The 56,131-nt window shown below is 69.3% G+C and carries 56 protein-coding genes; 26 read left to right on the top strand and 30 right to left on the bottom strand.

Translation table 11 applies throughout. The features are described 5' to 3' along the window. Window positions 1-145 precede the first annotated feature (145 nt). The 5 genes from ON21_RS24135 to ON21_RS24160 form a co-directional block, all read right to left on the bottom strand. Window positions 146-820 carry an MspA family porin gene (locus ON21_RS24135; RefSeq protein WP_039801122.1) on the bottom strand — a complete coding sequence of 225 codons (675 nt, stop codon included), beginning with the start codon at window positions 818-820 and terminating at the stop codon, window positions 146-148. 693 nt (window positions 821-1,513) lie between these two features. Beyond that, window positions 1,514-2,008 carry a MogA/MoaB family molybdenum cofactor biosynthesis protein gene (locus ON21_RS24145; RefSeq protein ID WP_195044576.1) on the bottom strand — a complete coding sequence of 165 codons (495 nt, stop codon included), beginning with the start codon at window positions 2,006-2,008 and terminating at the stop codon, window positions 1,514-1,516. A 101-nt stretch (window positions 2,009-2,109) separates the two neighbouring features. After that, window positions 2,110-3,486, bottom strand: coding sequence for a S1C family serine protease (locus tag ON21_RS24150; RefSeq protein ID WP_083880849.1), 1,377 nt, complete (start codon window positions 3,484-3,486; stop codon window positions 2,110-2,112). A gap of 249 nt (window positions 3,487-3,735) precedes the next feature. After that, window positions 3,736-5,121: a HAMP domain-containing sensor histidine kinase gene (locus ON21_RS24155; protein WP_245562714.1), complete on the bottom strand. Its 1,386-nt coding sequence runs from the start codon at window positions 5,119-5,121 to the stop codon at window positions 3,736-3,738. A 79-nt stretch (window positions 5,122-5,200) separates the two neighbouring features. After that, window positions 5,201-5,887 (bottom strand): response regulator transcription factor, encoded by a 687-nt coding sequence (locus ON21_RS24160; protein ID WP_039801129.1) that lies wholly within the window; start codon window positions 5,885-5,887, stop codon window positions 5,201-5,203. A 356-nt stretch (window positions 5,888-6,243) separates the two neighbouring features. On the opposite strand from ON21_RS24160, the gene ON21_RS24165 reads away from it, so the two are divergent. The 6 genes from ON21_RS24165 to ON21_RS24190 all read left to right on the top strand — a co-directional run bounded on the left by ON21_RS24165 (window position 6,244) and on the right by ON21_RS24190 (window position 12,484). After that, on the top strand, window positions 6,244-8,997 hold the full coding sequence (locus ON21_RS24165) for a sensor histidine kinase (RefSeq protein ID WP_039801132.1): 2,754 nt from the start codon (window positions 6,244-6,246) through the stop codon (window positions 8,995-8,997). Further along, on the top strand, window positions 8,994-9,404 hold the full coding sequence (locus ON21_RS24170; RefSeq protein ID WP_039801134.1) for a roadblock/LC7 domain-containing protein: 411 nt from the start codon (window positions 8,994-8,996) through the stop codon (window positions 9,402-9,404). Before ON21_RS24165 ends, ON21_RS24170 begins: the two co-directional genes overlap by 4 nt. Window positions 9,405-9,411: 7 nt before the next feature. Continuing rightward, a complete protein-coding gene (locus ON21_RS24175) occupies window positions 9,412-9,783 on the top strand; it encodes a DUF742 domain-containing protein (protein WP_040782732.1) in 372 nt (123 codons plus the stop codon). Between the two features lie 100 nt (window positions 9,784-9,883). Beyond that, the gene (locus ON21_RS24180; RefSeq protein WP_039801302.1) at window positions 9,884-10,441 is read left to right on the top strand and encodes a GTP-binding protein; all 558 of its coding nucleotides are present in this window, start codon (window positions 9,884-9,886) and stop codon (window positions 10,439-10,441) included. Next, window positions 10,434-11,240 (top strand): MHYT domain-containing protein, encoded by an 807-nt coding sequence (locus tag ON21_RS24185; protein ID WP_051021303.1) that lies wholly within the window; start codon window positions 10,434-10,436, stop codon window positions 11,238-11,240. Before ON21_RS24180 ends, ON21_RS24185 begins: the two co-directional genes overlap by 8 nt. A 146-nt stretch (window positions 11,241-11,386) precedes the next feature. Then, window positions 11,387-12,484, top strand: a complete 1,098-nt coding sequence (locus ON21_RS24190) for a glycoside hydrolase domain-containing protein (RefSeq protein ID WP_083880859.1) — start codon at window positions 11,387-11,389, stop codon at window positions 12,482-12,484. Between the two features lie 425 nt (window positions 12,485-12,909). Here the strand turns inward: ON21_RS24190 and rpmF are convergent, their stop codons facing one another. Genes rpmF through mrf form a run of 3 tightly spaced genes read right to left on the bottom strand, consistent with a single transcriptional unit; the run spans window position 12,910 to window position 14,691 of the window. Then, window positions 12,910-13,083: a 50S ribosomal protein L32 gene (rpmF, locus tag ON21_RS24195; RefSeq protein WP_039801137.1), complete on the bottom strand. Its 174-nt coding sequence runs from the start codon at window positions 13,081-13,083 to the stop codon at window positions 12,910-12,912. A gap of 1 nt (window position 13,084) precedes the next feature. Then, window positions 13,085-13,345 carry a type B 50S ribosomal protein L31 gene (locus ON21_RS24200; RefSeq protein WP_039801138.1) on the bottom strand — a complete coding sequence of 87 codons (261 nt, stop codon included), beginning with the start codon at window positions 13,343-13,345 and terminating at the stop codon, window positions 13,085-13,087. Next, entirely contained in the window at window positions 13,342-14,691 is a 1,350-nt protein-coding gene (gene mrf, locus ON21_RS24205) for a ribosome hibernation factor-recruiting GTPase MRF (RefSeq protein ID WP_245562710.1), read from the bottom strand. The genes ON21_RS24200 and mrf overlap by 4 nt, the downstream gene beginning before the upstream one ends. Before the next feature lie 101 nt (window positions 14,692-14,792). Here mrf and rpmB point away from each other — a divergent pair, with 101 nt between their 5' ends. The 4 genes from rpmB to rpsR are packed head-to-tail and all read left to right on the top strand — an operon-like array spanning window position 14,793 to window position 15,804. After that, window positions 14,793-15,029: a 50S ribosomal protein L28 gene (gene rpmB / locus ON21_RS24210; RefSeq protein ID WP_039801141.1), complete on the top strand. Its 237-nt coding sequence runs from the start codon at window positions 14,793-14,795 to the stop codon at window positions 15,027-15,029. Between the two features lie 8 nt (window positions 15,030-15,037). Continuing rightward, window positions 15,038-15,208 carry a 50S ribosomal protein L33 gene (gene rpmG / locus ON21_RS24215; RefSeq protein ID WP_039801144.1) on the top strand — a complete coding sequence of 57 codons (171 nt, stop codon included), beginning with the start codon at window positions 15,038-15,040 and terminating at the stop codon, window positions 15,206-15,208. A 1-nt stretch (window position 15,209) separates the two neighbouring features. Further along, a complete protein-coding gene (rpsN, locus tag ON21_RS24220; RefSeq protein ID WP_039801146.1) occupies window positions 15,210-15,515 on the top strand; it encodes a 30S ribosomal protein S14 in 306 nt (101 codons plus the stop codon). A 34-nt stretch (window positions 15,516-15,549) separates the two neighbouring features. Beyond that, complete coding sequence (rpsR, locus tag ON21_RS24225) at window positions 15,550-15,804, top strand: 30S ribosomal protein S18 (RefSeq protein ID WP_011211513.1); 255 nt, start codon at window positions 15,550-15,552, stop codon at window positions 15,802-15,804. An 87-nt stretch (window positions 15,805-15,891) separates the two neighbouring features. Here rpsR and ON21_RS24230 read toward each other — a convergent pair whose 3' ends face one another. Next, the gene (locus ON21_RS24230; protein WP_039801149.1) at window positions 15,892-16,473 is read right to left on the bottom strand and encodes a LysM peptidoglycan-binding domain-containing protein; all 582 of its coding nucleotides are present in this window, start codon (window positions 16,471-16,473) and stop codon (window positions 15,892-15,894) included. 216 nt (window positions 16,474-16,689) lie between these two features. Here ON21_RS24230 and ON21_RS24235 point away from each other — a divergent pair, with 216 nt between their 5' ends. Further along, window positions 16,690-17,151: a hypothetical protein gene (locus ON21_RS24235; protein WP_051021287.1), complete on the top strand. Its 462-nt coding sequence runs from the start codon at window positions 16,690-16,692 to the stop codon at window positions 17,149-17,151. A gap of 227 nt (window positions 17,152-17,378) precedes the next feature. On the opposite strand, the gene purH is transcribed toward ON21_RS24235, so the two are convergent. From purH to sucC, 6 genes are all read right to left on the bottom strand, one after another. Then, the gene (gene purH / locus ON21_RS24240) at window positions 17,379-18,950 is read right to left on the bottom strand and encodes a bifunctional phosphoribosylaminoimidazolecarboxamide formyltransferase/IMP cyclohydrolase (RefSeq protein WP_039801150.1); all 1,572 of its coding nucleotides are present in this window, start codon (window positions 18,948-18,950) and stop codon (window positions 17,379-17,381) included. Beyond that, window positions 18,947-19,639, bottom strand: coding sequence for a phosphoribosylglycinamide formyltransferase (purN, locus tag ON21_RS24245; protein ID WP_373281151.1), 693 nt, complete (start codon window positions 19,637-19,639; stop codon window positions 18,947-18,949). Before purN ends, purH begins: the two co-directional genes overlap by 4 nt. 21 nt (window positions 19,640-19,660) lie before the next feature. Further along, window positions 19,661-21,148 carry a cell division protein PerM gene (locus ON21_RS38660; RefSeq protein WP_039801154.1) on the bottom strand — a complete coding sequence of 496 codons (1,488 nt, stop codon included), beginning with the start codon at window positions 21,146-21,148 and terminating at the stop codon, window positions 19,661-19,663. A 92-nt stretch (window positions 21,149-21,240) separates the two neighbouring features. Then, on the bottom strand, window positions 21,241-22,233 hold the full coding sequence (locus ON21_RS24255) for a DUF5336 domain-containing protein (protein WP_245562711.1): 993 nt from the start codon (window positions 22,231-22,233) through the stop codon (window positions 21,241-21,243). A gap of 483 nt (window positions 22,234-22,716) precedes the next feature. Continuing rightward, on the bottom strand, window positions 22,717-23,631 hold the full coding sequence (gene sucD, locus ON21_RS24260; RefSeq protein ID WP_039801159.1) for a succinate--CoA ligase subunit alpha: 915 nt from the start codon (window positions 23,629-23,631) through the stop codon (window positions 22,717-22,719). 26 nt (window positions 23,632-23,657) lie between these two features. Further along, window positions 23,658-24,824, bottom strand: a complete 1,167-nt coding sequence (sucC, locus tag ON21_RS24265) for an ADP-forming succinate--CoA ligase subunit beta (RefSeq protein WP_039801161.1) — start codon at window positions 24,822-24,824, stop codon at window positions 23,658-23,660. 537 nt (window positions 24,825-25,361) lie between these two features. Here sucC and ON21_RS24270 point away from each other — a divergent pair. Next, window positions 25,362-26,618, top strand: a complete 1,257-nt coding sequence (locus ON21_RS24270; protein ID WP_039801163.1) for a M23 family metallopeptidase — start codon at window positions 25,362-25,364, stop codon at window positions 26,616-26,618. Window positions 26,619-26,897: 279 nt separating this feature from the next. Here the strand turns inward: ON21_RS24270 and ON21_RS36045 are convergent, their stop codons facing one another. Then, entirely contained in the window at window positions 26,898-28,142 is a 1,245-nt protein-coding gene (locus tag ON21_RS36045; protein WP_157170947.1) for a helix-turn-helix domain-containing protein, read from the bottom strand. 217 nt (window positions 28,143-28,359) lie between these two features. Between ON21_RS36045 and ON21_RS38665 the strand changes: the two genes are divergently transcribed. Next, on the top strand, window positions 28,360-28,674 hold the full coding sequence (locus ON21_RS38665; protein ID WP_039801165.1) for a hypothetical protein: 315 nt from the start codon (window positions 28,360-28,362) through the stop codon (window positions 28,672-28,674). Between the two features lie 114 nt (window positions 28,675-28,788). Here the strand turns inward: ON21_RS38665 and ON21_RS24285 are convergent, their stop codons facing one another. Continuing rightward, entirely contained in the window at window positions 28,789-29,148 is a 360-nt protein-coding gene (locus ON21_RS24285; protein WP_051021289.1) for a hypothetical protein, read from the bottom strand. 65 nt (window positions 29,149-29,213) lie between these two features. Here ON21_RS24285 and ON21_RS24290 point away from each other — a divergent pair, with 65 nt between their 5' ends. Further along, window positions 29,214-29,654: a MarR family winged helix-turn-helix transcriptional regulator gene (locus ON21_RS24290; RefSeq protein ID WP_039801167.1), complete on the top strand. Its 441-nt coding sequence runs from the start codon at window positions 29,214-29,216 to the stop codon at window positions 29,652-29,654. 5 nt (window positions 29,655-29,659) lie between these two features. On the opposite strand, the gene ON21_RS24295 is transcribed toward ON21_RS24290, so the two are convergent. Continuing rightward, the gene (locus ON21_RS24295) at window positions 29,660-30,085 is read right to left on the bottom strand and encodes a hypothetical protein (RefSeq protein WP_039801169.1); all 426 of its coding nucleotides are present in this window, start codon (window positions 30,083-30,085) and stop codon (window positions 29,660-29,662) included. Between the two features lie 57 nt (window positions 30,086-30,142). Then, the gene (gene pcrA, locus ON21_RS24300; RefSeq protein ID WP_039801171.1) at window positions 30,143-32,728 is read right to left on the bottom strand and encodes a DNA helicase PcrA; all 2,586 of its coding nucleotides are present in this window, start codon (window positions 32,726-32,728) and stop codon (window positions 30,143-30,145) included. Between the two features lie 385 nt (window positions 32,729-33,113). On the opposite strand from pcrA, the gene ON21_RS24305 reads away from it, so the two are divergent. Next, the gene (locus ON21_RS24305) at window positions 33,114-33,407 is read left to right on the top strand and encodes a chorismate mutase (protein WP_062977356.1); all 294 of its coding nucleotides are present in this window, start codon (window positions 33,114-33,116) and stop codon (window positions 33,405-33,407) included. Window positions 33,408-33,535: 128 nt separating this feature from the next. On the opposite strand, the gene ON21_RS24310 is transcribed toward ON21_RS24305, so the two are convergent. Continuing rightward, window positions 33,536-34,993: an NAD-dependent succinate-semialdehyde dehydrogenase gene (locus tag ON21_RS24310; protein ID WP_039801176.1), complete on the bottom strand. Its 1,458-nt coding sequence runs from the start codon at window positions 34,991-34,993 to the stop codon at window positions 33,536-33,538. Window positions 34,994-35,210: 217 nt separating this feature from the next. Between ON21_RS24310 and pgi the strand changes: the two genes are divergently transcribed. After that, a complete protein-coding gene (pgi, locus tag ON21_RS24315; protein WP_039801317.1) occupies window positions 35,211-36,848 on the top strand; it encodes a glucose-6-phosphate isomerase in 1,638 nt (545 codons plus the stop codon). 20 nt (window positions 36,849-36,868) lie between these two features. On the opposite strand, the gene ON21_RS24320 is transcribed toward pgi, so the two are convergent. The 3 genes from ON21_RS24320 to ON21_RS24330 all read right to left on the bottom strand — a co-directional run bounded on the left by ON21_RS24320 (window position 36,869) and on the right by ON21_RS24330 (window position 39,320). Further along, complete coding sequence (locus ON21_RS24320; RefSeq protein WP_039801178.1) at window positions 36,869-37,411, bottom strand: potassium channel family protein; 543 nt, start codon at window positions 37,409-37,411, stop codon at window positions 36,869-36,871. A gap of 135 nt (window positions 37,412-37,546) precedes the next feature. Further along, window positions 37,547-38,263: a nucleoside/nucleotide kinase family protein gene (locus tag ON21_RS24325; RefSeq protein ID WP_051021305.1), complete on the bottom strand. Its 717-nt coding sequence runs from the start codon at window positions 38,261-38,263 to the stop codon at window positions 37,547-37,549. Between the two features lie 133 nt (window positions 38,264-38,396). Beyond that, entirely contained in the window at window positions 38,397-39,320 is a 924-nt protein-coding gene (locus ON21_RS24330) for a LysR family transcriptional regulator (RefSeq protein WP_039801180.1), read from the bottom strand. 71 nt (window positions 39,321-39,391) lie between these two features. Here ON21_RS24330 and ON21_RS24335 point away from each other — a divergent pair, with 71 nt between their 5' ends. Next, window positions 39,392-39,796: a nuclear transport factor 2 family protein gene (locus tag ON21_RS24335; RefSeq protein ID WP_039801181.1), complete on the top strand. Its 405-nt coding sequence runs from the start codon at window positions 39,392-39,394 to the stop codon at window positions 39,794-39,796. 7 nt (window positions 39,797-39,803) lie between these two features. Here the strand turns inward: ON21_RS24335 and ON21_RS24340 are convergent, their stop codons facing one another. Then, window positions 39,804-40,397, bottom strand: coding sequence for a TetR/AcrR family transcriptional regulator (locus tag ON21_RS24340; RefSeq protein WP_039801183.1), 594 nt, complete (start codon window positions 40,395-40,397; stop codon window positions 39,804-39,806). 112 nt (window positions 40,398-40,509) lie between these two features. Here ON21_RS24340 and ON21_RS24345 point away from each other — a divergent pair, with 112 nt between their 5' ends. Then, the gene (locus ON21_RS24345; RefSeq protein WP_039801184.1) at window positions 40,510-41,667 is read left to right on the top strand and encodes an alpha/beta hydrolase family protein; all 1,158 of its coding nucleotides are present in this window, start codon (window positions 40,510-40,512) and stop codon (window positions 41,665-41,667) included. A 59-nt stretch (window positions 41,668-41,726) separates the two neighbouring features. On the opposite strand, the gene ON21_RS24350 is transcribed toward ON21_RS24345, so the two are convergent. Together ON21_RS24350 and ON21_RS24355 are read right to left on the bottom strand one after the other, a co-directional pair. After that, the gene (locus tag ON21_RS24350; RefSeq protein ID WP_039801186.1) at window positions 41,727-43,346 is read right to left on the bottom strand and encodes an acyl-CoA dehydrogenase family protein; all 1,620 of its coding nucleotides are present in this window, start codon (window positions 43,344-43,346) and stop codon (window positions 41,727-41,729) included. Continuing rightward, complete coding sequence (locus ON21_RS24355; protein ID WP_039801188.1) at window positions 43,333-43,983, bottom strand: TetR/AcrR family transcriptional regulator; 651 nt, start codon at window positions 43,981-43,983, stop codon at window positions 43,333-43,335. Before ON21_RS24355 ends, ON21_RS24350 begins: the two co-directional genes overlap by 14 nt. Before the next feature lie 53 nt (window positions 43,984-44,036). Here ON21_RS24355 and ON21_RS24360 point away from each other — a divergent pair, with 53 nt between their 5' ends. The 3 genes from ON21_RS24360 (at window position 44,037) to ON21_RS24370 (ending at window position 47,298) form a co-directional block, all read left to right on the top strand. Beyond that, the gene (locus ON21_RS24360; protein ID WP_039801189.1) at window positions 44,037-44,810 is read left to right on the top strand and encodes a crotonase/enoyl-CoA hydratase family protein; all 774 of its coding nucleotides are present in this window, start codon (window positions 44,037-44,039) and stop codon (window positions 44,808-44,810) included. 5 nt (window positions 44,811-44,815) lie between these two features. Continuing rightward, window positions 44,816-46,057, top strand: a complete 1,242-nt coding sequence (locus tag ON21_RS24365; RefSeq protein WP_039801192.1) for a hypothetical protein — start codon at window positions 44,816-44,818, stop codon at window positions 46,055-46,057. 470 nt (window positions 46,058-46,527) lie between these two features. Then, entirely contained in the window at window positions 46,528-47,298 is a 771-nt protein-coding gene (locus tag ON21_RS24370) for an MspA family porin (protein WP_039801194.1), read from the top strand. On the opposite strand, the gene ON21_RS24375 is transcribed toward ON21_RS24370, so the two are convergent. After that, window positions 47,274-47,993, bottom strand: coding sequence for a TetR/AcrR family transcriptional regulator (locus ON21_RS24375; protein ID WP_039801197.1), 720 nt, complete (start codon window positions 47,991-47,993; stop codon window positions 47,274-47,276). The two genes, ON21_RS24370 and ON21_RS24375, sit on opposite strands and share 25 nt — an antisense overlap. Window positions 47,994-48,051: 58 nt before the next feature. Between ON21_RS24375 and ON21_RS24380 the strand changes: the two genes are divergently transcribed. After that, complete coding sequence (locus tag ON21_RS24380; protein ID WP_063821116.1) at window positions 48,052-48,771, top strand: DUF4386 family protein; 720 nt, start codon at window positions 48,052-48,054, stop codon at window positions 48,769-48,771. Between the two features lie 82 nt (window positions 48,772-48,853). On the opposite strand, the gene ON21_RS24385 is transcribed toward ON21_RS24380, so the two are convergent. Further along, a complete protein-coding gene (locus tag ON21_RS24385; RefSeq protein ID WP_039801199.1) occupies window positions 48,854-49,534 on the bottom strand; it encodes a pyridoxamine 5'-phosphate oxidase family protein in 681 nt (226 codons plus the stop codon). Window positions 49,535-49,614: 80 nt separating this feature from the next. On the opposite strand from ON21_RS24385, the gene pdxR reads away from it, so the two are divergent. From pdxR to ON21_RS24405, 4 genes are all read left to right on the top strand, one after another. Then, the gene (gene pdxR / locus ON21_RS24390; protein WP_039801201.1) at window positions 49,615-50,985 is read left to right on the top strand and encodes a MocR-like pyridoxine biosynthesis transcription factor PdxR; all 1,371 of its coding nucleotides are present in this window, start codon (window positions 49,615-49,617) and stop codon (window positions 50,983-50,985) included. A gap of 158 nt (window positions 50,986-51,143) precedes the next feature. Continuing rightward, window positions 51,144-51,389, top strand: a complete 246-nt coding sequence (locus ON21_RS24395; protein WP_039801202.1) for a DUF2630 family protein — start codon at window positions 51,144-51,146, stop codon at window positions 51,387-51,389. Window positions 51,390-51,397: 8 nt separating this feature from the next. After that, a complete protein-coding gene (locus ON21_RS24400; protein ID WP_039801204.1) occupies window positions 51,398-52,834 on the top strand; it encodes a dihydrolipoyl dehydrogenase family protein in 1,437 nt (478 codons plus the stop codon). 13 nt (window positions 52,835-52,847) lie between these two features. Further along, a complete protein-coding gene (locus tag ON21_RS24405) occupies window positions 52,848-54,356 on the top strand; it encodes a carboxylesterase/lipase family protein (RefSeq protein ID WP_039801206.1) in 1,509 nt (502 codons plus the stop codon). Window positions 54,357-54,365: 9 nt separating this feature from the next. On the opposite strand, the gene ON21_RS24410 is transcribed toward ON21_RS24405, so the two are convergent. Both ON21_RS24410 and cobF read right to left on the bottom strand, forming a co-directional pair. Continuing rightward, window positions 54,366-55,235, bottom strand: a complete 870-nt coding sequence (locus tag ON21_RS24410; protein ID WP_039801208.1) for an Fpg/Nei family DNA glycosylase — start codon at window positions 55,233-55,235, stop codon at window positions 54,366-54,368. 60 nt (window positions 55,236-55,295) lie between these two features. Then, window positions 55,296-56,039, bottom strand: coding sequence for a precorrin-6A synthase (deacetylating) (cobF, locus tag ON21_RS24415; RefSeq protein WP_039801209.1), 744 nt, complete (start codon window positions 56,037-56,039; stop codon window positions 55,296-55,298). Window positions 56,040-56,131 lie beyond the last annotated feature (92 nt).

Genomic DNA, 56,131 nt, shown 5'->3' on the forward strand with positions numbered 1-56,131 from the left:
CCGGTGGAGAACAGGCCCATGGCGATGGTGGCGGCGGCGCCGAGGCCGGCCATCCGCGCCAGGTTCTTACGGTTGATCATGGTTGATATCCCTCGAGGGTTGAGTCCGCTTCAGCGGGAGGATGGTTCGTTGAATTCGACAGACGTCAGCCGATGCTGAACGGCATCCCGTAGAGGGTGGTCTTCGAGTAGTGATCGCCGATGATCTCGACGACCGTGTACGAACGCGCCTGCGCGTAACCCGCGCAGCCCTGGATCTGGATCTCGGCATCCTGATACTCGACGGAGTACACACCCGGCTTGAGGATGTCCTTGTAATCGATCTGAACGAACTTGACCTCGCCGGGGCCGAGGTTGACGCCGATCGACCCGCCCGCGCTCGCGCCGCTGAGGTTCACACTGCCCGACACACCCGCGGAGATCGCGTCATCGGCGATGCTGACCTGGCAGCCGACGATATAACCGGTGCTCAGCTGCGACGAACCATGCGTCGAGGAGTTGTTGGTTCCGGGGTTGCCCGTCGGACCGTTGTTGGGGCCGATGGTGCCTTCCGGCGTCTCGGTCACGTCGGCAACCGCGTTGCCCGACACCCAGACCACACGACCTGCGCCGTTGGCGGCCAGCGACGGCGAAATCAAGGCCCGCTCTCCGTTCCGGGTGATCGTCACGCCCGGCCCCACCTTCTGGCCGTCCGGCAACGGCACGAAGGTATCGGCATTGGCGGCACCGGTCGAAAGCAGGCCCATGGCAACAGCCGCGGCAGCGCCGACGCCCGCGACGCGGGCACCGCGGCGCAGACCTTTGGTGCGGTTCTCGCTCATACTTCCCCTCATCAGGTTCAAACAGTCAACCTCGACCATCGAGGCTGGACAGTGGTCCTCTCAGGCCCAGCTCAGTGTGTCGCCCCTTTGTTGCCGATGTGTAACCGGTTGTAATTTCGGCGCAACGGACATCCTGGCAACGGAACCGAGCCGGGTTCCGCCGAGCGGGCTTCGTGCGTGCCGGTACCCACGCCTGTGGGTCCCAATGTGAGTGGCTCGATGGGAGATTAGACGTTCTATAACGCCTGCCGCAACGTAAAGTTTCGTAAAGTTCAAGGTGACCCGCATCACAGTTGCGCACATCTGAATATGGCTTGACGTGCATAAATACTGATTCGCTACAGCCGGACTCCGGAGCCGCCCCGGGGTGGCGGCACAGAAGAGCCAGCGTATGGATACGGGACACGACCGTAAGGATCTCGCGCGGATTACTTCCGCTCAAAAATGATCACTGGCGGATTACGAAGCCAGGGCAAATGATTACGTAGCTACTACGTAGATAACGGACTCAGCCGTGATGCGGGGGAACCTGAGCGCGCAGCCAGTCGTCGGCGGACCGGACGTCGTCACGGTCGTCGCGCTCGTCGGCGGTGGTGTCGGGCAGCGCGTCACCGAAGATCTTCGCCAAACGCGCGGCATCCCTCGCCCGGCGAGCCGCCGGGCGAGGGTGCTCAGAAGGTGTATGCGCGGTGATTATTCGACCAATCCGGAGAGTTCACCGATGACCCGGCTGGCGAGCGGGCCGAGCGTCGCCATGCCGTCGCGAATGGCGGAGCGGGTACCGGGCAGGTTGACCACCAGGGTGCTCCCGGACACGCCGGCCACACCGCGGGAAAGCCCCGCGTCCAGCGAGCCGGCCACCCGGCCGGAGGAACGAAGGGCTTCGCTGATCCCGGGCAACTCGCGGTCGAGCACCTGCGAGGTGGCCTCGGGCGTCACGTCGCGCGGAGACATGCCCGTGCCGCCGACGGAGATCACCAGATCGACGCCGCCGATCACGGCCGTATTGAGCGCGTTGCGGATCTCCACCTCGTCGGCCTGCACCGACACCGACGCGTCAACGAGGAAACCCGCTTCGGTGAGCAGCTCGGTGACCAGCGGGCCGAGCGAGTCAACACCTCCATGCGCAGTCCGATCGTCCACGACCACCACCAGGGCACGCCCCGCCACAGGAGCATCGATTTCCATGGTGCTCACCGTAGCGCGTGCGTCCAGCAACTCGGCGGCCGCGCCGAGAACATCGGCGTCGACATCAATCATGCGGTCCCGTCCGCCGGGTAGCGCGCGCATCACCGGCCGCCGTCCGCGGGCGCGCCGGAGAGGGTCACCTCGACGGTCTTGGCGTTGTGGCCTTGCTCATCGGTGTAGGTGATTTTCACCTTGTCTCCCGGTTGGTGCGAGCGGACCGCGGCGACGAGCGCGTTCCCGGAATCGATCGGGCGGTCGTCGAGCTTCACGACCACCGCCCCCGGCGGGATGCCCGCGCGCGCGGCGGGGCCGTCCGCCGTGACGTCGCGGACCTTCGCGCCGGAGACCAGCTGCGCCGGGTCCTGCTGGCGCGACACCGTGATCCCCACCTGCGCGTAGGTGGCCTTGCCGGTCTTGATCAATTCGTCGGCCACCCGGCGCGCCTGATCGACGGGGATCGCGAACCCGAGACCGATCGACCCGGTCTGACCGCCCGCCATTTCGCTGGGGCCGAGCGTCGCGATGGCGGTGTTGATGCCGATCAGCTTGCCGCTGCCGTCCACCAGCGCGCCGCCGGAGTTGCCCGGGTTGATCGCGGCGTCCGTCTGGATCGCATCGATCACGGGGCTGACCGCGGCGCCCCCAGGCTCACTGCCGTCTCCGCTGGTGACGACCGGCCGGTTCAGCGCGGACACGATGCCCGTGGTGACCGTGCCGGCCAGCCCGAGCGGCGAGCCGATCGCGACGACCGGCTGGCCGACCTGCAGGTTCGTCGAGCTACCGAGCTCGATGGGGGTGAGGCCGCTCTTTCCGGTCGCCTTGATGACGGCCAGGTCGGAGACCGGATCGGCGCCGACCAGCGTGGCGGGCGCGCTGCTGCCGTCGGAGAACACGACCTCCATCTTGGCGCCCGGCCCGCCGCCCGCGGCCACATGGTTGTTGGTCAGGATCAGGCCGTCGGAGGACAGGATCACCCCGGAACCCTCCCCCTCGGCCTTACTGCTGGCCACCTTGATCATCACGACGCTTGGCAGCACCTTCTGCGCGACCGCCTGGGTGGAACCGGCCGGAGCGTTCACGGCGTTGCTCACGTTCGGCTTCGGAGCGTCGAGAGCGTTGGTCACCGGGGCGCGACCGTCGTCACCGTGGGTGACCAGCGCGCCGACCGCACCGCCGACACCGCCGCTGACCAGCGCGAGCGCGACCGCGCCTGCCGCGAGTCCCGCGCGGAACGAGCGCCGGGCAGGCGCGGGCGGGGCGCCGTAGGCGGGACCGTGCGGTTGCGTGGCGTCGTTCGGTGGACCGAAGGACGCCGGATACCCGGGGAACGGCGCGGCCGGATGGTGCTGCGGCGGGAACTGCGCGGTGGGATGCTGCGCTTCCTGCGGACCGTAACCGGGGGCGTGCGCCTCCCCCGGCCCGTACGCGCCCGCGTCCGGCGCACCCGGCTCCCGGCGATCCTGCGAATCCTCGGTCATGGACTCCTCGTTTCTGCTCACGTCTCGTCCAGGTTGGCCGCGGGGACTGAGAGCGGACTGAGACCGTGCTTTCAGTTTTCCGAGAGCTGCTCCAAGAACCGGTGCGCAAAAGAATCACCGGCAACTTGATGTCTCAAATCTTGCCGCAAACCAATCGGAGCATTGTCCGAAATACCTCACCGACGGTGAATATTCCGCACAGAACTCGAGATTGTGTCGGAAATGGCGTTCCGCCGCCCCGCTATTGCGTCAATCGGACACGGGCGCGCCCGGCTCGCCGGGCAACACGATGCGAACGACGGCGCCGCCGCGTTGCGAGGTATCGATGGCGATGGTACCGCCGTGTTTCGTCACCACCTGTTTGACAATCGCCAGGCCGAGGCCCGAGCCCGGCATCGACCGCGACGACATGACCCGATAGAAACGCTCGAACACCAGCTCGCGCTCCGCCGCCGGAATACCGGGACCGGCGTCATCGATGGACAGCTCGAGCAACCCCGGGCCGCTCTCCCGCATGAGGATGCGCACCTGAGCGCCTGCCGGGCTCCACTTGGCCGCGTTGTCGAGCACGTTCAGCACCGCCCGCTCCAAGCCCGCCTCGTGCCCGTAGACGAACCACGGGCGCAGGTCGGCGACGAATTCGATACCGGTGCGACGCCGGCGGGCGCGCTCGAGTGCGCGTTCCACGACCTCACCCAGATCCACGCGCTCGTAGACGGTTTCCGGCGCGTCCTCGCGCGCCAGATCGACCAGGTCGCCCACGAGCGTCGACAACTCCTCGATCTGCGCCATCACATCGGCGCGCAACCCGGCCATGTCCTCGTCCGGAATGCGCGGAGCGCCGGGGCGGCTCGACGCGATGAGCAGCTCCATATTGGTCCGCAGCGACGTCAGCGGCGTACGCAGTTCGTGCCCTGCGTCGGCGACGAGCCTGCGCTGGCGGTCGCGCGACTCGGTGAGCGCGCGCAGCATCGTGTTGAAACTCTCTGTGAGCCTTGCCAGTTCGTCGTCGCCGGTGACCGGGATCGGGGTCAGATCGTCGGTGCGGGCGATCCGCTCGGTGGCGGCCGTCAGCCGCGCGATGGGCCGCAGGCCGGTGCGGCCGACCGCCGTGCCCGCCGCGGCGGCCAGCACGACGCCGCAGCCGCCGACGACGAACAACAGCCAGGCGAGCCGGTCGAGCACTTCCCTGGTGCGGTCCAGCCGCTGCGAGATGACCAGCGTCGCACCCGAGTTGGTGTAGACCGCGAGCACGCGCTGGTTGCCGTCGGTGCGCAGCGACGAACTGCGTTCCCCGCGCGCCACGGCCAGTTCCTCGGACCCCACCGGGGGATCGGTGGACTGCGGCGGCAGCCAACGCCGCAGATCGGGATAGATCAGCGCGATGCCGGTGTCGTCGTAGAAGGCCGCGGCGACCATCAGATTCAGGTTGTTGAAGCCGTACGGGTTGCTGGCGATCACCGCCGTGGACCGGCTGCGCAACTGGGCGTCCACGTCGGCGTACAACGCCCGCGCCACCAGCGCGTAGGCCGCGATCGAGGTGACCGCCACCGCGATCGCCACCACCGAAGCGGCCAACAGCGTCACCCGCCACCGCAGTGAGACCGAGCGGGTCAACGGCATGGGCGGCCGCATGTCCACGGGCTCGGTCGGCCGCTGGCCGAGTGCGGCGACGGCGGGGCGCTTGGGAGGTGTTCGTGCCATGACCGGGGACCTAGGGCGGCGTTTCACGCAGCACATAGCCCACGCCGCGAACCGTGTGGATCAACCGCGGCTCGCCCTCGGCCTCGGTTTTGCGGCGCAGATAACCGATGTAGACCTCGAGCGCGTTTCCCGAGGTCGGGAAATCGTAGCCCCAGACCTCCTCGAGAATGCGGCTACGGGTGAGCACCCGGCGCGGGTTCGCCATCAGCATTTCCAGCAATGAGAACTCGGTGCGGGTGAGACTGATCTGCCGGACGCCGCGGGATACCTCGCGGGTCACCGGGTCCAGCGACAGGTCGGCGAACTTCATCGCCTCCGAGGCGTCCCCTGGGCCCGCGGAGGTGCGCCGCAACAGCGCGCGCAGCCTGGCCAGCAGTTCCTCCAGCGCGAAAGGCTTCGGCAAATAGTCGTCCGCGCCGGCATCGAGCCCGGCGACCCGCTCCGATACCGAATCCCGCGCGGTGAGAACCAGAATCGGCAAATCATCGCCCGTGCTCCGGAGACGTCGGCAGACCTCGAGCCCGTCCAGCCGGGGCATCATCACGTCGAGGACGAGAGCGTCGGGTCGCTGGACGGTTGCCTTCTCCAGCGCGTCCACACCGTCCACCGCGAGATCGACGGAGTAGCCGTTGAAGGTGAGCGACCGGCGCAGCGATTCCCGGACCGCCCGATCGTCATCGACCACCAGAATGCGCATGCCACCAGTTTGACCGCACCGACTGAGAGGTAACTGAGAGGGCGCTCCCGACACGCCGCGGTGCGCAGGCGCGACAACCCTCGGCGAGTCATCCCTGTCAACCGGGGGTGACCAGGGCCTTCTATGGCGCCGCGGAGAAGTTGACGCGTCCCTTACGCATTCCACCGCGAAACTCGTTCTCTATAGCCATATTCGGTAAATTGCGCACCGGCTCCCCCGGATTGCCGATGACCCCTCTGCACGGTATGTTCCGTGCGGTAAAAAGAAGACCTCTAGTTGGTTCTTTGCGGGTTGAATCAATACCGAACAGCCACGCGCGCCCGAGGTCACTGGTGAAGCGGAGGCGACGGAAGCGGATGGAAGCTGCACCGCGGTCCTGGCAATTCAGCCTGTCGAACTGGTCGGTCACCCGCAAGGTTGGCGTGGTGCTGGTGCTTCCGGTGCTGCTGGCGACGGTCTTCGCCGTGCTCCGAATCAACAACGAACTGCGGACCATGGCGCAGTTGGACGCGGCGACCGAACAGGCCATCATCATCCGCCCGATCGTCAAGTTCGGTACGGCCACCGAGCAACTCGGCGTCACCGCGACCGCCACCTGGGGTAATGCCGCCGACCCGCAGACCGACGCCGCGCTGACGAAGTTCGACCAGGCCCTGGCCGAACTGGAAGCCGCCTTGCAGACCACCAAGGTCAGCGGCCGGGTCACCTCCGAACTGGCCTCGGCGATCGCCACCGGCACCACGATGCGCAACAGCCTGCGCAACGGGTCGCCCGCCATGGTCGGCGAGCAGTCCGACGAGATCATGGTCCGCATCGGCAACGCGCTGGCGCTGTCGCCCTCGGTGGACGACCTGGTCATCCAGCGCTACTTCCTGCAGCTGGCGTCGGTGCAGACCGCGCGGCGCGTGCTCACCCAGCAGCGCATGCTGATCGGCTCGCCGGACGCGGGCCGCAACCCGAGCGTGCGGCCCCGCGTGCTGGTCGCCGCGGGCGCCGAGATCACGATGATCTACCAGTACGCGCAGATCCTGCCGGACTACGCGGGCAACATGCGTCCGCTGCTGGACGCGGTGCAGACCCGTCTGGGCACCTTCAGCCAGAACGCGGCCGACCCGGCGACCAATCCCGCCGTCATCGATTCGCTGCTGATCAGCTCGGACACCTACGAGAAGACCACCGCGCAGCTGATCGACACCATCGACGGCGCCCTGGCCGCGCGCACCACCGAAGCGCAGGCCGGTGCGCTGCGCGAGACGACGATCGTCATCGGCATGCTGCTCGCCGGCTTGGCCTTGGCCCTTTCGGTCGCGCGTACCCTGGTCGTCCCGGTCCGCCGCCTGCGGCGGGACGCGCTCGAGGTGGCGCACATCAAGCTGCCGGACGAACTCGCCGTGGTGCGCGCCGGCGGCACCACGCCCGAGATCACCCCGGTCGCGGTGCACAGCACCGACGAGATCGGCCAGCTGGCCCGCGCCGTGGACGAGATCCACGAGCAGGCGCTCAACCTCGCCGCCGACCAGGCCCGCCTGCGCCTGCAGATCGGGAACATGTTCGAGACCCTCTCGCGCCGCAGCCAATCGCTGGTCGAGCAGCAGCTGGCGCTGATCGAGGACCTCGAGCACGACGAGGACGACACCGACCGGTTGCAGAGCCTGTTCCGCCTCGACCACCTGGCCACCCGCATGCGCCGCAACGGCGACAACCTGCTGGTGCTCGCCGGTACCGCGCTGCGCCGCGGCCAGCTGCACCCGGTGCCGCTGTCGGACATGCTCTGGAGCGCGGTCTCCCAGGTGGAGGACTACCAACGCGTCGAGATCGGCGCGGTGCCCGACGGCATCGTCGCGGGCGAGCCCGCCGTCGACATCGAGCACCTGCTCGCCGAGTTGATCGACAACGCCCTGCGTTACTCCCCGCCGACCACGCCGGTCACCGTGATGGTGTCGCGCGCGGTGGACGGCGGCTACCTGATCGAGATCACCGACCGCGGTCTCGGTATGTCCCTGGAAGACCTCCAGACGACCAACGACCGGCTCGCCTCCGGTGGTGAGGTCACCGTCGAGACCGCGCGCCGCATGGGCCTGTTCGTCGTCGGCCGCCTGGCCAAGCGCCACACCATCACGGTCAGCCTGCGCCGCACGTCCACGATGGCGCAGCAGCCGGGCATCACCGCCAGCGTCCACCTGCCCGGCGCGCTGGTCGCGCCGCCGATGGACGTCACCGATCCGGCGGGCAAGCCGATCGATATCACCGCCGAGCACCAGCTGCCCTCGCTCGTCACGCCGCCCACCGGCGCGCAGCCGCGCAACCTGGTTCCGGTGCCGAGCCTGCCGCAGCGCGACACCGCGCGGTTCGGCGTGACGAGTTCCGGCCTGCCGCAGCGCCGTCCGGCGATCCGCGTCGCCGACACCCCCGACCAGCCCACGGTCTCCACGCCGGTCGGGCGGGCGGTCAATCCGGCGGATCAGCCCGCCACCCAGCCGTGGCCGGTGCTCACCCCGCGCGCCGACGACCGCACTCCCACCGGTCCGTTCGCGGCGGTGCCGCCCGCCACCGGCGAGCAGGCCGTCGAGCAGCAGCCCACCCGCACCGATCTGTGGACCGAGGTCAAGGACGACGAGCCGACGACCGCGCCCACCGTGCCGAGCCAGGCGTCCGCGCCGCAGACCACCGCGCGATCCGGTCTGCCGATCCGTAAGCCGGCCGCACCCGCCGAGCCACCGCAGGAGACGGCACCGGAACCCGCGACGGTGACCTCCTCCCGGTTGCAGCCGGTCGCAGGCGCTTCCCCGACCCCCATCTATCAACGCATGGTCTCGGAATGGCTGGTCGAGCCCTCGACCTCGCAAGCGTCGGACAGCTCGTGGTCCTCGCCTGGTGACGCGGGCTGGATGGCCGCCGAAGATGCCAGCCATCCGACCACCACCGCGCGCACCGTCGGCGGGCTGCCGATTCGCAGGCCGGGCGCACAGCTGGTGCCCGGCGGTCTGGCGCCCGCGGAGGACGCGGGCACACGCGATCCGGAAGAAATTCGCAACAATTTGACCAGGCATCTCAGTGGGGTCCGCAGCGGGCGGGCCAATGCGCAGTACAACGACGGAGGGCTTGCATGACCAACGCGAACAACAGCACCACGGACGAGAATCTGAACTGGCTGGTCGCCCGCTTCACCCGAGATGTACCCGGCGTGTCCCATGCGGTGCTGGTATCCGCCGACGGCTTGTTGCAGGCCACGAGCCCGCATCTGCCCAGCGACCGTGCCGAACAGCTCTCCGCCGTCACCGCCGGACTCGCCAGCCTCTCCATGGGCGCGGCGTCGCTGTTCGACGGCGGCAAGGTGATGCAGTCCATCGTGGAGATGCAGCGCGGCTACCTGCTGGTGATGAGCGTCGGCAACGGCTCGCACCTGGCCGTGCTGGCGAACAAGTCGCACGATATCGGCCGCATCGGCTACGAGATGGCACTGCTGGTCGATCGGGTGGGTTCGGTGGTCACCGCGACCGCGCGCACCGCTGTCTGAGCGTGAGATGTCCAACCCATACGGTCCCGGACCACGACCGACCACGCGCGTCCGGCCATACGCCCTGACCTCGGGGCGTACCGAACCCGCGATCGACCTGCCATTGGAGGCGGTCATCGAAACCTTGTCGTACACTGCACATCTCGACTGGCCGACCGGCGACATCCGCACCGAGATACTGCGACTCGGCACGCATCGGTTGTCGGTCGCGGAGATCGCGGCACATCTGGACCGGCCGCTCGGCATGGTCCGAGTGGTGATCGGCGACCTGGTCGTCGACGGCACCATGCGCGTGCATTCGACCCTGACCGAAGAGGCGAGCTATGACGAGCGCCGTTCCCTGATGGAGAGGACATTGCGTGGACTCCGCGCCCTATAGGAATCCGGGGCCCAGTGGACATTCCGGGCCAAATGCAAACCTCGGACCGGGCACGGCCCCCGGCCCGGATGGCTTCGAGAACCGGGTCGCCTCGACGAAGATCGTCGTCGCTGGTGGCTTCGGCGCGGGCAAGACCACATTCGTCGGCGCGGTCTCGGAGATCGTTCCGCTGCGCACCGAGGCGATGGTGACCCGTTACTCCGACGGCATCGACGATCTCGCCGAGACGCCGGAGAAAGAGACCACCACGGTCGCCATGGATTTCGGCCGGATCATCCTGCCGGGCAACCTGGTGCTCTACTTGTTCGGCACGCCGGGCCAGCGGCGGTTCTGGTTCATGTGGGACGACCTGATCCGCGGCGCGATCGGCGCCGTGGTGCTGATCGACACCCGGAGACTGGAGGACAGCTTCGCCGCTGTCGACTTCTTCGAGGCGCGCAAGCTGCCGTTCCTCATCGCGGTCAACCGCTTCCCCGACGCGCCGCGCTTCCCCATCGCGGAACTGCGCGAGGCGCTGTCGGTGCGCGAGGGCGTGCCGATCGTGGACATCGACGCGCGCAACGCGATCGAGGTGCGCCAAGCGCTCGCCGCCGTCACCGAGTACGCGATCGCCCAGCTGAAGGCCAGTGAACTGGAAGGAACCGCCCGCCATGCGTGAGGTCGCGGTGCTGGCCGCAGGCGGCGCCGGAACGTCCGTCGACCAGTTCGCGCTCGGCTATTGGCTGATCGCGTTGTCGCTGGGCATTTCGGTGCTCGGCGCGGTGGTCGGCTTCGCCTGCATCCTGCACGGCGCGCGCTCGGTTCAGTTCCGGCTCGTGTGGCTGGTTTCGGCGGCGATATCGCTGGGCGGCGTCGGTGCGTGGCTGGCCACCTCGGTGGCCATGCTCGGCTTGAAAGTGCCGGGCAGCGCGATGCGCTACGACCCGGGCAGGCTGGTCGCTGCCTTGGTGGTCGCCATCGTGTCCGTCTTCGCGGCGCTGCTGATCATCGGGCGCACGCCCCGGCTCGCGCTGCTGCTGCCCGGCGGCTCGGTACTCGGCCTGGGCATCGGTGTCACGCACTACCTCGGCATCGGCTCGCTGGAGATCCAGGGTTCGGTCGGTGTGACGACCTGGCTGGCCGTCGTCTCCGCCGTGATCGGGGTGATCACCGCGACGGCTGTGCTGTGGCTGTTCCAGACGATGCGCTCCCCGCTGGCCCGCGCCGCGACGGTGCTGCTGTTCGGCGTCGGGGTGGCCGCCACGTACTACACGGCCGTGGCCGCATTGCATTTCGACGTCAACCGGGCGGCGAAGGTGCCCGACGGCGTGGAACTGTTCGACTTCGTGTTCCCGATGTTCGTCATCGGCCTGCTGGCGCTGACGGTGCCGATCTCCGCGGTGCTGATCGCACCGGATCGCCGCGAACTGGCCGCACCGCCGAAGCCCCGCAGGCCGAAGCTGGAGCCCGCCCGCTGATTCGCACGCAACGGACGCGGCCCTGGGTCCGGATTCGCGGCTCGTTTCGGGGTGGATCGACCGTTTCCCGCTGATTGTTCCCCGCGGGCGAACCGGATTCGGTGATGCCACGGATTCACCCGCCCGGCCCACTTACAGTGGAAGCCATGCGTTTCGGTCTCGATTACGCCGCGGGACGTCCAGGGGGCGCGGCGATTCGGGCGGCGGGGTACGACTTCGTGGTGCGGTATCTGTCCGACGGTGGGCCGAGCCTACCCGGCAAGCTGCTGACCCCCGCCGAAGCGAACGATCTGCGCGCCCACGGAATCTCGATCGTCTCGAACTGGGAGACCACGGCCGCACGGATGCTGGACGGCTACGGCGCGGGCATCGTCGACGCGCGTGCGGCGCTCGCCCAAGTGCTGCGCTGCGGGGGCCGGGTGGACCGGCCGATCTATTTCTCCGCGGATTTCGACGCGACGCAGCAGGACCAGTTGCGCCTCAACGCCTATCTGGACGGTGCGGCGACCGTGCTCGGCCGCGCGAACGTCGGTATCTACGGCGGGTACTGGGCGGTCAGCCGCGCACTGGACGCCGGGTACGCGACCTGGGCGTGGCAGACCGACGCTTGGTCCGGCGCGAACGTGGAGACCAGGCGGGCCATTCATCAGACGCGGCGCCAAGTGACGGTCGGCGGCGTGCGCTGTGACGTGAACGAGGCCGAGACGCTCGATTTCGGCCAGTGGGATTTCGTGGAACAGGAGGAGCCGGACGTGACGCCGGAACAAGAGGCAGTGCTGCGCGACATCCAGATTCAGCTGCGCGGACCCGACTTGTCCGGCTGGCCGCAGCTCGGCGCCGACGCGGACGGCCGGAATCGGACGCTGGTGGACGGATTGGCCGCGGCACTGACCCGAATCGCCGCGCTGGAGCACGAATCCGCCGAGTTGCGAACGCAAGTGGGCGAATTGCGCACCGAGATCAGCGAACTGGAGGCGACGACGGCCGAGCTGACCGAGCAGGTGGAGCGCTGGAACGGACGGCACTGGCCGTGGCCGCTGTCGCTGATCGAGGGTCCCGCGGCACTGGTCGGTGAACAGCTGGCCCGACTCGAAGCACTGCTGCCGGACCTTCCCGGCCTGCCGGGCCACGACGGCGAGCGGCGCACACCGGGCGGCGATGCCGGACCAGCGGCGTTGACCTCGAAAAACCGAACCTCCCCCGGTGCGATCGACGAGCGCGCGCAAGTGCGGGAGCGAGAGTGACCGGGGCGAGCGAAACCAGCTGAACGGCCCCAAAATTGGCGATGAGCGGGTTCTCTTGGAAACCAAGAGAACCCGCCCTCGACGACGAGGGTACCGGTATCCGGCTGCGCGCGCACCATTTTCGGCGAACTTTTCTGTGACCGAAAACAAACCGGCGGTCCGGAACTTCGCATGTGGCTATCCGATCGCAATCACTTCCGACGCAATAGTGCGACGTGATGCCGGACACATTGATAGCTAGAAGATAGCTACGATGCAGGGTGTGGCCCGGAAAATTTTTTCCAGAAGGCACCGAAGTGCCCGTTTTCAGACGGCCGACCAGCATCCGGCCCGTTCCGGGCGGCGCCGGCATCGGTCGAGCAATCGCCAGTCGCTCGCGGCGTTCGGCGCGGGAGTTCGTATGGTCTCCCCGAGGGCGTAGCGCTTCAGAGCTTCTCGACGTCGATCAAGCCGCGCCGCACGGCCGCGACCAACCTGCGCGGCACTCGATGCACGACGCCTCCGACGGTCACCGGCACCAGATCCACCGGCGCGGCTTTCCAGTTCGACCGACGGCTGCGAGTGTTCGACCGCGACATCTTCCGCTTCGGCACCGCCATCTCAGGCCTCCTTCCGCATGCGCTTGCCGTATTTGCGTTCGAACTTCTCCACCCGCCCCTGGGTGTCCAGCACGCGGTGCGCGCCGGTCCAGAACGGGTGCGAGTCGGCGGTGACGTCCACCGTCAGCAGCGGGTAGGTGTTGCCGTCGGCCCACTCCACGGTGCGTGTGCCGGTCGCCGTGGACCGGGTGAGAAACCGCTTGCCGGTGCTCACGTCCTCGAAGACCACCGGGTGGTAGTCCGGATGGATACCCTTCTTCATTTCGCCTCTCCTTTCGGGGTTTTCCCGTCCTGCACGGGCTGTCGAGCCTCCTCGTCGCTCGAGCACGGGTCGGCGTGCCACTCGCCGAACGGGTCCTCCCACCGGGCGACTCGCTCCGGCGCGCGCTCGACCAGGCGCAGTTCGTCGTCCTCGACCAGCGCCCAGTGCAGCGCTTCGCGGATCCGCGCGGGATCGGCGTCGTGCACCAGGATCGACAGCGACACGTCCCGGTCGCCGAATCGCTCGTCCCAGCGCAGGGCGGCCATCGCCAGGCGCTCCGGGTCCGCCTCGGCCAGTTCGGCTTCCGGCATCGCGGCCAGCCAGCGCCCCGCACCGCCCACCCGCAGGCCGCCGCCGGCCGATTCCAGCCACACCACCTCGTCGGGCTGGGTGGCCAGCCACAGGCGTCCGCGCGCGGTCACCACGCCGTCGAACAGTACGTCGAGCGCCTCGTGCAGACGGGCGGGATGGAACGGCCGCGCTGCGGCGAACTCCACGAGCTCGACGCCGTAGTCACTGGTCAAGGGCGGTCGGCCACGCAGAAGCGGCGCGTGCGCGTCGAAGACCCGACCCCGGCGCGAATCCGCGGGGACGCGCGCGAGCAGCGATTCCACCAGAGCGGGCGTGACGGAGCCCGGCTCGTCCACCCAGGCGACCGGCGCGCCGGGAACCAGCCTGGCCAGTACCGCGGCGAGTTTGCCTCGGTCGGCCGATGCGTCGGCGAGCAACGGTCCGTCCCCGGCGGCGCCCAGAACGAGGACGGCATCGGCGAAATCGACCTGCCCGACCGCGACCTGCGCCACCGTGCGGTCGTCCTCGGCGGCGGCGAGGCCGCGTTCGGCGAGCGTTTCGTCCCCGGTCGCGTCGGCGAGCCACACATTCGCGTCCAGGCAGGTCAGCACCGACTCCACCCGGACGTCACGCCCGGCGGGGCCGTCGACGCGGCCGTGCACCCCGGAGACCACGACGTGTTCGACGGCTTGACACACCGCCTCGGCCTCGAACGCCGGGTCCAGCGCGAGCACGATGCGATCCACCGATTCGCGCCTGGCGAGGGTGCACAGTAGCGGGAGCAGATCCATCCGCAGGGTGCAGGAGACGCAGCCGTGCGCGAGTTCCAGCACGGCCGACGTCTCCCGCGTGGCGGTGCGCACCGTGCGGTGCACGATGCCTTCGCGCAGCTGGGTCAGATCGTGCCGGACCACGACCGTGCCCGCGGTCATACCCAGCACCGCGGCCGCGCGATCCACGCCCGCCGCGGCGAGTCCGGCGAAACCGGCGAGCAGCACCACGGGCGTTCTGCGGTCGGAGCCGGGTGGGACCAGGGTGGAATCTGCCGCAGCCACCGGGAACCCCTTTCGGTAACGATTTTCATTTGCTGTGCGGCAACGGTACATTGTCGGACAGCCGTTGTCGAAAATGATTGTCACTACTGGAGGGAGTCCGGATGTCGGCCCACTGCCAGGTCACCGGGCGCAAGCCCGGATTCGGCAAGTCCGTGTCGCACTCGCACAAGCGGACCAGCCGCCGCTGGAACCCGAACGTCCAGCGCAAGACCTACTACCTGCCCAGCGAAGGACGGCGCGTCACCCTGACCGTCTCCGCCAAGGGCATCAAGACCATCGATCGGGACGGGATCGAGGCCGTGGTCGCCCGGCTCCGTGCCCGCGGCGACAAGATCTGAGGAGAGCTATGGCGTCGAAATCGACCGACATCCGACCGATCGTCAAGCTGAAGTCCACGGCGGGCACCGGGTACACCTACGTGACCCGCAAGAATCGCCGCAACGACCCCGACCGCCTGGTGCTGCGCAAGTACGACCCGATGGTGCGCAAGCACGTCGACTTCCGTGAGGAGCGCTGAGATGGCCAAGAAGTCGAAGATCGCGCGCGATCAGCAGCGCAGGGCGCTCGTCGCGCGCTACGCGGGGCGGCGCGCCGAACTGAAAAACCTCATCCGGAAGCCGGACACACCGGAGGCGGAACGTGCGGCCGCCCAGGCCGAACTGCGGCGGCAGCCGCGCGACGCCAGTCCGGTACGATTGCGCAATCGGGACGCCGCCGACGGACGACCGCGCGGTCACCTCCGGAAGTTCGGACTCTCCCGTGTGCGTGTGCGCGAGATGGCCCACCGGGGCGAGTTGCCCGGTGTGCACAAATCGAGCTGGTAGACAACCACTGATCTCGTGAGAAGGAACTCGTCATATGGCAGTCAAGCGAGCACCGTCGAAGAAGGTTCGCGCAGAGCAGGCCCGCCGTCCGAAGAAGAACCCGCTCATCGCCGCCGGCATCGAGACGGTCGACTACAAAGACGTGAACCTGCTGCGTACGTTCATCTCCGATCGCGGCAAGATCCGCAGCCGCCGGGTCACCGGGCTCACCCCGCAGCAGCAGCGCCAGGTCGCCGTCGCGGTGAAGAACGCCCGTGAGATGGCACTGCTCCCGTTCACCAGCCGCTAGGCGTACGCACGCCACGAGCGATCCGGAAAGACCCCCGATGCGCGAGCACCGGGGGTCTTTGTCGTCGTCGCTACCGAATCGGCCGGGTCACGGGATGGTCAGCACCTGGCCGGGGTTGATCGCGTCCGGGTTCGGGATGCCACTGGCGTCCGCGATCTCCTGGTAGCGGTTGCCGTCGCCGTAGAAGCGCTCGGCGATCGCCCACAGGGTGTCGCCCGGCTCGACGGTGTAGATGCGCGGTTCGGGCGGCGGAGGCGGCACCTCCTCGGCGGCCGGAGCCGCGAACTGCTCCTCCTGCACCGGTTCCGCTTCCGGCTCCGGGGCGGGCAGCGGAGTGTCGGTGTTGGTGCCGGAGGCCCACAGCGCGCTGCCGTCGTTGCCGTACAGCACGACATTGCGATCCGCCTGCACGACCAGCCGATCGGCGGCCTGACCGTTGGTCTCGGTTGCCCACACGGCGCCGTCGCTCTTGTAGAGGACGAAGTTGCCGTCGTCCTGCAGCACGGCCCGCTCCACGCCTTGGTCGTGAGTTTGGGTGGCCCACACCACATTGCCGCCCGGCTCGGACAGCACTAGATTGCCGTCGTCCTGCAAGGTGAGGGTGTACGCCCCGCCCTGCAGGGACTCCCCCCGCCCGAGTTCTTCGCCTACGCGCAGCGTGTCGACCACGTTACTTCCTTTCCGGAACAAGCTGGTAGAGCATCCGACATGAATTGCGCCGCAACGGCTCCGGCGCGCATCCCCGAAAAACTTACTGCCACCGAACGCTTTTGGGAGCTATTACGCGCCCGGTTCGCGGAACGTTCACTGTGGGGTTCATCCCAGTGCACGAAGCGCCCGCCGTGTGTGCGGTATGCGAACCGAAGCCGGGACTAGGGTGTCGGTATGCATCGGATCCAGGCCGGACGCGCCGCCACAGCTGTCGCCGTAGTGCTCGCCTGTCTCGCCGCCGCGGGCTGCGGCGGCTCGGACGACCAAGCGAGGACATCGAGCACCAGCGCCTCCCCGACCGCGGCGCCGAGCACGCCGACCGAGGACCCGCGCGGCAACCAGGGCAACGAATTCACCGCGGATCCGGCCATCGTCGGCGCCCATCCGATCCCGTTCCGATCGTGGACTCGGTTGGGAGACAACAAGTTAGCCGTGAACTTCGAAACCGGTTCGCCGGAGTGCTACGGCGTGGACGCCGCCGTCACCGAAACCGCTTCGACAGTCACGGTCGAGCTGCGCTCCGGCAGCCGCGCCGAGGCGGTCGGCCGGATGTGCGCGATGATCGCGGTCTTCGGCACCCTGGAAGTGCCGCTGAAACAACCACTCGGAAACCGTACGGTGCTCAGCGCGGTCTAGGCCTCGGCGCCCACGGCGGACTGGTCCCGCCTCGGCCCACACGTAACCGGATAGCTGTCGGCTTGCGCTCGGACGCCGGTGCGGTTGCGCGATGAGTCTCGACGCGCCTGCGCAGGCTTCCCCGGCGGATGCCACCGAAACCTCTGCCACGCTGGAGGACAAGCGGAAAGCGAACGAAGAACGCCGCGCCGGAGCGGATCCGACGCGGCGTTCCAGGATGACCGATCTCAGTGGGCGAAGTGGCGCGCCCCGGTGAGATAAAGGGTGACGCCCGCCTCGCGGGCGACGTCGATGGTCTCCCGGTCGCGCACCGAGCCGCCGGGCTGGACGATGGCGCGGACACCGGCCTGGATCAGGGTCTGCGGACCGTCGGGGAACGGGAAGTAGGCGTCGGAGGCCGCCACCGAGCCCTTGGCGCGGTCCCCGGCCCGCTGGACCGCGAGGCCCACCGCGTCCACGCGGTTGACCTGGCCCATACCGACACCGACCGAAGCGCCGTCGTGCGCGAGCAGAATGGCGTTGGACTTCACCGCCCGGCAAGCGCGCCAAGCGAACGCGAGGTCGGCGAGCGTCTCCGCGTCGGCGGCCTCGCCCGCGGCCAAGGTCCAATGGGCCGGGTCGTCGCCGGGCGCGTCCAGCACGTCACGCTGTTGCAGCAGGACGCCGCCGCTGATCGGGCGCAGTTCGGCGCCCGCGCGGGTCGGCGGCTCGGCGACGAGGATGCGCACGTTCTTCTTGCGCTGCAACACTTCCACCGCACCGTCGGCGTAGGACGGCGCGACGATCACCTCGGTGAAGATCTCGGCGACCTGCTCGGCCAGCTCCACGGTGACCTCGCGGTTCGCCGCGATCACCCCGCCGTACGCGCTCACCGGGTCGCAGGCGTGCGCCTTGCGGTGCGCCTCGGCGATGTCGGCGCCCAGCGCGATGCCGCACGGGTTGGCGTGCTTGATGATCGCCACGGCCGGGGCCTCGTGGTCGTAGGCCGCGCGCCAGGCCGCGTCGGCGTCGACGTAGTTGTTGTACGACATCTCCTTGCCGTGCAACTGCCGCGCCTGCGCCAGCCCGAGTTTGCCGTCGCCGTTGGTGTACAGGGCGGCGGACTGATGCGGGTTCTCGCCGTAGCGCAGCACCGCCGACCGCTCCCAGGTGCTGCCGAGCCACTCGGGGAACCGGATCGCCGCGTCGCCGGCCGTTTCGTCGGCGCTCAGCACGTTGGTCATCCAGCTCGCGACCGCCACGTCATAACTCGCGGTGTGCTGGAAAGCCTTGGCGGCCAGGGCGGTACGCTCCGCCAAGGTGAAGCCGCCGGACTTCACCGCGGCGAGCACGTCGTCGTAGTCACCGCTGTCGACGACCACCGCCACCGACGGGTGGTTCTTCGCCGCGGCGCGCACCATGGACGGCCCGCCGATATCGATCTGCTCCACGCACTCGTCGGGGGTCGCGCCGCTCGCCACGGTCTGGGTGAACGGGTAGAGGTTCACCACCACCAGCTGGAACGCCTCGACGCCGAGCTCAACCAGCTGATCGACGTGCTCCTGCTTGCGCGAGTCCGCCAGGATGCCCGCGTGCACCCGCGGGTGCAGGGTCTTCACCCGGCCGTCGAGGGTCTCCGGGAACCCGGTCAGGTCCTCGACCTTGGTCACCGGGATGCCCGCGTCCGCGATCTTGCCCGCGGTGGACCCGGTCGAGACCAGCTCGATGCCCGCCGCGTGCAGACCGGTCGCGAGCTCCACGAGACCCGTCTTGTCGTAGACGCTCACCAGCGCCCTGCTGATCGGCTTGCGTTCACTCACCGGAGAACTCGCTCATCTGGGATAACTGCCTTTCGTCCGTCGGAGACAATGCCTCGCGTCGCGACGGCGGCGACGACCTCCGCCAGCAACCGTCGCTCGACAATCTTGATGCGCTCGTGCAGGGTGGCCTCGTCGTCACCCGGCAGCACCGGCACCGCCTCCTGCGCCAGGATCGGCCCGGTGTCCACGCCCTCGTCGACCAGGTGCACGGTGCAGCCGGTCACCCGCGCTCCGTAGGCGAGCGCGTCGCGCACGCCGTGCGCGCCAGGGAAGGCGGGCAGCAGCGCGGGGTGGGTGTTGATGATCCGGCCGCCGAACCGGTCCAGGAAGGCCGGACCGAGCAACTTCATGAAGCCCGCCGACACCACCAGATCCGGCTGGTGCGCGGCGACCGCCTCGGTGAGTTCGGCATCCCATGCGGCGCGGTCCGGAAAGTCCTTCAGCGCCACCCGGAAATGCGGAACGCCCGCGGCGTCGGCGTGGGTGGTGGCCGCGCAGAGCCGGTCGACGCCGACCGCGACGACCTTCGCCGGGTAGCCGGGCTCGGCCGCGGCGTCCAGCAGGGCGTGCAGCAGCGAACCGGTGCCCGACGCCAGGACGACGACGGTGGCCGGCGTCGTCACCGGCTTCCACGAGGCATGCTGGGACGTCAGCGCTCTACTCCCTGATCGATCGGCTGGCGGATGGATGCGGCACCGCCGGGTTAGAGCCTAACGACCGTCCACCCGGTCACTGTCCGGCAGGTCCGCCTCGACCACCTCGGCGTCGACGATGTCGCCCGCGGCGTGGTCGTGCTGCGAGCCGCCGGTCTCGATCGCGGCCTGCTCGTCGACGAGTTCGGCGTCCAGCGGAGCCTCCAGCTCGGGACGGTCGTAGTCGTCGTAGTAATAGTCGTCGTCCTCGTAGTAGTCGCCGTCGTCCGCCTCGTAGTAGTCGTCGTCCTCGTCGCGGTAATCGTCGTACGGATCGGTGTAGTCCGCCGGTGGGACGCCGACCGGCACGAGGAACCAGCGAGCGAACGCCAGGCCCGCGTAGCCGGGAACCGCCAGCCAGGCGAAGGTGAGCAGGGCGAAGATCGGCGGGTGCAGGCCGACCCGGCCCATCTCGCCGAGTTCGCCGCCCGCGACCGCGCCCGCCACGGTCAGCGCGAGCGCGGCGAGCGCGGCGGAGAAGAGGGTTGCCCACGGCGCGCCGATCCGGTCGGTGGAGGTGCGCGCGATGTCCAGTCCGCCGAGCACGCCGACCGCGGCCGGGATCAGCAGCACCACCGGCCACCATCCCGCCGCCGGACCGGTCGGCACCGCGGCGAGCAGCGGGAACGCCGGGATCGGGCCGCCGACGACGGAGAACACCCCGAAGGAGGCGACGCCGATCTGGGCGCTGGAACCGACCAGCACACCGACGGTGGGGAGCACCAAGTTGGGCAGATACGCCAGCGACAGCAGCGTCAGGCCGAGGACGCCCCCGACATTGCCCGCCGACTGATACATGTCGCCGAGCCGCGAAACGTGCGCCAGGAACGAGACCACCACCACGGCGGTCGCGCAACCCAGCAAGCGCAGGACGGATCGGCCCGCGCCGTAGAGGCCGGAGACCGCCCAGTCGGGCAGGCGCAGCAGCACGAACAGCTCCCGCCGCAGACGGACGGCGATGCCGATGGCGGCGGCGAGCAGATACAACACGGCGACCCACGCGAACGCGGCGAGGGTGTTCGGCGGTTGCAGCGCGATGACACCGGAAGCGTCTTCGGTGACCGCGAGGCAGACGGAAGTGACCAGCAGGGGACCGCCCACCGCGGCCCCGACGATCCACCCGAGATCCGCCCTGGTGCACTGCGGTTCCACGGCGCGCGCGCATTCCCGTGCGGCCAGCCACACCAACAGGGCGGTCGGCAAGAGCGGAAGCAATCCGAGCGAGGTCTTGCCGATCACCAGCGGAACCTGGTGCACGCCCAGCCAGGAGGCGGCGATCGCGCCGGAGGCGCCGTCCAGATCGCTGCCCGCCGCCAGGAGCGTGGCGAGCACGAGGACGACCAGAGTGGTCAGCCCGAAGGCCGAAGGGCGGCCCGCGACGGCGATGAGCACCCTGGACCGCTCCGGAGTGAGGGACAGAAACCCGGCTTCGTCCGCGTCGGGATGCGGCTGCGACGAGCGCGGCCCGCCGATCCGGCGGGCCGAGGAGTTTCTGGAGGAGCTCATGGCATTTCAGCGTGGCATCCTCCCCGGCGCGAACGGGTCAGGCGCGCCGCAGGCACGCGATCGCCGCACCGGGGAGGACGCCGCTGAGTTCTCTACTTGTTCTTGTCGTCCGAAGGACGGAACGCCTGGGTGGCGTCCGAGGACGGATCGCCGCTCTGCTCGCCGCCGAACGGACCGCTCTGCTGGCTCTGCTGGCCCTGCTGCTGGCCGTAGCCGGAGGAACCGTAGGGCGACTGCTGACCGGACTGCTGCTGGCCGCCGAAGTGCTGGGTCACGCTCTCGTCGGGGCGCGGCTGCGCGCCGTACGGCGAACCCGGCTGCTGCGGCGCGCCGTAAGCCGTGGTCGGCTGGCTCTGCCCGTAGGGCGACTGCGGCTGGCCGTACGCCTGGCCCTGCTGACTCTGCCCGTAGCCCGGCTGACTCTGCCCGTAAGGCGACGGCTGCCCCTGCTGGGACGGGAACTGCGGCGGCGCGGGCTGCGCGCCGTACCCGGCCTGCCCATAAGGGCTCGCGCCGTAGCCGGGCTGCTGACCCGGCTGCCCGTAGGACGGCTGTCCCTGCCCGAACGGCTGCTGCTGTCCGTAGCCGCCCTGGCCGAAGCCGCCCGGCGCGGCGGCCGGGCGCGGCGCGGGCGCCTTGAGGATGCCCACCTCGAACAGCGTCGCGGCGATCGCCACCGCGGCCTGCACGAAGGACAGCACGAGCAGCACGAACGCACCCACCTTGAGCTCGCTGCCCGAACCGAAGTTGAACGACTGGAACAGCAGCGCGACGAAGCCCGCGGTCGAAGCCGCCGCGGCCGCGCCGGTCCAGTTCTGCTTGGGCAGCAGCGACAGCCCGGCGAGCAGGCCGCCGAGCAGCAGCAGGCCGAGCAGCGGGGAGCCGGAGGCCACCTCGAAGAGGTTGCGCGTCTCCGCTCCGCTGACCCTGGTGCCGCCGAAATCGATCGGCTTGCTGCCGAGGAACGGCAGGAAGCCGAGCAGGAAGTTGATCACGCCGAGCGCCGCTACGCCGACCACCAGGAAGAACGGCAGACCTTTGGCATCGGAACCGGTAGCGCTCGAACCTGAAGTGGCGCCACCCACGGCGGGGCTCTGACTGGATGGCGCTGAGGGCGAGGGTGTGTTGTACCCAGAGCCCCCGGTCGGGTAGGACATGTCGTCGTCTCCTAAATCGAGTCGTACATGGTCTTCACGGCTGGATTACTTCTGACGCTACTGCACTCCCTCGCCATGGTCATCCCGCCGCGACGGCCGGAACGAGCGGATCGGCCCGTCTTCCGGCAGGTCGCGGCACATGCCCGGCGCGGAGCCCTCAGCGAGACCACCTACCGCTCTCTGAAACTGTTGCCCGCGATGGCGCTTTTCACACCACGCGGATTCTCGATATCGGGGAATTCCCGGTGACGATCGGATGAACCATCCGCCCGGCTGCCTCGTGATGGATAGCGAGGAGAACCACGAGTGGCCGGTCAGGACGCTCGGCTTCTGCCCAAGCCTGAGCCCATCGCCACATATGACGAAGGCCGCCCCCCGAATTCGGAGGCGGCCTTCGTGCACGATGGGAGGTCAGGCGCTGATGCTGGCCTTCTCCAGGATCTCGCGAGCCAGCGCGGCGGTCTCGGACGGCGTCTTGCCGACCTTCACGCCCGCGGCCTCCAGCGCGTCCTTCTTCGCCTGGGCGGTGCCCGACGAGCCGGACACGATGGCGCCCGCGTGGCCCATCGTCTTGCCCTCGGGGGCGGTGAAGCCCGCCACGTAGCCGACGACCGGCTTGGTGACGTTGGCCTTGATGTAGGCCGCGGCCCGCTCCTCGGCGTCGCCGCCGATCTCGCCGATCATCACGATCAGCTTGGTCTCCGGGTCCTTCTCGAACGCCTCGATGGCGTCGATGTGGGTGGTGCCGATGACCGGGTCGCCGCCGATGCCGATGGAGGTCGAGAAGCCGAAGTCGCGCAGCTCGTACATCATCTGGTAGGTCAGCGTGCCCGACTTGGACACCAGGCCGATCGGGCCCTTGCCGGTGATGTTGGCCGGGGTGATGCCGACCAGCGACTCGCCGGGGGTGATGATGCCGGGGCAGTTCGGGCCGATGATCCGGGTCTTGTTGCCCTTCTCCACGTTGTAGGCCCACGCGTAGGCGGTGTCCTGCACCGGGATGCCCTCGGTGATGACCACCAGCAGCGGGATCTCCGCGTCGATGGCCTCGATGATGGCGTCCTTGGCGAACTTCGGCGGCACGAACGCGATGGACACGTCGGCGCCGGTCTCCTTGATGGCCTCGGCGACGGTGCCGAACACCGGCAGCTCGACCGCGTTGCCGTCCTTGTCGGTGTGCGCGACGGTGGTGCCCGCCTTACGCGCGTTCACACCGCCCACGATCTGGGTGCCCGCCTTCAGCATCAGCGCGGTGTGCTTGGTGCCCTCGCCGCCGGTGATGCCCTGGACGATGACCTTGGAGTCCTTGTTCAGGAAGATAGACATTTCTTTTCGTCCTTACTCGGCCGTCGTTATCGGGCGGCTGCCAGTTCGGCGGCCTTGTCGGCGCCTTCGTCCATTGTCTGCGCCAGCGTCACCAGCGGGTGGTTGGCGTCGGCCAGGATCTTGCGGCCCTCGTCGACGCGGTTGCCGTCCAGGCGGACGACCAGCGGCTTGTTGGCCTCGTCGCCCAGGATCTCCAGCGCCTTCACGATGCCGTTGGCGACCGCGTCACACGCGGTGATGCCGCCGAACACGTTGACGAACACGCTCTTGACCTGGCTGTCGTTCAGGATGACGTCCAGACCCGCGGCCATCACCTCGGCCGAGGCGCCGCCGCCGATGTCCAGGAAGTTGGCCGGCTTCACGCCGCCGTGGCCCTCGCCCGCGTACGCGACGACGTCCAGGGTGGACATGACCAGACCGGCGCCGTTGCCGATGATGCCGACCTCACCGTCGAGCTTGACGTAGTTGAGGTCGTTCTCCTTGGCCTTGAGCTCGAGCGGGTCGGTCGCGTCCTTGTCCGCGAACGCCTCGTGCTCCGGGTGCCGGAATCCGGCGTTCTCGTCGAGGGTGACCTTGCCGTCCAGCGCGAGGATCTCGTCCTGCGGGGTGCGCACCAGCGGGTTGACCTCGACCAGGGTGGCGTCCTCCGCGACGAAGACCTCCCACAGCTTCTGGATGGTCACGGCGGCGGCGTCCAGCACGTCGGCGGGCAGGTGGCCCTGCTCGGCGATCGAACGCGCGAACGCCAGGTCCACGCCCTTGACCGCGTCGACCGGGACCTTCGCCAGCCGCTCCGGCTTGGTCGCGGCGACCTCTTCGATCTCCATGCCGCCCTCGACGGAGCACATGGCCAGGTAGGTCCGGTTGGCCCGGTCCAGCAGGAAGGAGATGTAGTACTCCTCCGCGATGTCCTTGGCCTCGGCCACCAGGATCTTCTTGGTGATGTGGCCCTTGATGTCCAGCCCGATGATGTTCTGCGCGTGCGTGAGCGCGTCGTCCGGGGTCGCGGCGTACTTGACGCCACCGGCCTTGCCGCGGCCACCGGCCTTCACCTGGGCCTTGATCATCACCGGCTTGCCGATTTCCTCCGCGATGGCGCGGGCGTCCTCGGCCGTGTCCGTGACGCGGCCCTCGGACGAAGGCACTCCGTGCTTAACGAAGAGCTCCTTCGCCTGATATTCGAAGAGATCCATGTACTCACCGTCTCGTCTGCGTTGTGATGACAACGTCTTTGTTGGCGGCCCGACGTCGGAAGCGGGTCGGGTCGGACTCTAACCAGTCACATGGAGGGCCAATCGGCCACGTTCATCCTAAGTGGCGCAGGTCACGGACCGACGTCAGGAGCGGCAAAACCGCTGGCCAACACTACTGGCGAGTAGGTTGCTGGCACCGCGCCAGGTAGAGCGCCGAACCCGGGAGCGCGGGGCAATCTACTACAACTCGTCGTTGAGCGACCTCTCGGGAGTGCCCATAGCGCAGTGAGATATTCCGTGGGCTAAGCGTGATGAATCTCACATGTTTGTTACGGACCCTGCGCACCGCTTGTCGCGGCTCAATCGTTTCGTTACCGTCATTGCGGTCGATGTCACAACACGGTCACGACTAGGAGGACGGCAAGCTTTGACGCAGCACAGCGCTCCGCAGACGGAGAGCCGCTCCGCATTCGACCGATCGACGCCGCTGGTCAGGCGGCTTCCGAGTTCCACCAGCTTCACGATGTGGCACCGCCGATGAACAACAGTTCCACCTTCGCTCCCGCTGATCGCTCGCGGACGGGACATCGTTACCGCCCCGACGACGAGCCCTTCGCCCCGGCGAGCTACGCCGGGCCCTCGTTCGACCAGCACCACGCCGGGTACGAGGCGGCTCCGCAGGCCGAGTACGACTTCCAGCCCGCCGGTGGCGGGTACGGCTTCGAGACCGAGCAGCCCGTCCACGGCGGAGGCTATGACCAGCCGGTCTACGAGAATGCCGCGTCCGACAACTCCTGGGCCACGAACAACGCGTGGGCACAACAGGAGTGGTCCCAGCAGCAGACCTGGTCCGACGGCGGCGCGTGGAGTTCCGGCGACGCGTGGGCAGAAGAGGAGTCCTGGGCGCCCGACGAGCGGGCCTGGGTGTCCGACACCGGCTGCTGGGCTCCCGAGGAGTCCTGGGCGACCGAGACCGCCGAGCCCGAGGCCGAGGCCGACGAGGAGCCGGGCACACCCGCCCTTCCGACCGTCATCCCGGGGCGCCGCGCCACGAACAAGCGCGGTGGCGCGCACCGGGTGGCCGCGCCGCCCGCCGCGCTCAAGGGACGCGCCGCGGTGGCGGCCGTCGCCGCTGGCGCTGTCGTAGCGGCCGGGCAGGCCGCGTTCGCCTCGCCCGACCAGCCCTCGCAGGCGGTCGACTACGAAGCCGCCGGACAGATCCACGAGATCGCCGCGCAGTCGATGAACGTTGCCGACCCGACGGCGGCGCCGGACTCACCGCAGGTGCTGAGCGTCTCCGCGCCGGCCAACCTCGATCAGTTCAACGACATTCTGCAAAAAGGCCAGAAGTACGCCGAGGACCTCGCCGCCCAGGAGGCCTCGAAGCTTCGGCCGCTGTTCACCAGGTTCGCCGCGGGCACTTTCACCTCCGGCTTCGGCGCCCGCTGGGGCGTGCAGCACCTCGGCATCGACATCGCGGGCCCGATCGGCACTCCGATCTACGCCGTCGCCGACGCCACCGTGATCGAGGCCGGTCCCGCGTCGGGCTTCGGCATGTGGGTCCGCCTGCTGCACGACGACGGCACCATCACCATCTACGGCCACATCGACACCGCCACGGTGTCGGCGGGCCAGCGTGTGCTCGCAGGCGACCAGATCGCGACGATCGGCAACCGCGGCTTCTCCACCGGCCCGCACTGCCACTTCGAGGTCTGGTTGAACGGCACCGACAAGGTCGATCCGCTGCCCTGGCTGGCCACCCGCGGCATCAGTCTCGGCCCGCAGCGCGACTGAAACACTCTCGACAAGGCGCTGGCAGACCTGCTGCCGCATTGACACCGCGACCCGGCGATCACTGCAATGCCGGGAGCCGGCCAAATCAGCTGATACGCAGAGTTGTTCGTCCGCTGCGGTTGGGTCATCACTGTCATGACGTCGGCTGACGCTGACCATTTGAGACCCGGTGGTCGCCCACCGATGAGAAGCGTGCGTCGGGTCGCCGTGCCGATGAACTGTTGCGGCGCGGCCTTCCGCTCCTCCCCCGAATTTCGAGACCCGCTCGGAAATACCGCCTCAGAGAGTGGGGATGTCGGTGGGAGCTGTGTCCCTGAATAATTCCGGAGCAGTGCGACGAATCTTGCGCAAGGCGATGTCGGCACGAGCGGAGTCGACGGCGTGCAAGGCGGGCAGAGCACCCCGCCACATGTCGATGGCGTCAGTGTGCTTGCCGAGCTTCCAGCGCAGTACGCCGGTTTCGGCAGCGCTGAGTGCCCAGACGCGGGCGTGGGTCCGAGGGTCCCAGACGCTGGTGGTTAGTTCGCTGTAGCGCTCCGCGTTGGCGAGGTCCCCCAGGGAGAGGTAGGTCCTCGCGGCTTGGTGCACAACGGTGCCTTTGTTGGGGCACCACATCGACACCCAGCGGGGTTGTTCGCTGGTCAGCTCGGGGGTTAGGTGCGGTTCGACGGTCCACAGGGCGGCCAGTGCGCCCCCGTGGTCGCCGGTTTCTGCGCGGCAGCGAGCCAGAGTGACAGTGAGCAGCGCCGTCGCATCGGGTCCGAGATGGCCTCGGCCTCGAGCTACGGCCGCTTCGGCGAGGGCGGGACTGAATTTCGGCCTGCCGATATCGGCTCCCTGCATGGCGAGGATGCGCAGCACCCAGGCGTCCTGGCCAGGCACTCGGCCTTCCTCCGCCAGCCGCAACGCGGAGAGGAAATACCGCTGTGCGATGCCGTCCTCCCCTGCGTCGTGCGCTTTGAAACCCGCCAGGTAGGCCAGCTCGGCGGCGGCGCTGAACGCGGCGGAACGGACCGTGGAATCGGCGAACCGCGAGCGCAGCAGGGACGCGACATCGGTACTCAGGAACTCGGCGACGGCGGTGCGGCCGATACCGCCGCCCTTTACCTCGTCCAGGCGCAGGAACGCGTCTGTGATCCCCTGCACAGCACGGACTTCCGCCATGCCGACGCGCGTCGAGTCATTTACTCCCGCCAACCGGGACATTTCCGATGGCGATACCAACGCGGTCGCGGAAAGTGCCGCGCTGTAGACGGATGTGTGTAGAAACGACCGCCGGTCGACGTCCGCTCGGCCCAACATACTGACCAGTGTGACAGGATCGCATGTCATTTCGCCGCACACGCGCATGTAGGCGGCGATCACGTCGGCCGAGGCGACGCGTGTTCCGGTCTCGACATGTCCCAAATAGCTGCGCGAGAACGGGATTCGTGCCGCCAGATCGGCCAGCGACAGTCCCGCCGCCTGTCTGGCGGCTCGCAGATGTTCCCCGATGTCAGGGGGAAGCCCCCCGTCCGTCCCCATGCGTGGATCGTAAGCGGATCCGTAGACGCGTTGTAGCCGTTTCCCCAGTCTGAAGACATCTTTTCCGCGCGACGCCGGCAGCCGCACCCACCCGGCGGGCGCGTCTGTTCCGTCCGGACCGGACGCACCGCCTGTCGTGAGCGGCACGCGGTGACCATCACCCCGCCGGGTGGCGTGCACCCACATGACAAGCCGAGAACAGCAGGGGTGAAACTCGATGGGGTTCAACTGGTGGCGAGATGCCGAGCAGGACGACATGTCGGCGCAAGCGATCATCGATCGGGTAGCCGCCGAGTGGCGTGCCGCACGTGAACGCGAACGGATTCACGCCGAGCAGCCCGACGCGGAACTGTGGCCTGCCGGCTGGCCACACGATGCTCCCGAAACGCCGTTGAGCGTTCCCGAAGCGCATCAGACCATGCAGCGGCACCGGGCATGCCGCGCCGATGAGTGTCCGCGCAAGGCAGCGGCCCGGCAGACGCTCATCGACGCCGGACGGATGAAACCGGACACTTCGCGGGAACCGCGCTGACGGGTGCTCGCGGCGGCATGCGGCGGGAACCGACAACCTGTCCGAGTCTACGATGGCCAACTTGTCGCACCACCGGGCAAGAGCCGGGCTCCAGCAGCTTGCGGCCCGCGGGAATCATCCGGTGGTCAGCAAGTGGGCCATCGACGCGAGATGAATCGCGCCGACGAGTACCGACCCCGCCACCTGCCCAGGGTTCCGCTGCCAAAGACCTATCACCGCATCCCCGACTTGGCACGCCCCCGCGACGGCGAGAAGGGCGATCCAGGCGCCGTTCGGAATCGACAGAAATACCCCCACCACGACCGCGCCCCCGACCGGAACAGCCCGTGCCGCATACATGGCGGCGTAGTACCGCGTCGAGGCCACCACAGCCGTTCGCGCCAACGCTGTGGGCGCGACAACGCCCGTAACTGCGAACCCTACGGTGACCAGTGCGACAGCCGCGTTGAGCGCGGCGAGCCAGTTCGACACCACGATACCTACCGTTCACTTGAGAATCGTTCTGAACTGAATCATTTACTCGCGATAGTATCTGCTCCGTGAATCGTGTCAACGGTGAAGATCTGCTCGACTCGCTGAGTTTTCGGCTCGGAGTGGTCGGCACGCGGATAACCCAGATGCTCGGTGCCCGGATCGAAGCGCTCGGATTGACGCACAAGCAGGTCGGCGTGCTGGCCGTCGTCGATGCCGGTCGGGCAAGATCGCAACGCGAGGTGGCGGCCGCGCTCGGGGTCGCGCCGAGCCTCGTGGTGACTCTCGTGGATCGCCTGGTCGCAATGAATGCGCTCGTCCGCGTTCAGGACCCCGCCGACCGTCGCGTATACACACTGGAACTGACCGACCGGGGACGTGATCTGCTCGGTCGCAGTGTCGCGATCGTAAACGAGCTGGACCGCGACCTACGGAATTCACTTGACCAGCAGGACACAGCGGCGGTGCACACCGCGCTGACGCGTTTCATGACCAAGATCCAGCGCTAGGCAACCTAGGGCGCGGCTGCGATCGCCGAGCCGATCAACACCACGACCTTGACGACCTCCAGGCCGATGTACCAGTAGTGCGCGTGGGAGCGCGGCAGATCCTCGCCCGCCAGCACGCGATCGGAGCGGCGGGACAGTGGCGGGCGCACCACCGCGATCTGAACGGCCAGCACTACGGCGGCGATGCCCAGCCATACCCAGACCGCCGTGCCGGGGCCGACGATCAGGGCCGCGAGCACCAGCACTGCCGCGAGTACGGCCTCGACGATGTTCAGCGCGCGGAACACCAAGCGGCCGATGCCGAGGCCGAGCGGCAGCGTGACCCCGGGAGCGCGGAACTTCAGCGGCGCTTCCAGGAACGAGATGGCCAGCACCATGCCCAGCCAGAGCATGGGCAGGAACCACAGGAGATGCTGTGCGATCGTATCCACGTCGCGGACCCTATCGACGCGACACCGACAAGGGCAGGGTCGAAAGGCCCGCGCCGCTCACAGTTTGACCAGCGTGCGGCTGTACTGGGGGATCAACCGGATCTTGCCCGCGGTGCCGAAATCGATGGTCACCGTGGCCAGCGGCCCGAAGCCCTCGGCGGCGATCACGCGGCCGAGACCGTACTTGTCGTCGCTGACCCGATCGCCCACGGCGAGGACCAGGTTCGTGTTGTTGCGGGTCGCGCCGCCGGGGGCGGGCCTGCGCGGCCCGCGATCACGCAAGCCGGGCCGCGGCTCCGACCATCCGTCACCGCGCGTCCAGTCCCGCTCCAACCCGTCGTCGTCTCCGCCGCGTCGCCGCAGGCCCCTCGTTCCGGGTGAACCGGCGGGCTCGAGCCGACGCCAGTCGATGAGGTGGCCCGGAATCTCCTGGAGGAAGCGCGATTCGGGGTTCGACACCGGCTGGCCCCAGCCGGAGCGCACCACCGCGCGCGTCAGATACAGGCGCTGCCGGGCCCTGGTGATGCCGACGTAGGCGAGGCGGCGCTCCTCGGCGAGCTCGGTGGGATCGCCCAGCGCCCGCATGTGCGGGAACTGCCCGTCCTCCCAACCCGTCACGAACACCACCGGGAATTCCAGCCCCTTGGCGGTGTGCAAGGTCATCATCGTGACCACCCCGGAGCCCTCGTCCGGAATCTGGTCGGTGTCGGCCACCAGCGAGACCCGCTCCAGGAACGCGGCGAGCGAACCGGGATCCGGCTCGCCTTCGCCCACCTCGGGCAACAGCCCCTCCTGCCGGGCGGCCTCCGCGTTGTTGTGCGCCTCGGAGCTGAATTCCCGCGCGACGCTGACCAGTTCGTTGAGGTTGTCCAGCCGGGCGCCGTCCTGCGGGTCGTCGGAGGCCTCCAGCTCGGCGCGATAGCCGGTGCGCTCGAGCACCGCGTCGACGACGTTGCCGACGTCGGGGAAGTCGGACTCGGCTTGTTCGCCCGCGGCCCGGATGTCGTCGAGCAACTCCAGGAAGCCCGCGATGGCGCGCTGCGAGCGCGTGTTCAGCAGGGCCACCTTGCCTTCGGCGGCGTCGCGCAGGGCGGCGGCGAAACCGATGCCGCGCTGTTCGGCATGGACCGCCACGCACGCTTCGGCACGGTCGCCGATGCCGCGCCGGGGCGTGTTCAGGATGCGGCGCATGCTCACCGCGTCCTCCGGGTTCTCCAGCACCCGCAGGTAGGCGACCACGTCGCGCACTTCTTTGCGCTCGTAGAAGCGGACGCCGCCGACCACCTTGTAGGGCAGGCCCATCCGGATGAAGATCTCTTCCAGGGCGCGGGAGTTGTTGTTGGTGCGGTAGAACACCGCGACGTCGCCGTAGTTGGCCTCGCCCTGGTCGACCAGCCGGTCGATCTCGCGTGCGACGAACGACGCCTCGTCGTGCTCGTTGTCGGCGACGTAGCCGGTGATCAGCTCACCCGCACCGGAATCGGTCCACAGCTTCTTCTCGCGCCGGTTCTCGTTGCGCGAGATCACCGCGTTGGCGGCGGAGAGGATGTGCTGGGTGGAGCGGTAGTTCTGCTCCAGCAGAATGGTTTCCGCGTCGGGGAAATCGCGCTCGAACTCCTCGATGTTGCGAATCGTCGCGCCGCGGAAGGCGTAGATCGACTGATCGGCGTCACCCACCACGCACAGCTCGCTCGGCGGCACCCGGTCCTCGGCGGCGTCTTCCACGTGGTGGCCGACCAGCTCGCGGACCAGGACGTACTGCGCGTGGTTGGTGTCCTGGTACTCGTCCACCAGCACGTGCCGGAACCGGCGGCGGTAGTACTCGGCGACCTGCGGGTGGTTCTGCAGCAGCGCCACCGTCTCGCCGATCAGGTCGTCGAAGTCCAGCGCGTTCGCGGAGCGCAGCCTGCGCTGATACTCGGTGTAGACCCTCGCCACCAGGCCGGGCAGCTCCGTGTCGTCCGATTCCGCGTCGGCGGTGGCCCGGGCCGGGTCGATGAGTTCGTTCTTCAGATTCGAGATCGCCGTCGCGAGCAGTCGCGCCGAGTACTTCTTGGCGTCGATGTCCAGGTCTCGGCTGATCATGGTGAGCAAGCGCCGCGAATCGTCCGCGTCGTAGATCGAGAAGTTCGAGTTCAAGCCGGGCAGCAGCGCCGCCTGGGTGCGCAGGATGCGGACGCAACTGGAGTGGAACGTCGACACCCACATGTTGTTCGCCCGCGGGCCGACCAGCCCGGTGACCCGCTCCCGCATCTCCGCGGCGGCTTTGTTGGTGAATGTGATGGCCAGCACCTGCCCCGGCGTGACGCCGCGGGCGGCCAGCAGGTAGGCGATGCGGCGGGTGAGCACGGCCGTCTTGCCCGAGCCCGCGCCCGCCACGATGAGCAGCGGGGATCCGGTGTGCACCACCGCCGCGCGCTGCTGTGGATTCAGGCCGTCGAGCAGGCGCTCGGCCTCCTCGGTGCGCCGCTGTTCCCGCTCGACGCGCTGCCGTTCGCGCTCGGCGTCCGTTGGCGGCGCCTCGGGAATGGCGGCAGGCTGCGACCCCTCCGCCGCGTCACCGCCGGCGAACTGCGGTTTCGATGTCGGGTCCGGGTGCACGACTCGACCGGCCTGCGTCTTGGGAGCCACCGTGATGTCCATCGTCCATCCACGCTACCGGCGGCCACCGACAGAGATGAAGCCCCGGGTGACATCGGTATCGGTTCGGCGCCGGTCGACTGAACGGCGGGTGAACTCCCGCTGGTGGGAAGGGTTGACTGAAACGACCAGCATTTCTCGCGCGATTGCCAAACGTATCCGTTTTGCATACCCCCCAGCCCGTGGCACACTGGCGACATGCTCAGCGTTTTCGCAAGACATCCGATTCGGCTGCCAGCCGAACGCCGGGATCGCGGAGCCTGTACCTGAGCGCACCTTCTGGGGGGACAATACAAGGCCCCACCAGGTCTGTTTCACGGTGAAAGAACTGATCGGTAACGAGCCGTCGGCACGCGCCGATCGAAGTTCTGACACGAGGAGATGAATGATGAGCACCCCTGCCACGACGACCGGGTCCGAATCCGCGCTGCCGCAGACCGAGGCCGAGATCGACAAGCTCCGCAAGGAGATCGACCGGCTCGACGCGGAGATCCTGGCCGCGATCAAGCGCCGGACGGAGATTTCCCGGATCATCGGCCGGACGCGCATGGCGTCGGGCGGGCCGCGCCTGGTGCACAGTCGCGAGATGAAGGTGCTGGAGCGCTTCAGCGAGCTCGGCCAGGAGGGCCACACTCTCGCCATGCTGCTACTGCGCCTCGGCCGCGGTCGTCTCGGCCACTGAACCGATAGCCACGCGGCGCTCGCGAGACCGTCGCTTCCGAACAGGCCGCCCCGGGTGTCGAACACCCCGGGGCGGTCGCTTCATGTCCGCGTCGCGCCCGCACGCAGTGCGGGACCCGCGGCACTCGCTCACGTGAGCGCGATGTACTTCGTGGACAGGTACTCCTCGATGCCCTCGGTGCCGCCCTCCCGGCCGAAGCCGGACTCCTTGACGCCGCCGAAGGGGGCGGCCGGGTCGGAGATGACACCCCGGTTGACGCCCACCATGCCGGATTCCAGGCCCTCTGCGATCCGCAGCGCGCGACCGAGGTCGCGGGTGTAGACGTAGCTGACCAGCCCGAATTCGGTGTTGTTTGCGGCGGCCAGCCCCTCGGCTTCGGTGTCGAAGCCGACGATCGGCGCGACCGGGCCGAAGACCTCCTCCCGCAGGATCCGCGCTTGCGGCGGGACGTCGCGCAGGACGGTGGCCGGGTAGAACCAGCCCGGCCCGCCGGGCGCCTTGCCGCCGATCAACACCTGCGCGCCCGCCGCGACGGCGTCGTCCACCAATTCGCTGACCGTGCGCAGTTGCTCCTCGTTGATCAGCGGGCCGAGCGTCGTGTCCGGGTCGGCGCCGGGCCCGAGCCGCACGCTGCTCGACATCGCCTCGACCAGTTTGGTGGTGAACTCGTCGAGCACGCTGTTGTGCACGTGGAAGCGATTGGCGGCGGTGCACGCCTCGCCGCCGTTGCGCAGCTTCGCCAGCATCGCGCCCTGCACCGCGGCATCGACGTCGGCGTCGGCGAACACCACGAACGGCGCGTTCCCGCCGAGTTCCATCGAGGTGCGCAGCAGCCGGTTCGCCGACTTCTCCACCAGCTTCTTGCCCACCTCGGTGGAGCCGGTGAAGGTGAGCTTGCGCAGCCGGGAGTCGTCGAGCAGCGGTTGGGTCACCGCGCCGGAGTGGCTGGAGGTGAGCACCGACAGCACGCCGTCCGGCAGCCCGGCCTCGCTGCACAGCTTGCCCAGCAGCAGCATGGTCAGCGGCGTCGCCGACGCGGGCTTGACGATCATCGTGCAGCCCGCGGCCAGCGCCGGGCCGATCTTGCGCGTGCCCATGGCGAGCGGGAAGTTCCACGGTGTGATCGCCAGACAGGGGCCGACGGGCTGCTTGTGCACCATGATCCGGCCGGTGCCGGACGGCGCGTGCAGGTAGCGCCCGTGCACCCGGGCGGCCTCCTCGCTGAACCAGCGGAAGAACTCGGCGCCGTAGCGCACCTCGTTGCGGCTCTCCGGCAGCGCCTTGCCCATCTCCAGGGTCATCAGCAGGGCGAACTCTTCCGCGCGTGCGGTGATCTGCTCGAACACCGCCCGCAGGATCTCCCCGCGCTCCCGGGCGGGCGTGGCCGCCCACTCGTCCTGCACCTCGACGGCCGCGTCGAGCGCGCGCAGCGCGTCCTCCGGGGTCGCGTCCGCGACGTTCGCCAGCACCTCCCCGGTCGCCGGGTTGTGCACCGGGAAGGTACCTGCACCGGTGGCGTCGACGGCCCGCCCTCCGATCCACAACTGCTTGGGTACGGATTCGAGAAGTTCACGTTCGGACACCATGCGGCCAGCCTATGCCGCGAGACCTCATCCCGGAACGGACGCGGGCGCCCGGAATCGCCTCGCGTCCACCGCCTGGGATCTCACGTCGTCCGGACCTCCGGTCGCGGCAAGTCCGGTGCGGCAACGAGTGTTCACCCTCGACGCCGACGCCGATCCGGCCGACTCTCCGCGCCCGCAGCCGTGCGCGCGGCGGTGCCTGCTTGTACTCTCGGCGAACGTGAGCAGCGACATCACCGCGACGGCGGCATGGCGGAAACTGCACGATCACCACGGCACCGTCGCGGGACGACACCTGAGGGAGTTCTTCGCCGACGACCCGGCCCGGGGCAGCGAGCTGACCGTCCAGGTCGCGGACCTGCACATCGACTACAGCAAGCACCGCGTGAACCGGGAAACCCTGCATCTGCTGGTGGAATTGGCGCGCGAGGCGGGTGTGCCGCAGCGGCGCGACGCGATGTTCCGCGGCGAGCACATCAACACCTCCGAGGACCGGGCGGTCGGCCACGTCGCGTTGCGGTTGCCCGAAGGCGAGAGCATGGTCATCGACGGCGTCGACGCGGGCGCCGAGGTGCACGAGGTGCTGCGGCGGATGGGCGAGTTCACCGACGCGCTGCGCTCCGGCGCGTGGCGCGGGGCGACCGGTGAGCGCATCACGATGGTGGTCAACATCGGCATCGGCGGATCGGACCTCGGTCCGGTCATGGTGCATCAGGCGCTGCGGCACTACGAGAACGCGGGCATCGGCGCGCGATTCGTCTCGAACGTCGATCCCGCCGATCTGGTCGCGAAGCTGGACGGGCTCGACCCGGCCACCACGCTGTTCATCGTCGCGTCCAAGACGTTCTCCACCCTCGAGACGCTCACCAACGCGACCGCGGCCCGGCGCTGGCTGGTCGCCGCGCTGGGTGAGGACGCCGTGGCCAAGCATTTCGTCGCGGTGTCCACCAACGCCGACCGGGTCGCGAAATTCGGGATCGACACCGAGAACATGTTCGGTTTCTGGGACTGGGTCGGCGGCCGCTACTCGGTGGCCTCGGCGATCGGCCTGTCGGTGATGGCGACCATCGGCAAGGAGCGCTTCGCGGAATTCCTCGCCGGTATGCACGCGGTGGACCGGCACTTCGCCGAGGCGCCGCTCGAGGCGAACGCTCCGGTGTTGCTCGGCTTGCTCGGCGTCTGGTACTCGAACTTCTTCGGCGCCGAGTCACATGCCGTGCTGCCGTATTCGAACGACCTGGCCCGCTTCCCCGCCTATCTGCAACAGCTGACCATGGAGTCCAACGGGAAGTCGGTCCGCGCCGACGGCACTCCGGTCACCACCTCCACCGGCGAGATCTTCTGGGGCGAACCGGGCACCAACGGTCAGCACGCCTTCTACCAATTGCTGCATCAGGGCACCCGCCTGATCCCGGCGGATTTCATCGGATTCGCGCAGCCCACCGACGATCTGGCGACCAGCGACGGCACCGGCAGCATGCACGACATCCTGATGAGCAATCTGTTCGCGCAGACCAAAGTGCTCGCCTTCGGCAAGACCGCCGAGGAGATCGCGGCCGAGGGCACCGATCCGGCGATCGTGCCGCACAAGGTGATGCCGGGCAACCGTCCGTCCACCACCATCCTCGCGCCGCGACTCACCCCGTCGGTCGTCGGTCAGCTGATCGCGCTCTACGAGCACCAGGTTTTCGTGGAGGGCACCATCTGGGGCATCGACAGTTTCGACCAGTGGGGTGTCGAACTGGGCAAGCAGCAGGCACTCGCCTTGGCGCCGCTGCTCACGTCGGCCGAAGAGCCCGAGCAGCAGGATGATTCGTCCACCGACTCGCTGATTCGCTGGTACCGCGCCCACCGCTGATCCCCGCTCGCCGCGCGGGGCTAGTCGTCGGTCGGGCGGTTGCGCTGCGCCTGGTCCAACTGCTGGATGATGTGTGAAGTCGATATAGCGATCAGGATGCCGATGACGCCGAGGTCGAAGGCGACCTGCACCATGGTGGCCACCTTGGCGGCGGTCCCGACCGCGTGCACGTCGCCGTAGCCGACCGTGCCCAGCGTGACCATCGTGTAGTAGAGCGCGTCGGTCCGCGTGTGCAGGCCCTCGAACTGGCCGGGAGCGCGCAGTTCCAGCACGTAGTAGTACAGGGCGAAGAAGGTCACGACGACGCAGACCACGAGCAGCACGTCGTTGATACGTCCGACGGTCGCGCGTGGATCCATGATGTAGCGCCGGATGCGCCACCTGGCCAGCCAGATCAGGCCCGCCACGCCGACGATGAACGCGATCAGAGCCGGCGCGCCGGACAGTCGGCCGAACGGCGAGACCTGCAGCGGCAGGAAGTAGTAGAACAGCAGAGCGCACACCACGGCAAACAGATTGTGCAGAGCACGCGACAACCTGCCGACTGCGCGATTTCCTGTCATTCCTCCATCATCAGCCCAGGTAGAGCGCGTGAGCCACGACACGCGCCAGATGATGCGAAGGTCGGTGGCGGACCGAGGCGGTGCGTCGACCGCACGCGGACCAGACATCGACCAGCTCGGACGATCCGCGTATCGCTACGAGATGCTGGGATCGACCGTCGCCGCCGGGGGCGCGACGGCTACCGCGTAGCTTCCCGACTGCCAGCGCAGGACGAGATCGGCGCGTTCTTTGGTCGTCGCGACGAGATCCGCGTTGGGCAAGTCGCTGTTGTGCACTTTGTCGCGCGCTGCCGTTGGTATGCGACCACCGTGGATGTGCCTGTGCAGCAGGCGTTTCTCGATCACCTCGCGCGCGGCGTCCAGATACCAGCATTCGTCCAGCAATGGGCGTACAGCGGACCACCGCCGCGTTCCGAAGTCGTCGAGCAGCAAGTAGTTGCCCTCGGTGAGGACGATGGACTGCCGGTCGAACACCACGCCGTCGGGGACCGGAGCATCGATGGAGCGGTCGAAGGTGGGCCACGGCACCGGCTCGCCCACCGGCGTGGTGCGCAGGCGACGCAGCCCCGCGACATAGCCGTCGACGTCGAAGGTGTCCGGCTCGCCTTTGCGCGCAAGGCTTTCTGCCGCCCGCAGGACCTCGTTGGTCAGGTGATATCCGTCCATCGGCGCGATTTCGGCGATCTCGCCGCCCGCCTCGGCGTTGATCGCGTCGCGCAACGCGACCGACACGGTGGATTTGCCCGCGCCGGGCGGTCCCGCGATGCCGAGCAGATATCGTCGCCCCGCGGCCCGGTCGCGCACCCGCCGGGCCAGCCAGCTCAGCGGTCTGTCGACGAACTCCCCTGCCACCGCCGTCACACTACCGGCGCTTCGCCGTTTCGGACCGCTCCACTCTCGTACAGCTGTCGGACCCTCCCCTGCACTGACCGGCAGTCGTGCCGACTTGAAAAGTATCCACACTCGTCCACAGGTACCGCGGCTATCACGCCCCCACGCGAAGACGCTGGCGCACCTGGGTGGCCAAGTCCGCCGCCTGGTCGCGCAGCGCCTCGATGAACGCACCGCGCGGCTGCGCGGCCCCGCGAGCGCGATACGCGACGACCGTCCGCCGGACCGCCGACGGATGGTCGATCCGGAGCACCGCGACGGTCGGCGGGAGTACGGGTACGGCGATGCCGGGGACCACCGTGCTGCCCGATCCGGCCGCGACGAGCCCGATTTTGGCGACCCAGTCGCGGGCGACGAAGGCGATGCGCGGCTCCCGGCCGGGGTCGCGCCAGGCGCCGAGGAGGGTGGCGGACGGCTCCTGACTGCCCGCGATCCACCGTTCGTCGCGCAGCAGATCCGGCGTCGCGCTGACGGCGCCCGCCAGCGGATGCGTCGACCCGACCGCGACCAGCAACGGATCGTCCAGCAGGGGTTCGATCTCGACGCCGGAGGGCAGGGTGTCCGGCGCTGTCACCACGGCGAGGTCGAGGCGGCCCCGCGCGACGGCGGTGAGCAGTCTCGGGCTGAGTCCCTCCCGCAGCGAGATCCGCATGCGCGGGTCGCGGGCGGCGGTGGCGGCGATCGCTCGCGGCACCAACGCGGCCATCGCGGTGGAGAACGCCCCGATCCGCAGGCGGCCCGCCGGGCGCGCCGCGAGATGCCGGATGTCGTGCCTGGCCTGCTCCAGTTCACCGAGGATCACGTCCGCGTGTCGCAGCACGATGCGTCCGGCCTCGGTGGGCTGCACGCCGCGAGCGTGCCGCTCGAACAGAGCACGGCCCGCCGCCCGCTCCATGAGCGCGATCTGCCTGGACACCGCGGATTGCGTGTAGCCGAGGTTCTCCGCTGCGGTCGAGAACGATCCGCACGCGGCCGCCTCCCGCACCACTCGCAGTCCGGCGACGGTGAACTCATCCATGCGTAATGCTCATACCAGATATGCGAGACGGTCGCTTGTCGCATGCCACGGGCGACCCTAGCGTCGTCGTCATGACCGCTATCGAGAACAAGAAGCTGCTCGCCGACATCTTCGAGCAGATGTCCCTCGGCAACACCCGAGCGCTGAGCGACGCCATGGCCGACGACTTCCGCTGGGTGTTCCCGGGCGACTGGTCCTGGAGCGGCGCTTGGGAACCGAAGCGGGTAGTACTGGAACAACTCCTGCGTCCGCTGATGGCTCAGTTCACCGAGTACCGCAGCGCCGCCGAGACGATCCTCGCCGCGGACGACCGCGTGGTCGTTCAGGCCCGGGCCGAGGCCGTGACCACGCGCGGGGAGACCTACAACCAGACCTACTGCTTCATCTTCCGGGTCGCCGAAGGAAAACTGCGCGAGGTCGTCGAGCACTGCGACACGGCGTTGGTCGAACGTGTGCTGACCCGACCCGCCGGATAGGCCGGGCTCAGCCTCGCCAACCCGCGATGAGCAGGTCGGTGAGCCGATCCAGATAGTCCGGCTCGATCGGGATCCCCACGATCATCAGCCGCCAATAGAGCGGTCCGGCGAGCATGTCCAGCGCCAGATCGATGTTCAGCTCCGCGGGCAGCTCGCCGCGGGCGATAGCCCGCCGCAGCATGTCGGCGGCCCGCTCGCGCCGCGTATCCCGGGCGCCGATCAGAAGAGACTGCGCCAGCGTCGGGTTCCGCGATGCCTCCGCCAACAGATCGGGAATCACTCTGGCGGCCAACGGATGTGACAGCAGGCCCGCCGCCGACTCCAGATAGGCCCGCACATCATCGCGCAGGGTGCCGGTGTCAGGAGTCTCGGCGGCCGCGACCGCCAGCGTCGAGGAGAGCGCGGCCACCATCTCCTCCTTCGATCGCCAACGCCGGTAGACCGTCGGCTTGCTGACGCCGGCCCGGCGCGCCACCGCCTCCATCGAGAGCCGGCCGTAGCCGACCTCCGCCAATTCGGCGAGCACCGCTTCGGTGATGGCCGCCGTCACCTGCGGTTGCATTACGGCCGCCCCGGCGGGACGGCGTCGTTCGGCTGTCATGACCCCATCATGTCACAAAGATACGGTTGCGTTTACACGTGGGCGTAATCTATGGTTCCAACGTCGATACGTCATCGTGTTGACGTAATCGGATAGACGTAAGGAGACCCCCGTGAAGTTCCTGTTCGATGACGAGTCCTTCGCCTTCGAGGCGCTGCGGACCGCTTGCTTCGCCGAGTTCGGCGGCGCCGATCTCGGGGAGGTTCTGGCCGTCGCGCGCGCCGTTCCCGACGGTGACGAGGAGGCATGGTGCAGACAGTGGACAGCCGCGGGAGACCGGGCGCGCGCGCTCGGGGGCAGACAGGCGCTACTGCGCGCCTCGAACTACTACCGCACCGCCGAGTTCTTCCGCCGCGACGATCCGTTCGGCGATCCGGTCGCGAAGGACCTGTTCGCCCGCGCCCAGGACACCTTCGCCGAAGCCGCCCAGCTCATGGACACGCCGGTGCAGGCAGTGGAGATTCCCTACGAGGACACCCATCTGCCCGGCCTGCTGTTCCTGGCCGACGACTCCGGCACGCCCCGGCCGACCATCATCCTCACCAGCGGCTTCGATTCCCCAGCCGAGGAGGCGTATTTCGCCCTCGCGGCCGCGGCACTGCCGCGCGGCTACAACGTCCTCGCCTACGACGGCCCTGGACAGGGCGCCGCGTTGCGGCATCAGCGATTGTTCTTCCGCCCCGACTGGGAAGCCGTCCTCACCCCGGTCGTGGACTACGCGTTGACGCGAACCGAAGTGGACGCCGAGCACGTCTACCTCTACGGCTACAGCCTCGGCGGCTTCCTGACCCCGCGGGCCGCCGCCTTCGAACACCGCGTCGCCGGGCTCATTCTCGACGGCGGCATCTACAGCTACTACGACGTGAACTTCGCCGGCATCCCGCCCGTCGCCGCCGAGTGGGTCATGGCCGGTCGCGACGACGTCGCGGATCCGGTCGCGCATCTGATGATGGCCAACCACACCGGCACACGGTGGGCGCTGCGCAACGGCCCGTGGTCCTTCGGCACCGACACCATTTCCGAATATCTGCGCCGCACAAAAGAATACACCCTCGACGGCCTCGCAGATCGCATCACGGCGCCCACCCTCATCTTCGCCCCGGACAACGACCACTTCTTCGCAGGCCAGCCCGAACGCCTACACCGCGAATTGACCTGCCCCGCGACGTTGATCCCCCTGCACAGCGCCGATGGCGCCGGGGAGCACTGCGCCTACGGCGCCCGTTCCACCCTGCTCCACCACATGTTCGCCTGGCTCGACACCCTCTGAGGTGGCTGCTCGCCTCCGGGGACCGCCGCACCTGAACGGTCCCCGGTTGCCCGGCAGGCTCAGACGAACGCGCGCTCGATGATCGCGCCGGTGTCGACGCCGGTGGGCAGCGTGCCGAAGGCGATGCCCCAGTCGTCGCCGAGCCGGGTCGCGCAGAAGGCGTCGGCGACGGCGGAGTGACCGTGGCGGACGAGCTGCGCGCCTTGCAGCACCAGCGCCATGAGTTCGACGACCCGCCTCGCGCGGTACTCGATGTCGTTGAGATCCGACAATTCCTTGCCCACCCGGGCGATCGCGTCGTCCAGGCGCGGGTTCTCCCCCTTGGCCAGGGACACTTCGTTGAAGTACGCCTCGACCGTCTCCGGCTGACGCCCCATCGCGCGCAACGCGTCCAGCGCGGCGACGTTGCCCGATCCTTCCCAGATGGACATCAGCGGCGCCTCCCGGTACAGCCGCGGCATGCCGGATTCCTCGGCATATCCGTTGCCGCCGAAGCATTCCAGCGCCTCGGCCGCGTGCGCGGGCGCGCGCTTGCACACCCAGTACTTGGTGACCGCCAGCGCGATGCGCCGCAGCGCGGCCTCGGCGGGATCCGCGCCCGCCCGATCGGTGGCCCCGGCCAGCCGCATCATCACGGTGGTCGCGGCGTCGGACTCGATCACCAGATCGGCGAGCACGTTACGCATGGCGGGCTGGTCGACCAGCTTGGCGCCGAACGCTTCCCGGTGACGCGCGTGGTGCACCGCGTACACCGCGCCCGCCCGCATGCCGGTCGCGGAGCCGATCACGCAGTCCAGCCTGGTCATGTTCACCATCTCGATGATGGTCTTGACGCCTGCGCCTTCCGCGCCCACCAGCCAGCCCGAGGCGTTCTCGTACTCGATCTCCGAGGAGGCGTTGGACTTGTTGCCCAGCTTGTCCTTCAGCCGCTGGATGCGGATGGGGTTGCGCGTGCCGTCGGGCAGCACCCGGGGCAGCAGGAAGCAGGACAGGCCACCGGGCGCCTGCGCCAGCGTGAGGAACATGTCCGACATCGGCGCGGAGGTGAACCATTTGTGGCCGACGATCCGGTAGGAGCCGTCCGGCTGCGGCGTCGCGGTGGTGGTGTTGGCGCGCACGTCCGAGCCGCCCTGCTTCTCGGTCATCGACATGCCCGCGATGAGCCCGGCCTTGGTGGACGGCTCGCGCAATCCGAATTCGTAGACGCGCGAACCGAGCAGCGGTTCGTATTTCGCCGCCAGTTCCCGGTTGTGCCGCAACGCGGGGACGACCGCGTAGGTCATCGAGATCGGGCACATGTGGCCGGCGTCGGCGGCGCCCCAGGTGTAGAACTTCGCCGCGCGCGCCACATGCGCGCCCGGCCGGTCGTCCAGCCACGGGGCGCCGTGCAGCCCGTGCTCGACGGCGACGCGCATCAGGTCGTGCCAGTGCGGGTGGAATTCGACCTCATCGATGCGGTGACCGTAGCGGTCGTGGGTGCGCAGGACCGGCGGGTATTCGTTGGCCAGCCTGCCCCATTCCTGCGCCTGCGCGCCGCCCGCGAGCGCGCCCAGCTCCCGCACTTCGGCCTCGGCCCAGCCCGCCCCTTCCCGGTGCAGGCCCTCGAGCAGCGCCGGATTGCGCGAGACATCGAAGGGCACGATGTCGGGCACCTGGTTGAAGACTTCATGCGTCTGCATCGGACACTCCTGATTCCAGCCGGGCGCAGGCCGCGCCCGGGTCGTCGCGCACGCCCAGCGCGCGCATCGCGAAAGCGGTGAGTTCGGGGACGACGGATTCGCCGTGCGGCGCGTCGGCCAGCGGGCCGACCAGAACCTCGCCGATCGCGCCGACCAACGCGGCCGCGCTGATCCTCGGGTCCTGCGGCGGGATCTCGCCCCGCGCGATGCCCTCGGCCACCGCCGTTTCGAAGGTCTCGGCGAACGCGCGCCGGAAATGCAGGCGTTCGCTGTCCACGGCCGCGTCGACCGGTTCGGCGAGCAGGACGTAGGCCAGGTTCGGGTTCTTCAGCGCGCGGCCCGCGAAGGTCTCCACCGCCGCGGTGACCCGTTCGACGGCCGTTCCGCGCGCGCCCGCCGCGGCCACGGCGGCGACCTCGCGCGCGACCACCTTCCGGAACACCGCACGCACCAAGGCGGCCTTGCCGTCGAAGTTCTTGTAGACGGTGCCGGTGGCCAAGCCCGCCTCGGTCGCGACCGCCGCCATGGACAGCGCGGCATAGCCGCCGCGGGACAGCACCTTCGTCGCGGCCTGCACGATCAGCCCCGCCTGAGCGTCCAGGCGGGCCTGCACGGCGGGAGTTCTGCGGTAGGCCACCCAAGAAGTGAAGCATGAATTCATTTCTTCACACAAGGGTGCTTTTACGGCGTATGTTCGAGCGCGTGACGGTACTCATCGAACGCAACGGCCCCGTGACGACCGTGATCCTGCACCGGCCGGAAGCACGCAACGCGGTGGACGGGCCGACCGCCGCCGCGCTGGCCGACGCATTCCGCGAGTTCGACGCCGACCCCGACGCGGCGGTCGCGGTGCTGTGGGGCGACGGCGGCACGTTCTGCGCGGGCGCCGATCTGAAGGCGCTCGGCACCGAGCGCTCCAACCGGGCCGCCGAGGACGGCGACGGCCCGATGGGGCCGACCAGGATGCGGCTGTCCAAGCCGGTGATCGCCGCGGTCTCCGGCTTCGCGGTGGCCGGCGGGCTGGAACTCGCGCTGTGGTGCGATCTGCGGGTCGCCGAACAGGACAGCACCTTCGGCGTCTTCTGCCGCCGCTGGGGCGTTCCGCTGATCGATGGCGGCACGGTACGGCTGCCGCAGGTCATCGGCATGGGCCGCGCCATGGATCTGGTGCTCACCGGCCGCGCGGTCGGCGCGGACGAGGCGCTGCGGATGGGCTTGGTGAATCGCGTGGTGCCCACCGGCGAAGCTCGCGGCGCCGCGGAGGCGCTGGCCGCGGAACTGGCCGCGCTGCCGCAGACCTGCCTGCGCTCGGACCGCATGTCGATGCTCGAGCAGGAGGGGATGACCGAAGAGTCCGCGCTGCGCAACGAATTCCGCCACGGCCTGACGGCACTGGCCGACGGCGCGCTGGAGGGCGCCCAGCGGTTCGCGGCGGGCGCGGGCCGCCACGGCGCTCACGCCTGAGGCCCATGGGCCGGCTGAGCGTCGTCGACGAGATCTTCTTGCGCAGCCACCGAGGGCTCGGCACGCCGATCGCGTTGCAAGGGCTGTGGCGGACGGCCGACCGGGTCGACCCCGCGCTGCTGGCACGGGTGCACGCGGCGCTGCGCACGGGCCCGTTGGGACGCAGGGTGATGCGCCCGCGTGTGCCGGGCGCTCGCCGGGCCTGGCGACCGAATGTCCGCGCGTATCCGATCGAGCGCGCCGAGGGCGTCGTCCCGGTCGGGGAGTTGCTCGACTGGGCGGACGCGCAGGGCGCCGGGCTCGATCCGGAATACGGTCCCGGGTGGCGGCTTTCGACCGCAGCACTGGACGACGGCGGTTCGGTCGTCTCTCTCACTTGTTCGCACGTACTGGCCGACGGGCGGGCGCTGGTGCTCGCGGTGGACGACGCGCTGGGCGGCGCTCGGGTGCGTTCGGCAGATCTCGATGCGCGGGGATCGGATTGGTCCGACGCCTTGCGCCAATGGTCGATCGTCCTGCGCGGCACCGCGGCGGCGCTGCGGCACGGGATACCGCGGCAACCCGCCGCACCGAGCCGGGACGAGCAGCCGCGCGCGGCGGACGACGCGACGCACAGCGCGATCCTGCGATGCCCCGCCGCGGAGTGGGACCGCGTGGCGGCGCGCGACGGCGGCACGGCCAACAGCCTGTTCATCCACCTCGTCGCGACCGTGCTGCGGGACAGCGGATTTCCCGGTGAGACGATCGAGGCCAGTCTCCCCGTCGACACCCGCGACGAACCCCGGGTCGACAACGACCTCGCCATGACGCGCATCGCGATCACCCGCGCCGACACCCCGGCGACGATCCGCGCACTGGCGCGTTCGGCCTACGAGCACCGCATGTCCGCGCCGAGCGGCATGCCCGAAGAGTTGCTCCAGGTGATCCCGGACCGCTGGGCCTACGCGCTGTCCAAAGGCGCGGGCGAACGAGACATCCTGTGCTCGAACATCGGAACGCTCCCCGCCTCGCTGCTCGAACTCGGCCCGCACCGCTGCACCGGCGTCGCCGCCCGCGCCATCCATCCCGGGCTCACCACCGCGCGCCTGCCCCGCACCCGCCTCTCGGGCTACCTGTGTCGCATCGGCGAGGACTACGTGCTGAGCCTGGTCTCCCTCGATCCGGAGCGGATCGCGTCGGCGGGCGCGTTGCGCGAGCTGGCGGTGCGCGCGGTGCGTTCCGCGGGCTTGCCCGCCGACGTGTGGTGATTCCGGCGGACTCGCACGCCGACGCATGGTGATTCGCCCGGCCGGACGCGCCGAGCCACGGTCGTCTCCACGGGACTACCCGCCGAGCCACGGTCGCGCATAGGATTACCCGCCGCACCACGGTCGCCCACGGGATTACCCGCCGCACCACGGGCATACGCACGGGAGCGCACCCGATCGCCGCGAGTTCACACGACACGCGCAATATTTCGGCGAACGGCCGGGAGTTTCGGCGACCTGGTATGAAATCCGATGGTTTCGCTCGCCGGTCACCGGCAATCGGGGCGAATGCCGACGACGACCGCGATCGGTCGTGTCGGCCGACTCGCCGTGTCGGCGTGATCACCACCGTCGGCCACCCCACCCGTTAAAGTCTGCCGCGTACGCCGAGTGGGGGCCGCGCCGACCCATTCGCCGTACCAGTCCGTTTCGCGCATGAAGTTCCGATTCCATCGATACTCGACTGGAGCATGATGAACCGAAAGCATTCGCGCACTCTCGCCGCGATCGTCGCGGTGGTCATCGCCGCTAACGGCGCTTTCGCTGTTTCCGATTCCGTGGCGAGCGCCGCGCCAGGAGAGATCAATGCCGGCGGGCTGCATCTGATCGCGTCGGCGAACGCCAACAATGTCGTGCCCGCGGGCGGTGACATCGCGCCCGGAGTTCCGTTCGTGCACGCGGTGAAGGTGTCCGGAGACTTCTCGGTGTCCCTCGACGGCCCCTCGGCGCTGCGCAGCGGAGAAATAGCCATCGGATATCTGGTCGGCTGCGCGGTGGACATCTCCAACGGCATCTCGATCGGCATCTCACCCAGCATCGGTGCCGACGTCGGGATCGCGCCCTCCTTCGGCGTGGAGGGCTCCCTCACCTTCGAGCCGCCCTCCCTGCAGATGAACATGCCCGATCAGCAGATGATGATGCCCTCCCTGCAACTGATGGCGCCGCCGAGCGTCACCGTCGGCGCCGCCGTCGCCATCCAGCCCAGCTTCGACGTCGAGGCGGGCGTCGCCGTCGAACTCGCGGTGAATCTGGCCCCCGGTTCGGTCACGGCGGTGGTGATCGGTGCGACGGAAATAGACGGGGAATCGGAATTCCCTTACACCTACGCACACACCAATACACCGTTGAATATCAGCGGCTGCCTTTCACCGGCCTCGGCCATGCCGTTTGTCACCGTACGGGCCGATTCGAAAAGGGCGACAGCGCAAACGACGGGTTACGGCGCAGCGTTCTGGTTCTGACCGTCGCAGCGCACCAATCCGTCCAGTAGCGCGCGCAGTCCCCAGTCGAACTGCGCGTCCGAGATCCACTGCGCCAGAACACCGGCGCTCGCCCTGGTGCGCGGCCACCGATCACCGTCGACGGTGTCGAACGCGGCCGCGCGCCGGGCGATCCGCTCGGATTCCGGTGCCAGCGGGGGCCTTCCGTCGATTTCCGCGACTTCCATGGCGAGCGAGCCGATGACCTGCACCATCACGGCGTAGGCGGCGCGCGCGCAGTCCTGCTCGGGGAGACCGGTCCTGGCCAGGCAGTCCAGCAACGCCTCCCCCACGTCTCGCGCGGCATCGCCGTCCATGGGCGCGCTCATCATCAACCCCGCCACCGCGGGATGCCGCAGCACCTCGGCTCGTAGTCCTCGGGCGAATTCGACGACGGCCGTGCGGGGTTCGACGTCCGGGTCGGCGAGCACGGCGACCGGCACCGCGCCGAGCACCCGTTCGACCACCGCGCGTTCCAGGTCGGCCCGGCTCGCGACGTAGGTGTATACCGCGTTCGGGTTCACTCCCAGGCGGGTCGCGACCGATCGGATCGACACCGCGGCGACACCGCCCTCGTCCATGAGTTCGATCGCGGCATCGACGATCTGCGCGTCGCTGAACGCCCGCCGTTCGGGTCTGGTCCTGCGTTCTCCTGGTGTTGACTTCGCCGCTGCCACGCGGTTGACTGTACCCCGTACAGCTACCTGTACCCCGTACAGTCAGAATTGAGACGCCATGCCCGCACGCCCCTGGCCCGCCATCGCCCTGCTGGTGGCCGCGCCGATCACCCTGAACGTCGCCTTCACCGGACTCGGCTCGGCCTTCGACTATCCCCACGTGCTGCGTGAGCCTGCGGCCGACGTGCTCGCGCTGTTCCGCGACAACCAGACCGCCGTCGTCGCCTGGTTCGTCGTGCTGGCCCTCGCGGCCGCCGCGCTGGCGCCGCTGGCCGTGCTGATCGGCAGGCTGGACCGCTCACCGGCCATGCGCGCGGCCGTCGCGGCGGGCGTGGCGGCCGCCGCGGTGCAGGCGATCGGCTTGCTGCGCTGGCCCGTCGCGGTTCCGGCGCTGGCAGCGCGGGCCGCCGAGGAGGGCGCGGGCTCCTCGGCCGTGCGCACTTTCGAAGCGCTGGGCGCGGTACTCGGCACCGGTCTCGGCGAGACGGCCGGATACACCCTCACCGCCGTGTGGACGGCCCTGGTCGCGATCGCCTTGCGGCACAAAATGCCCACCGCGTGGGCCGCAGTCGGTTACGTCTGCGCCGTCCTGGTGCTCAGCGGAGTTCTCGTCCCCCTCGGCATCCCGCTCATGGCGCAGACCAACTTCGTGGGCTATGTGCTGTGGAGCGTCTGGCTCTTGGCCTTGGCGGCGCTGCTCGCCTACCGCCCCACCGACTCGACGGCAGGCCACGACTCCGCGCCCGCACGGCCGCTGGATGCACCGCGCCCACTCTGACGGGCACGAGAACTCCGGCGGCCGTGCGGGGACGAACTCGCCGCCATCGCCGGACGCGGGCCGTAGCCGGGCGCAGTCGTCGTCACCGGGCGGGGACCGAGCGCTCCAGAACGTCCGCGGGGACCGAGACGCCGGGGTCCAGATCCTCGGAGTCGATCGGGGTGTCCCAGGTCTGGCGCAGCGGGAGGACACCCGCCCACACGCCTCCGTTGTCGATGTCCGAAGGGTCGTCCTTCGGGCCGCCGGCGCGGACCTTCACGGAGGCCTCGGTGAGATCGAGGGCGAGCACCTTCGTGGCGGCGAGTTCCTTCTTGCTCGGGGGCCGCACCCGTGACCACGCGCCGGGCGCCGCGTGTTCGACGATCACGCGCAGCGCGTGCAGGCGCTCGTCGTGCTCGGTCACCTCGCGAGCCCGGCCGAGCACGACCGCGGAACGGTAGTTCATCGAGAAGTGCATGGCCGAACGCGCGTACACCACGCCGTCGACCAAGGTCACCGCCACCGAGATGTCGGCGGCGAGCGCCGCGCGCAGATTGCCCGCGCCGGTGGATCCGTGCAGGTAGAGCGTGTCGCCGTCGCGGCCGTAGGCGGTCGGCAGTACGACCGGCGTGCCGCCGAGCAGCACCCCGAGGTGGCAGATCAGCCCGGCGTCGAGCACCGCGTCCAAGTCGGCGCGATCGGTGCTGGCGCGGTCGGTCAACCGGGTCGGCGTGCTGCGCGGCGTCGGGGAAAGGGGAGTCCGTGGGCTGACTGTTGCGGTCATGAACCCAGCATCGAGCTGCCAATGGCATTATCAAAGTGCCAATTCGACTGATTTTCAGCAGGCCACTATGAGGAGGGACCGTGCTGGATGACCTCCCCCTCGACCTCGATCGCGACCTGGCGCAACCGCTGTCGGTGCAGATCGCGGACCAACTGCGCCACGCGGCGACCAGCGGACCGCTGCGCGGCGGCGACCGGCTGCCGTCCACCCGTGCGCTGGCCGGGCGGCTGGGCGTGAGCCGGACCGTGGTCGCCGCCGCCTACGACCAATTGCACGCGGAAGGCTGGCTCAGCGGCCGACGCGGCTCCGGCACCTACCTGACGACCGCGCCGGCCGCCGCGCCGGCGCGCCTCGATCCCGTGCACGACACGGACACCGCGCCAGAACTGTTCGACCTCGCTCCGGGCGCGCCGTGCGTCGACGCCATCGATCCGGCCGCGTGGCGGCGGGCTTGGCGCGCCGCGGCGGATCATTCTCCGCTCGTGCGCAAAGACCGCGCGGGCGAACCGGAGTTCCGCACGGCGGTCACCGAGCATTTACTGCGCCACCGCGGCATCGGCGCGAGCAGCGACACCGTGCTGCTCGCCACCGCCGGGACCAGCTCGGCTGTCGGAGAACTGGCGGCTGCGCTGCTGCGCCCGGGCGATGCCGTCGCCATGGAGGATCCGGGCTACCAGCGCGCCGCCGGGGCATTCGCGGCGGCCGGTCTCGAGGTCGTTCCCGTCCCCGTCGACGCGCACGGACTGCGCGTCGACCTGCTGCCTTCCCGGATCAAAGCGGTGTATTGCACTCCCGCGCACCAGTTTCCGCTCGGCGCGCGGATGCCCGCGGCGCGGCGGGTCGAGCTGGTCGAGCATGCGCGCCGCCGCGGGATCTTCGTCATCGAAGACGACTACGACGGCGAATTGCGCTACGACACCGCGCCGCTGCCGCTGTTGGCCACCATGGCTCCCGACGTGGTCGTCCACTTGGGCACGATGAGCAAGATCCTGTCCCCCAGCCTCGGCGTCGGCTGGTTGCTGGCCGCTCCGGAGATCGCCGCGGCGGTGCTCGACCACCGCGAGCGCACCGGCACCGGCCCCAGTCCGGCGGGCCAGCGCGTGCTGGTCGCCTTCGCCGCGCACGGTGATCTGGCCCGGCACCTGCGCAGGCTGCGTCGCGCGCTGCCGCCGCGCCGGGCGCTGGTGGTGACCGAGCTGCGCCGCCGCGGACTCGACGTGCTCGGCGACGACGCGGGTTCGCACGTGGTCGTGCCGGTGGAGTCTGCCGAAGCCGAGCGGCGGGTGGTCGCGGAAGGCCTTGCCCGTGGTGTCGCGCTCGATGGCCTGGCCAGACACCACCTCGGATCCCGCCGCAGCCACTTCGGCGTCGCTCTCGGCTACACGGCGCTGCCCTGGCCGGAACTCGCCACGGCCGTCCCGCGGGCCGCCGCGTGCCTCGCCCAGCCGTAGCATGGTCGGCACGAGCGGTCAGGCTCGGAGGCGGTAGCGCAGCGTGACCACGTAGGGTCCCGCACATCCCGGAATCGGATCGGCACGAGCGATCGGGCCCGGAGGCGGTAGCGCAGCGTGACCACGCAGGGCCCCGCACATGCCGGAAAGGACAGAGCATGACCGAGCAGGACATCTTGGCGCGTATCAAGGAGCTGGTCGACCAGGAGCACGAGCTGCGCTCCCAGGCCACCCGCGGCGAATTGGACCCGAAGGCCGAACGCCAGCGCCTGGCCGAACTGGAAGTGATGCTGGATCAGGCCTGGGACCTGCTGCGTCATCGCCGGGCGCGGATCGACCAGGGCCAGTCCCCTGACGCGGCCCAGGCCAATCCGGTGTCGCAGGTCGAGGGCTACCTCCAGTAGGCGCGGCGATGTCGAGCACACCGACCGACTACGACGTCATCGTGATCGGCGGCGGACCCGCCGGCGAGAACGCCGCCGCCTACGCCGTCGCGGGCAGCGATCGCACGGCCGCCATCGTGGAACGTGAACTCGTCGGCGGCGAATGTTCCTATTGGGCCTGCATCCCCAGCAAAGCGCTGTTGCGGCCGGGCCACGTGCTCGCGGCCGCGCGGGCGATGCCGGGGATTTCGGCCACCGGCCTCGACGTCGAGGCGGTACTGCGGCGGCGCGACGCCTTCGTGCACGACCATGACGATTCCTCCCAGGTCGACTGGGCGCGGGGCAACCGCATCGACGTGGTGCGCGGCACCGGACGCCTGACCGGCACGCGCTCGGTCGAGGTCGACGGGCGGCAGCTGCGCGCCCGGCATGCCGTGGTGCTGGCCACCGGCACCACCGCGAACGTGCCCGACGTGCCCGGCCTTCGCGCCGCGCTGCCGTGGATTTCCCGCGACGCTACCAACCTGCACGAGGTCCCGCGCCGGGTCGCCGTGGTCGGCGGCGGCGTGGTGGCCTGCGAGGCGGCGACTTGGCTGGCCGCGCTCGGGGCCGAAGTCACCCTGCTGGTACGCGGCTCGGCACTGCTGGCCGCGAACGAGCCGTTCGCGGGCGAACGGGTGGCGGCGGCGCTGACCGGCGCGGGCGTGCGAGTGCGCTTCCGCACCGAGCCCACCGCCGTCGAACGCCCGGCCGCGAAGGACACCGGTGAAGGTCGGATCCACGGCGGTCCCGTGACGGTCCAGCTGCGCGGTCCCGAGGGCGAATCGATGCTGGAGGTGGACGAGATCGTGGTGGCGGCCGGACGCGCGCCCGCCACGGAAGGGCTGGGCCTGGACACGGTAGGGCTGTCCGACGGTTACGTCGCGGTCGACGACCACCTCACGGCGCGCGATGTCGACGGCGAGTGGCTGTATGTGGTCGGCGACCTCAACCACCGCGCCGCACTGACACACATGGGCAAGTACCAGGGCCGGGTGTGCGGCGACGTGATCGCGGCGCGGGCCGAGGGCAAGCCGCTGGCGGATCCGCGGTTCGTGGCGAGTTCCGATCACGGCAAGGTGCCGCAGGTGGTGTTCACCGCACCCGAGGTCGCGTCGGTCGGCCTGACCGAAGCCGCGGCCAGGGACGCGGGGCGCTCGGTGGAGACCGTCGAACTCGATATCGACGTGGCCGGGTCGGCGCTGTCCCGCGACGACTACGCGGGCCATGCGAAACTGGTGATCGACAGCGCCACCGACACATTGGTCGGCGCCACCTTCGTCGGCCCCGAGGTCGGCGAGCAACTGCACGCGGCGACGATCGCGGTGGTCGGCAGGGTGCCGCTGTCCGCTCTCTGGCACGCCGTGCCTGCCTACCCGGCGGTCAGCGAGTTCTGGTTGCGCCTGTTGGAGGCGCGGCGCGCGTAGCTACCATTCGAAGATGGTGGCAACAACGGATATCGCGACCGCCGACGGCATCGTCCGCGGTCGCCGGGGCCGCCGCGTCCTGCGCTGGCGGTCCATTCCCTACGCGGCTCCTCCGCTCGGGGACCTGCGGTTTCGCGCTCCACAGCCGGTCGAACCATGGTCCGGCGTGCGGGCCGCGACGGACTTCACCTCCGCGGCGATGCAACATCGTTCCGGCGCCCGGATCGGGCCGCGCGCCTACCAGCCGACCAGCGAGGACGCGCTGACACTCAATGTCACCGCGCCCGCGACGCCGGCGGCGGGGCCTCGTCCGGTACTGGTGTTCATCCACGGCGGCGGCTATCTCATCGGGACTTCCGCGCTCGGGCTGTACTCCGGCGCGCGGTTGGCGCTGCGCGGCGACGTGGTGGTGGTCTCGCTGAACTACCGGCTTGGCGCGTTCGGCTATGTCGACTTCAGCGAGTTCGGCACCGCGCAAGAACCGTTCGACTCCAACCTCGGCTTGCGCGATCAGCTCGCCGCATTGGAGTGGGTGCGCACCAATATCGCGGCCTTCGGCGGCGATCCCGGCAATGTGACGATCTTCGGCGAATCGGCCGGCGCGCACGCCGTACTCGGCCTGCTGGCCACCCCGGCGTCCAAAGGCCTGTTCCACCGAGCCATTTCCCAGAGCCCGCCCGCCGACTGGGCGGTGACCGCCGAGGAAGCCCGCGGCTTCGCGCGCCGCTGTGTGGCCGCGCTGGGCGCAACGCCGGACACCGCGCACACCGCCCTGCGCACCGCGGGCGCGAACGACATCCGCCGTGCGGTCGATCGCACCATCGCACAGGTGATACGGGAGCAGCCCGGCGCTTTTCCGGTGTGCCCTGTGGTGGACGGCGAGTTCCTGCCGGTTTCCCCGGTCGACGCGATCACCGACGGCTCCGCGCACCGGGTGCCGCTGATCATCGGCACCAACCGCGACGAGGGCACGCTGTTCGCCAGGTTCGCCGACGAACTGCCCACCACCCCGGACCGGCTGCGCTCGGCGCTCGGTAACTCCACCGAGGCCGAGTCCAGGATCAAGGCGGCGTATCCCGGCTATCCCCAGCCGAAGGCCGCGGTGCGGGCGGGCGGCGACTACACCTTCTGGCGTCCTTCGGTGACGGTCATGGAAGGTCACAGCAGGCACGCGCCGACCTACGCCTACCGTTACGACTTCGCCCCGCGCGCCCTGCAACTCGCCGGGATCGGCGCCACGCACGCGACCGATCTCATTCCGGTCTTCGGCGTGACCGATACTCCTATCGGCCGGGCCTTCACCGCCGCGGGCGGTAGGCGCGGACTGCGGGCGGTCACCGATCAGTTCCAGGACAACTGGCTGGCTTTCGCGCGCACCGGAGCTCCGCTGCCGTCCTGGCCCGCTTATACGGAGGCCCGCAGGTCCACCCTGATCATCGACTACCCCACGCGCGTGGAACACGACCCGGACCGGGAGAAACGACTCGCCTGGCAGGGCGTGCGGGTCCCGACGCTGACCTGAGCCGGGCAGCTACTTCAGCAAGCGCGACATCCGCCGGTCCGCGAGGACCTTGCCACCGGTCTGACAGGTGGGGCAGTACTGGAAGGACCGTTCGGCGTAGGAGACCTCGCGGACCGTGTCGCCGCAGACCGGGCAGGGTTGCCCGGTCCTGGCGTGCACCCGCATACCGGAGCGCTTCTCGCCTTTGAGGCGAGCGGCGTCCTGGCCGACCGAGCGTTGCACCGCGTCGGTGAGCACCGTGCGCATGGCGGTGTACAGCTCGGCCACCTTGTCGGCCGGGAGGGTCTTGGTGTTCGCGAACGGCGAGATCCGCGCGGTGTGCAGGATCTCGTCGGAGTAGGCGTTACCGACGCCCGCCAGCAGCGCTTGGTCCACGAGCGCGGTCTTGATCCGCTGGGAGGTGCCGTGCAGGATGTCGGCGAACTGCGCCTCGGTCACCTCCAGCGCGTCGGGTCCGAGTCGCGCGATGCCGGGCACCGCCTTCGGGTCCGCCACCACGTACACCGCGAGCCGCTTCTTCGTGCCCGCCTCGGTGAGGTCGAACGCGGGCGTCGCCCCTTCGGGCGTGAAGAAGTGCACCCGCAATGCCAGCGGGCTCTTGCCGCCCGGCTTGGGCGGCGTGGGACTCGGGTCGTCGATCCAGCGCAGCCATCCACCGCGCGACAGGTGCGTGACCAGCCACAACCCGTCGCATTCCAATCCGAGGAATTTGCCCCAGCGGCCCGCGCCGGTGACGTCTCGACCCGACAGTGCGGTGACCGGGGGCTCGAACGTCTTGACGGCGCTCAGCGCGGCCACGTCGACACGGCCGACGACGGCGCCGACCGCATGCTCCCGAAGGAACTGAGCCAACGCCTCCACTTCCGGTAGCTCGGGCACGGGGTTCAGACTACCCAGCCCTACCGACAACCTGCCGGTTCTCGCGCGGAAGCGGGCCGCTCACCTCCCCCGGCGCAGCAAATAGATATCCATGATCCAGCCCTTCCGGTCGCGCAGCTCGGCGCGACGCCGGACGATCTGCTCCCCCACCTCGGCCAGCGGCCCCTCGATCAACGTCTCGTCCGGCATGCCGAGGTAGGCGCCCCACCAGATGTGCACGTCCGCGTCCGGGATCGCGGTGAACGAGCAGTCGCCGTCCAACATCACCAGCGCGTTCTCGGCACCGAGTCCCTCCTCGCGCAGACGGCGGCCGGTGGTGATGCGCACCGGTTCGCCGATGCCGTGCAGCACGATCCGATGCCGCGCGGCCAGTGCCTGCGCGCTGGTGATGCCGGGAACGACCTCGTAGTCGAAACTCACCACGCCCCGGGCGAGCACCCGCTCGATCATCCGCAGCGTGCTGTCATACAGCGCGGGATCACCCCAGACCAGGATGCCGCCGACGCCGTCGGCCGCGGCGAACGCCGATTCCAGCACCGCCGAGCGGCGATCGTGCCAGTCGTCGACCACGTCCAGGTAATCGGCGGGGGTGCGGTCCCGCGGCGGGTCGGCGATCGGCACGATCCGGTACGGCCGATCCATGTGCTCGGCCAGGATCGCCGTCCGCACGTCGACCAGTTCCCGCTTGGCCTCGCCCTTGCCGATGACGAAGAACGTCTCGACCTGCCGCATCGCCTTGACCGCCTGCACGGTGACCTGGTCGGGGTCGCCCGCACCGATGCCGATCACGTAGAGCTTGCGCATGGGCTCGAGCTTGCCAGGGCCGCGGCGGACCGCGTGGTTCGGGACGCGCCCGATCGGCTCGCCGAGTGTTCGAGCGCGAAGACTAGAGTTGC

Origin of the sequence: Nocardia araoensis NBRC 100135 (assembly GCF_000308435.1) — a bacterium.
GTDB lineage: Bacteria > Actinomycetota > Actinomycetes > Mycobacteriales > Mycobacteriaceae > Nocardia > Nocardia araoensis.

Bases quoted from the DNA above. Each gene is read 5' to 3' on its own strand.
- ON21_RS24135 (WP_039801122.1), bottom strand. From the start codon at position 820: ATGAGCGAGAACCGCACCAAAGGTCTGCGCCGCGGTGCCCGCGTCGCG.
- ON21_RS24145 (WP_195044576.1), bottom strand. From the start codon at position 2,008: ATGGAAATCGATGCTCCTGTGGCGGGGCGTGCCCTGGTGGTGGTCGTG.
- ON21_RS24150 (WP_083880849.1), bottom strand. From the start codon at position 3,486: ATGACCGAGGATTCGCAGGATCGCCGGGAGCCGGGTGCGCCGGACGCG.
- ON21_RS24155 (WP_245562714.1), bottom strand. From the start codon at position 5,121: ATGCGGCCGCCCATGCCGTTGACCCGCTCGGTCTCACTGCGGTGGCGG.
- ON21_RS24160 (WP_039801129.1), bottom strand. From the start codon at position 5,887: ATGCGCATTCTGGTGGTCGATGACGATCGGGCGGTCCGGGAATCGCTG.
- ON21_RS24165 (WP_039801132.1), top strand. From the start codon at position 6,244: ATGGAAGCTGCACCGCGGTCCTGGCAATTCAGCCTGTCGAACTGGTCG.
- ON21_RS24170 (WP_039801134.1), top strand. From the start codon at position 8,994: ATGACCAACGCGAACAACAGCACCACGGACGAGAATCTGAACTGGCTG.
- ON21_RS24175 (WP_040782732.1), top strand. From the start codon at position 9,412: ATGTCCAACCCATACGGTCCCGGACCACGACCGACCACGCGCGTCCGG.
- ON21_RS24185 (WP_051021303.1), top strand. From the start codon at position 10,434: ATGCGTGAGGTCGCGGTGCTGGCCGCAGGCGGCGCCGGAACGTCCGTC.
- ON21_RS24190 (WP_083880859.1), top strand. From the start codon at position 11,387: ATGCGTTTCGGTCTCGATTACGCCGCGGGACGTCCAGGGGGCGCGGCG.
- rpmF (WP_039801137.1), bottom strand. From the start codon at position 13,083: ATGGCGGTGCCGAAGCGGAAGATGTCGCGGTCGAACACTCGCAGCCGT.
- ON21_RS24200 (WP_039801138.1), bottom strand. From the start codon at position 13,345: ATGAAGAAGGGTATCCATCCGGACTACCACCCGGTGGTCTTCGAGGAC.
- rpmB (WP_039801141.1), top strand. From the start codon at position 14,793: ATGTCGGCCCACTGCCAGGTCACCGGGCGCAAGCCCGGATTCGGCAAG.
- rpmG (WP_039801144.1), top strand. From the start codon at position 15,038: ATGGCGTCGAAATCGACCGACATCCGACCGATCGTCAAGCTGAAGTCC.
- rpsN (WP_039801146.1), top strand. From the start codon at position 15,210: ATGGCCAAGAAGTCGAAGATCGCGCGCGATCAGCAGCGCAGGGCGCTC.
- rpsR (WP_011211513.1), top strand. From the start codon at position 15,550: ATGGCAGTCAAGCGAGCACCGTCGAAGAAGGTTCGCGCAGAGCAGGCC.
- ON21_RS24235 (WP_051021287.1), top strand. From the start codon at position 16,690: ATGCATCGGATCCAGGCCGGACGCGCCGCCACAGCTGTCGCCGTAGTG.
- ON21_RS38660 (WP_039801154.1), bottom strand. From the start codon at position 21,148: ATGAGCTCCTCCAGAAACTCCTCGGCCCGCCGGATCGGCGGGCCGCGC.
- sucD (WP_039801159.1), bottom strand. From the start codon at position 23,631: ATGTCTATCTTCCTGAACAAGGACTCCAAGGTCATCGTCCAGGGCATC.
- sucC (WP_039801161.1), bottom strand. From the start codon at position 24,824: ATGGATCTCTTCGAATATCAGGCGAAGGAGCTCTTCGTTAAGCACGGA.
- ON21_RS24270 (WP_039801163.1), top strand. From the start codon at position 25,362: ATGAACAACAGTTCCACCTTCGCTCCCGCTGATCGCTCGCGGACGGGA.
- ON21_RS36045 (WP_157170947.1), bottom strand. From the start codon at position 28,142: ATGGGGACGGACGGGGGGCTTCCCCCTGACATCGGGGAACATCTGCGA.
- ON21_RS38665 (WP_039801165.1), top strand. From the start codon at position 28,360: ATGGGGTTCAACTGGTGGCGAGATGCCGAGCAGGACGACATGTCGGCG.
- pcrA (WP_039801171.1), bottom strand. From the start codon at position 32,728: ATGGACATCACGGTGGCTCCCAAGACGCAGGCCGGTCGAGTCGTGCAC.
- ON21_RS24305 (WP_062977356.1), top strand. From the start codon at position 33,114: ATGAGCACCCCTGCCACGACGACCGGGTCCGAATCCGCGCTGCCGCAG.
- ON21_RS24310 (WP_039801176.1), bottom strand. From the start codon at position 34,993: ATGGTGTCCGAACGTGAACTTCTCGAATCCGTACCCAAGCAGTTGTGG.
- ON21_RS24320 (WP_039801178.1), bottom strand. From the start codon at position 37,411: ATGACAGGAAATCGCGCAGTCGGCAGGTTGTCGCGTGCTCTGCACAAT.
- ON21_RS24330 (WP_039801180.1), bottom strand. From the start codon at position 39,320: ATGGATGAGTTCACCGTCGCCGGACTGCGAGTGGTGCGGGAGGCGGCC.
- ON21_RS24335 (WP_039801181.1), top strand. From the start codon at position 39,392: ATGACCGCTATCGAGAACAAGAAGCTGCTCGCCGACATCTTCGAGCAG.
- ON21_RS24340 (WP_039801183.1), bottom strand. From the start codon at position 40,397: ATGACAGCCGAACGACGCCGTCCCGCCGGGGCGGCCGTAATGCAACCG.
- ON21_RS24350 (WP_039801186.1), bottom strand. From the start codon at position 43,346: ATGCAGACGCATGAAGTCTTCAACCAGGTGCCCGACATCGTGCCCTTC.
- ON21_RS24360 (WP_039801189.1), top strand. From the start codon at position 44,037: ATGTTCGAGCGCGTGACGGTACTCATCGAACGCAACGGCCCCGTGACG.
- ON21_RS24365 (WP_039801192.1), top strand. From the start codon at position 44,816: ATGGGCCGGCTGAGCGTCGTCGACGAGATCTTCTTGCGCAGCCACCGA.
- ON21_RS24370 (WP_039801194.1), top strand. From the start codon at position 46,528: ATGATGAACCGAAAGCATTCGCGCACTCTCGCCGCGATCGTCGCGGTG.
- ON21_RS24380 (WP_063821116.1), top strand. From the start codon at position 48,052: ATGCCCGCACGCCCCTGGCCCGCCATCGCCCTGCTGGTGGCCGCGCCG.
- ON21_RS24385 (WP_039801199.1), bottom strand. From the start codon at position 49,534: ATGACCGCAACAGTCAGCCCACGGACTCCCCTTTCCCCGACGCCGCGC.
- ON21_RS24395 (WP_039801202.1), top strand. From the start codon at position 51,144: ATGACCGAGCAGGACATCTTGGCGCGTATCAAGGAGCTGGTCGACCAG.
- ON21_RS24400 (WP_039801204.1), top strand. From the start codon at position 51,398: ATGTCGAGCACACCGACCGACTACGACGTCATCGTGATCGGCGGCGGA.
- ON21_RS24405 (WP_039801206.1), top strand. From the start codon at position 52,848: ATGGTGGCAACAACGGATATCGCGACCGCCGACGGCATCGTCCGCGGT.
- cobF (WP_039801209.1), bottom strand. From the start codon at position 56,039: ATGCGCAAGCTCTACGTGATCGGCATCGGTGCGGGCGACCCCGACCAG.